The sequence below is a fragment of the Lysinibacillus sp. Bpr_S20 genome, from assembly GCF_023337835.1.
GTDB lineage: Bacteria > Bacillota > Bacilli > Bacillales_A > Planococcaceae > Lysinibacillus.
Genome location: NZ_JALNLQ010000002.1, coordinates 346,028 through 403,698 on the forward strand (window position 1 = coordinate 346,028; position 57,671 = coordinate 403,698).

Sequence of the window (57,671 nt, forward strand, 5' to 3'; positions counted from 1 at the left end):
TTCGCTAATCATATCAGAAAACATAGAATTACTGTTTGTAAGATTGTTTGACGATGAATTTTCTGAAGATCCTAGTGTTTGTAATGCTTGAATGTCAAGTAAAGTTCTGAGTGATTGGATATCCAAGGAGTTGTCACCCTTTCTTGTTATTCTAGTTAAGCTCCTGTTTTTGATTCATTTGTAATGCCTTCATAAAACGTGCAATTTTTTTATCGGTAGCTCGTTTTTCGATACCATATTGCTGTAGAAATTCGTCGAAGATTGAATTTCCTTTTATTGCATCTTTTGATTCATATTCTACCTCATAATCGTCGCACTGCAAATAGAAAGAATGATCAAATACTAGAAGACCATCCTTATAAGGAATTTCGACACGATCCGTTGTTAGTGAACCAAATACGGCTAATTCTTCTAAAGGAATGTTGAATAGAGCTAGTCTTTTTGCTACTTCTTGTGCATAGAAACCTTCTCCATCAAGCATTTTCTTAGCTTGCTCAGCAGTTATTTCATCAGTTGTCTCTATATGAGCATGCTCTGCATTTTTTTCTTTTAAAGTACATTCAAAATATTTGTCGATTTGTCTAATACGAAGCCCACTTTGTCGTTTCCGAATAGCTTGAGAGGGTGTGTCGAAATAGTGATTTGTTTGACGGTGAATATCCTTTTCGGGAATATTGAATTGTTGCAATAAGTGTTCGTATTGTTGTTTTGTTAAAAGATTTTTAAATTCTATTTCAAGATGTTGTGCCATTATTCTCACCTGCTTATTTTAATTTTTTGTTGCTTAAAAGAAAGGATTAAATTGGCTATTTACTTTTCGTAAAGGCAGAGACGGTGCTTACTCTATGGGTGAAGCACGTGGAAAAAACGGTAATGACAACGCAAATGATACTAACGTTGTGTTACATCTTATTGAAAAGTCCACCTAACTATTTTCCAAATCATCAACACACTTTTAAAACTAGCTCAAAATTAGTTGATTGTAGTGGAGACTGGGCGACTCCTTGGGGATTAGCGTCACAGATGAGACCCTGGAGCGAGCAACGCGAGTGAAGCGGCTCATCGGACGCCCCCAGGAAAGCGCCCAGTCGGAACGGAAATCAACTAACGCCGCTATGATAAAAAATTTCATTCGTTATTTAGTTGATTTAGCATTTACACACTGCAACTAATTACCCTCTATGCTAAAATAAGAAGAAGAGTAAGACGAAAAGGGGAACCGCATGTGCGTAAAATTTATACAATAGAAACATTGAATTTTGAAAACGAGCAACTTCATTTTAGTTTAAACGACATTGAAGTAAATTTACAGTTAAAACCGGCAGCACAATTAATAGCAGATTCTGATGACTTTGCGTTTATTTATTTGCTTGATGCTGGAGAAAATTATCATTATTTGCGTTTTCCACCAAGTAGTTGGGATCAACTTGTACATATTTTACAAAAAAAGCAAAATCCAAAGCTACAATTAGGTGAAGATGTTATCGAGCTTACGAATTTTTACGATGAACTAGAAATGCTCGTGTATAATATTGAAGGAAATTACAATTATGGTGCGGAATTTGTCCAAACAGTGGAACAACACTTCAAGGCAATTCTTGCTGAATAAAAAGACAAAACGAACAGACGGTGTTGGTTTTGTTCGATACCGAATGTCGGGAGGTTTTTGCGATGGGACAATGGGAAATATTTTTAAGTCCTTATAAACAAGCAGTAGATGAGTTAAAAGTAAAATTAAAGGGTATGCGTTCACAGTTTGGTATTGTTAATGCAAATTCACCAATTGAATTTGTGACGGGACGTGTAAAGCCCTTAGCAAGTATATACGATAAAACATTAGAAAAAGGACTTTCATTTGAGCCTTCTAAACAGTTAGGTGATGAGCTAGGGGACATCGCAGGCTTACGTATTATGTGTCAATTCGTCGATGATATTTCAACAGTTACGGAGCTCATACGTCAACGTAAAGATATGCGTGTAGTAGAAGAGCGTGACTATATTACCCATAATAAGCCAAGTGGATACCGCTCATATCATATGATTGTCGAATATCCAGTAGAAACGATACAAGGGAAAAAAGTGGTATTAGCTGAAATTCAAATAAGAACCCTATCTATGAATTTCTGGGCATCTATTGAGCATTCTTTAAATTATAAATATAAAGGCATGTTCCCCGAGGAGATTAAAAATCGCCTGCAAAGTGCAGCAGAGGCTGCTTTCCGATTGGATGAGGAAATGTCGTCTATTCGTAGTGAGATACAAGAAGCGCAGGCCTACTTTAGTGAATACAAAGAAGCATCGAATCCTAATTTACTTTCGGAGAAGGAGCGTGACACAAAATGAAATTTTCCATTCAATCACGTAGAGATGCACAGTCGAATGAATTAATGGAGCTAGCCAGAACGTATTTGCAGGATTTTGGGTTAACTTATGATGAAGAGGCTCCTGAAATCGTTATTTCTATTGGAGGAGATGGCACTTTACTACATGCCTTTCATCGATATTCTCATTTGCTAGATCAGGTGGCCTTCGTAGGTATCCATACGGGACATTTAGGATTTTATGCGGATTGGAAACCATCTGAATTAGAAAAGCTAGTATTGTCCATTGCCAAAAAGGACTTTAATGTTGTGGAATATCCACTACTTGAGGTAAAGGTGGAGCATCATAATGCAGAATCCAATACGTATTTAGCGTTAAATGAAGCAACTGTGAAATCGCCTGATGTCACGCTTGTTATGGACGTAGTGTTAAATGGTAATCAATTTGAACGTTTCCGTGGAGACGGTCTTTGTGTGTCAACTCCTTCTGGTAGTACAGCTTATAATAAAGCCCTCGGTGGAGCAATTATTCATCCAACTTTAGCGGCACTCCAAATTACTGAGATAGCATCTATCAATAACCGTGTATTCCGTACAGTTGGTTCACCACTCATTTTACCAGCACACCATCACTGTGTTTTACGTCCAGTAAATGAGCAAAACTTTAATATGACAGTGGATCATTTACAAGTTACTGAAGGCGATGTAAAGTCGATTTCATTTAATGTTGCAACGGAAAGAGTACGTTTTGCCCGTTTCCGCCCATTCCCATTCTGGGAACGAGTACATGAGTCATTCGTCGCAAATGAGTAAAATGGATACAAGATTTACATTACATTTTATTGCGGAGAAGGACGGTCAACTACTAAGGGAGGCCCTCACTGAATGGCGCATATCCAAGCGTGCTTTGACGGCCATTAAATTTGATGGAGGCTTACTAACTGTGAATGATGTTGAACGCAATGTTCGACATCCTCTTCGCGTTGGGGATCGAGTTGAAGTGAAATTCCCTCCTGAAGAAAAAAGTGAAGGGCTTGCTGTTGAACATGGTGAACTTTCTATTATTTATGAAGATGAAGCTATTTTAGTGCTTAATAAGCCAGCACATCAAAGTACGATTCCTTCGCGGGAGCATCCAACACATAGTATAGCTAATCTAGTGTGTGGTCATTTTCAGCAGCAAGGTCTAGCATCAACGGCTCATATTGTTACGAGACTTGATCGTGATACTTCTGGATTGTTATGCATTGCCAAACATGCTCATATTCATCATTTAACGGGACTTGCACAGCGTAGCGGAGAGATTTCCCGACAATATGAAGCCATTGTTCATGGTCATGTAGCACAGGATATCCATTCAATCATTGCTCCGATAGGACGCAAGGAGACGAGTATCATTGAGCGTGAAGTGCGCGAGGACGGTCAATTTGCGCATACAGATGTAACGATTTTAAGGCACTTTTATTTCCAGAATGAACCGATGACACATATTCAACTAAAGTTGCACACGGGGCGAACACATCAAATTCGTGTGCATATGGCCTATGTAGGACATCCACTTGTTGGGGATGAACTTTATGGCGGAAGTCGCGAGCATATTAATAGGCAAGCCTTACACTGTGTGTCCTTAAAAATGCACCATCCTTTAACAGGTGAGAGTTTACAATTCACAAATAGCTTAAATGAAGATATGCAACGATTATTAAATAGCTCCTTAGTATGAAGTTCGAGACTATCTAAACAGTCATTAGTTCACTAAGAGTGAAAACTATACTGAACCATGTTATAAATTTAAGGAGATGTTCGCACAAACGGGCATCTCTTTATCATTTTATTTTCTATAAAAGTAATAAGTTCTTCTTAACAGCAAGTTAACAGAAAAGAAAGTGATAGTAGGATATAGTAAAGAAGAGGGTTATTTTGCTCAATACCGCAAGTTAGGAATGAAATTTTTTTACTTCTTTCAGCAATTGTCTTATGTAGCGAAAGCGAAGCGTCAGCAACAAAAGTCTCTCACCTCTATAGGTGGTGAGCTAAATGCGATTTTAAGTCACTTTTCAGAAGGTGTGTAAATATCCGCTGAAAGAAGTAAAAGCCTCCGGCGGATGTCATGTATACAAGTTGATTGGAGTGGAGACTGGGCGACTCCTTGGGGATCAGCGATAGGGGAACAAAGGCTAAAACCATCACATCCTGTGATAACGCCTTCGTGACCAACCTCGGTGCTGCTGCCGCTACGTTAGCACTACGCTTTCGCGCAAAAAACATCTGTTGGCCCGAGACCCTGCAGCGAAGCGAAAAGGGGAACGAAGGCTAAGAGCATCACGTCCTGTGATAACGCCTTCGTGACCAACATCCTGTTGCCCCGACGCCCCCAGGAAAGCGCCCAGTCGGAACGGAAATCAACCACACGTTAGGGTAACGGGGGAAATTAAGTTTACCCGCAGATTTATCCAATTAGCTAGTGGTCATGATGTAGGTTGCTATGTAGTAAAAAAAGGGTTTGCAGAAAAGGTATAATACACTCTATTATATATAAGGTAGATTTACGGCTTTGCCCGTATCAAAGATTTAATGCTCGGAAGGAGGGGACAAGCATGATAGAGGAAAGAAATGAAAAGGATGATGTGCAATTTGACGATGCACGTTTGCGAGAAATGCTCGAAGCACATGATATTGACGCATTCCGTGATGAGTTTTTAGAGCTTCATCCATATGATCAGGCAACGTTTTATGAGAAGGTGGAGCCAGATATAAGGAAGATCATCTATTCGTTCTTGTCTCCGACGGAAATGGCTGATATTTTTGAGGCAATCGAAATAGATGATGATGAATACACAGCGTATCTAGCTGAGATGGATCCGTCATATGGTGCAGAAATGCTTTCTCATATGTATGCAGATGATGCAGCAGACGTTTTAAATGAGTTAGATATGAAACAACGCGAAAGCTATTTAGGCATGATGGATGAGGAAACAGCTGAAGAGATTAATGAATTATTAAGCTATGACGAAGGTACAGCTGGTTCTATCATGACAACTGAATATGTAGCGATACCAGAAAACTCCACTGTTCGTTCAGCAATGGCGATTTTACGGAAAGAAGCGCCAGATGCCGAAACCATTTATTATATATTTGTCATTGATGAAGCACATCGATTAACAGGTGTTATTACGCTCCGCGATTTAATTATTGCTGATGAAGATACCCTTATACGTTCGATTATGAATGAACGTGTTGTCATGGTGCACGCAGGAGATGACCAAGAAGAGGTTGCTCAAATTATGAAGGACTACAACTTCTTAGCGACACCAGTTATTGACGATAAGGGAGAGTTACTAGGGATTATTACAGTCGACGATATTATCGACGTTATTGATGAGGAAGCATCGGAGGATTACTCTAAATTAGCGGGTATTTCCGATATGGATAAATTTGATACAACCTCGTTCCAAGCGGCTAAAAAACGTTTACCATGGCTTGTCATATTATTATTTTTAGGGATGTTGACAGCCAATTTGATGGGACAGTTTGAGGCAACGTTAGAACAAGTGGCGTTACTCGCTGTGTTTATCCCTCTTATTTCAGGTACTTCTGGAAATAGTGGAACACAGGCATTAGCGGTAGCGATTCGAGGAATTACAACAGGAGATGTTGAAGAACACAGTAAGCTAAAATTACTACTACGTGAAGCAGGTACAGGCTTAATGTCTGGAATCGTTTGTGGACTGATTGTAATTGGTATTGTCTATATTTGGAAGCAAGAACTGATTCTTGGAATGCTAGTAGGCGCGGCCCTTTGTGGTTCTATTTTAGTAGCAACGGTGGCGGGTTCCTTTATTCCATTGTTAATGCATCGCATGAAAATTGATCCGGCTGTTGCATCAGGTCCATTTATTACAACATTAAATGATATTACAAGTATTTTAATTTATTTAGGATTAGCGACAGCATTCTTAAGCAATATAGGCTGAGAACCAAATTTCTTCCTTTTGCATATTGTATGAAAAAAAGGGAAGTGAGTAATGTGGGTCGAGAGCCACGCTTGTTTATAAAGTCACCATCATATTTTCTAAATATTTCTAAGGTGCTACATGAACTTGATTTGGATGAAAGTACGTCAGTGTATAGTAGGAACGGCTATTACAATGAACAAACGTTTGAAGAAAAAGAAGAAGTGGTTGAAAAAGTACAAATAGATCCGTATTTACTGAAGCAGCTTCAATTTTTAGAAAAGCCGTTTCGCCAAAAAGCCTATCAACCGTTAGTCATATGTTTAAAGGATGGTAGAAAATTAAGCGGTAGTGCATCTGATGTACAGACCGATTCATTGATGCTTACTTCTTTCGAATTAAAGACACAAGAGATCATATATTTTGATGACATAGAACAAGTATTATGGCGAGGTAAACAATTACCTACCTTATGAAAAAAGTGTACAGCAGAGGATGCTGTACACTTTTTTTATGTGTAGTGTGTCAAAGGAGAAAAGATTATTCACAAATCCCTAAGTCAACATCAGCAATACATTGTACAGCGCAGAAGCATGATAAATCTACAGTGATACAGCTCTCAGTTGAATTCCAATCATCTACTTTACATATTTTTTTCATGTTGACACAGCAGCCATCTCGACTTAATAGATCTACTGTACTTTCGCTGGAGTCAAATGAACATAAAGGCTCTAAAACACGCAAAGTAGCGCAGCACTCATCAAACATATCTTCTACACGGAAAAATACTGATGTACATATACATGGATCTGCTGTTGGAGAACTGAAAAATGCTTTAAAAGGAGTGCCATCTTTTGTAATTAACATGAATACACGTGTATCTGCATGAGAGCGTGCAGGACTTACTATGCCTCCGAGTGGTTCTAAGAAACAGTTAGCTGTACATGGTTGACATTCTTCTCTCACCGCTTGATTTTGAATGTCTAAGATAGCGCGTACTACGTCACAAACGCAGCCTGCTGAATGGATTGGTCCAATAGGATTTGTTGGCTTGCCACAACCCATATTGTCACCTCCTTTCCTTGTTACTACTTCTACAATATGTGCTTATGAAAAATGGACTCGGGCTTTCGTATATATAGTCAAATGAATAGTTTTTTTATGGTTGGAGAAACTTTAAAGAAAAGGAGGGTAAAACGTGAAGCTCTTAGGAATAATGTTACCTCTATTAGTCAGTTTAACGCTTTTAAGTGGTTGCGGTGAAAAAGAAAAATTTATTGTCTACGGTTCACCGGAAAATGAAAAGGAAGTTGAAACCATTTTAAAAGAAGAGGACTATGTAGACAAAACAACGGTTATCCAATACGACAATAGTATGCTTGTAGCAACGCAAATTAAACCATGGCATAAGTGGAAAAAGACTAAATTAGAGAAAAAGTTGCAAAAGAAATTTGATGAAAAATATCCAAACAAAGAAGTTTTTGTCTCAGCCGATTATAAAATTTTTTATGAAGCCAATAAAATAAAAAGGGAACAGGTTGAAGATAATAAACTGAAAGATAAAATTAAGAAATTGAAAAAACTTGCAAAGGAGGAAACGTAGTGGAAAAAGAACAATACCAACAATTAGAACAAAATGTCACGCCAAAACCGCCCTATTTTAAGAATGTTGCAAAGGCATTTCTAGTAGGTGGCCTTATTTGTACAATCGGACAGGCTGTCTCTCTTTTTTATATCATCTTCTTTGATTTTACCGAAGCGACAGCAGGAAATCCAACAGTTTCAACCATGATATTTTTCGCCATGATTTTAACCGGATTTGGCTTATATAAGAAAATTGGTCAATTTGCTGGAGCTGGATCAGCTGTACCTGTGACGGGATTTGGTAATGCTGTTATTTCTGCTGCCATTGAACATAGATCTGAAGGGTTAGTGCTTGGTGTTGGTGGGAATTTATTTAAATTAGCTGGATCAGTTGTATTATTTGGTGTTGTATCCGCCTTTTTTATTGCACTTATTAAATTCATTCTAGTGTCGATAGGAGTGGTTTCATGGTAATTGTCTTTCAATCGAAGCCATCCTTAATAGCAGCGGGCGTAGTAGCAGGTCCATTAGAGAAACGAAGTATATTTAGTCAACATTTTGATGCGACGTATGATGATGAACGTTGGCAAATGAATACAAATGAACAAGGCCATCGAAAAATGGTTGAAGAGGCTTGTGAATTTGCTATGAAAAAAGCGGGCGTGAAAAATACGGACATTGATTATTTTATGGGTGGTGATTTAGTAAATCAAATGACACCAACCAACTTTGCGGCCAGAGACTTAGACATTCCTTTTATCGGATTATTCTCTGCATGCGCCACTTCTATATCTTCAGTAATCGTTGCGAGCCTCTTAACAGAAGCAGGTGCCTCCAATTTATCGCTAGCTGGCGCATCTAGTCAACACAATGCGGTTGAGCGCCAATTCCGCTATCCAATCAATTATGGCTCACAAAAGCCCCAAACCGCTCAATGGACGGTAACGGCTGCCGGTTATGCTCTTATAGGTAAGCATCATGAGGAATACCCTTCAATTGAAGCAGCAACTGTTGGAAAATCAGTTGACTACGGTATGGATGATCCATTTCACATGGGTGCAGCGATGGCACCAGCTGCTTTTCAAACAATTCAATCGCATCTAGAACAACGAAATCAAAAATTTTACCACTATGATTTAATTTTAACAGGTGATTTAGGTCAGCTTGGCTTGAAACTTCTAAAAGGCATGTTTGTTGAAAGTGGCATAAAGAGTGAGGAATTACAACCTTTACGTGATGCAGGTGCCGAGTTTTATGGACAGGATGAAACGTTTCAATCCGGTGCAAGTGGTGCAGGTTGTTCGGCAGCTGTCTTCTTTAGTTACGTGATTCAACAGATGCGAGCTGGTACCTATAAACGAGTGCTTCTTGTAGCGACAGGAGCATTACTGTCTCCGCTTACATTTCAACAGGGCGAGACCATTCCATGTACGGCACATGCGATTGAAATTACAATGAAATGAGGCAAAAACTATGGTTATGACATTTGTGTTTGCATTTTTTGTAGGCGGCATTATTTGCGCCATAGGTCAATTAATGATGGATGTTGGTAAATTAACACCTGGACATACTTTGAGTACTCTAGTCGTAGCGGGTGCGATTCTTTCAGGAATGGGTTTGTACGAACCACTTATTAATTTTGCTGGTGCCGGTGCAACTGTCCCGATTACATCTTTCGGAAATTCCTTAACGCATGGTGCAATTGTGGAGGCTGAAAGACATGGGCTTGTCGGTGTGTTAACTGGGATGTTCGAAGTGACAAGCTCAGGAATCAGTGCGGCCATTGTTTTTGGCTTTATCGGAGCATTACTGTTTAAACCAAAAGGAAATGTTGACTAGACGAATACCCCACCCATTTTTACAACCAACACATATTATAGGTTGTAGAAGGGAGGGGTATTTTTATGGAATATCAAGGCTGGGGTGCGCATCCGTATGGAGGGCATGCTGATGGTTGTTACGGAGGAGATTATGGAGGTTATTACGGCAGTTATTGTGGGGGTTATTATGGCCACGGACATGGTCATAGTTCAACGTTCATTTTAATTGTTGTCTTATTCATTCTTCTGATCATTGTCGGCGCGGCTTGCATATAATTTGATTAATGTGACAGTAGATAGAGGCTTTAGCTTGTCTTCAGAGTTTCATTTTCTGAATTAAGTTTAAAGCCTTCACTAGTTGTCATATTTAGTACATGCAACTGAAATTGAGGGAATTTGAATTTTAACTGATAGGAGGGGGAACATGAATCGCGGATTTTTTAATTCAATTGAACAAAAAACTGGAGTATCGATGGATGAAATCTTCGCATTAGCAAATGCAATTCAACATGCTGATTTTACAAATGAAAAACAAGTAAGAAAAATCGTACGACGCGTAAGCAAGATGTCCAATAGACAAATTACGCAAGAGCTTGAAGATAAGTTAGTACAATCTATTATTCAAGATGGCAATTCACTAGATTTCGATAAAATTACTAAAATGATGAAATAACATGGTAGATCTACTAGCAAAGCAATATATCTAAAAGGTTGGTTTAAATGAATTTTTATTCATAAATCAGCCTTTAAAGCATTGTAGAGCAAAAAAAGGGTGTTACGATATGCAATCGCATTTTCGTAACACCTATTTGACCCGTCGGAAGCTTTAACTTCTTCCTCGACGTTGCTATATTTGCTGAAAGGAGTTAGATCATTTTTTCCATTGCACGATGTGGGATACCAGCATCCATAAATTCAGGAGATGTAACCGTATAGCCAAGCTTTTCATAAAACGGAATAGCATAGCTTTGTGCATGGAGTTTTAACTTTTTCATATTATTCGAAATGGCGTGCTTCTCCATTTCCTTCATCATTAAAGCACCTAGTTTTTTGCCGCGTTGATCTTGTAAAATACAAACACGTTCAATTTTTGCAGCATTGTCCTCAATGCTGCGTAAGCGCGCAGCACCTACAGGGTCAGTGTCTTCGTACATAATAAAATGCGTTGCCGATGCATCCTCAGCATCACATTCTAGATGAAGCGGTACACCTTGCTCTTCAACAAAAACCTGCTTGCGGACTGCAAAAGCATCATCATGTTCTTTTGCTGTTTCAACAATCTTAACGTTATACAGATCACTCAGCTCCAGTCAATCGGAAAGTTTCATATGTTGTCCATGAGCCGTCTTCCAATTGGTATAAAAGATGAATGCGATCAATTGAATCTTTTTCGTCAACACCTGTCATACGTAATTGTCCAAAGATATCATCGTGCTCGGAATCTGTCATTTTTTGAGCAATAGTAATATGTGGTACAAATACGTGTTTAGATTCACCAAAAGGTACTTCTTCAAGAGCTTGATATAATGCTGTTAATTGTTCAGTTGGTTCAATACGGAAATAAATCGCATTGGTTGTTGGGAAAAATGAACTTATGCGTGATGCATGAATGTTTAAAGGTGCAAATTTGGCAGCGAGACCATCTAATTGCTTTACGACTGATTGAATATCTTCTTCCGTTGCATCGAAGCTATCCTTCAATGTGATATGCGGAGTAATTTTCGCATAATGAGGATCGTAACGTTTGCGATAAGTATTCGCTAAATCTTGCAATTTTTTTGATGGAAATGCCACAATACCGTATTTCATAGGCCATTACCTCCCGAAAATAAACAATTTTTTATTTAAGTATAACAGAAATTTCCGATTTCGTAATTTGAATCGTCTATATTAATTAAAATTTTCAATTAATGCACGACGTAAATCAGGCTTCCAATATTTCCATGTATGATTGCCATTAAATTCTTCATAAAATGTAGAAAACCCTTTGTTTAACATAAGATCATGCAGCTGACGATTTGGCGTTAAAAAGTCTTTAATGGTTTTATCCATCGTGACAACTTTATCTTCCTCTTTACCGACTATATGGTAAATGGAAATTGCGCCTGGATCTTTAAATTTTTCTACAGCTTGCAGAACATCTTCGTCCACATACGGCGATTGTAAAATAACCTTGCCAAAAATACTTGGATATTTTAATGCAGCCATTAAGGAAGCGGTTGCAGCCATTGAGTCGCCGATGACTCCACGACTCATTCCCATTTGATAAGTTGCGTATTCAGCGTCTAAATATGGCACAAGCTCATGTGCTAAAAAACGAAGATATGCTTCATGTTGCTCTCCACTTGGAATATATTTATGACGGCGATCCTTAATGTCCTTATAAGGGACAAATGCAATGATCAAATTTTCGATTTCATAGTCATCGATAAGTTCATCAGCCAGTTTTGTAATACCTCCAAGTTGGAAATAATCTTTACCGTCTGATGCAATTAAAATATTATATTTATATAGTGGAGAATAATTTGCAGGAACATAAATATAGAGCTGTAATTCCTCCTGTAATGCTTCACTATAGAACTTTAAATCTTGTACAGTTCCCCGATCCAATGATGACACTCCTTCTCATGTTTGTAACAAAATTGTACCATATAGCTTAAGTAAAGGTATAATAGGTTGGGCTAGTACTATTTAGCAATCAAATCGAAGTGAGGGATAGTTATGCATGATAAAAGTACTCGCGTACACTCTGATGAAGTAGCGAAGGCAGCCCAAGCTGCACTTATTCGTCGCGGTGTATCGCTAGAGGATATTGCTAAAATCGTTTATGAAATGCAAAAATCCTATAATGAAGGTTTAACATTAGACCACTGTGTTCACTCTGTCGAGCGCGTGTTACGTAAGCGTGAAGTTCAACATGCTTTATTAGTAGGGATTGAATTAGATGAACTTGCAGAGAAAAAGTTATTATCAGCACCATTACAGCAAATAATAGAATCCGATGAGGGTCTATTTGGTGTGGATGAAACAATCGCACTTGGATCAGTTTTTACATATGGTAGTATAGCGGTAACAACTTTCGGACACTTAGATAAACAAAAAATCGGTATTATTAAGAAGTTGGATACAGAACCTGGCCATCACGTCAATACGTTTTTAGATGATTTAGTTGGCAGTATCGCAGCTTCTGCCGCGTCACGAATTGCACATCGTATGCGTGATTTGGAAGAAGAAGGCGGAACATTTGCCGATATTGAGCCAGAAGAGCTAGGACCAAAACAAAAATCACATAATGAAATTTAACACGTATTAATTAGAGCCTTCTCGATCATTTGAGAAGGCTTTGTTTATGTTGAAATAAAATATGGCTTTTCGCAATGCATGATGGAATCGCTAGTTCTTGAAATTTTATCAGCGATATTCATGAAGTTAAAAGCGATTCTTGGATTTTATCAGCAATCGGCATTTGGGAACGAGCTGCTTTTATTATGCTGCCACTACGTTGCTCTAAGCGACTCATCGGGCGCCCATAGCAACTACATAACTTGAATGTAGTAGCCCGATATTTTACAATAGACACATCGTGAAACTTTTAAGGACTTTTATTGAGTTGGAGGATTTTTTTAGAAGCTTCCTTAAAGTGTCATAAAGATGAATTGTTGTGAGGGACCTATTACATGAAAATGCAAGATGTAAAAACGTTAATTACGAGTGGTACAATCATTCTTGCTGTTGTATTGTATATGATTTTTGGCAGATCACCAGCCCAAGAAAAGGATGCAACATCGACTAACCAGCAAGGTACTATTTCTATTGAGCAAGTAGAGGGGAAAACAGGAAATAAACGCTTTAATGTGGATTTTATTAAAGCATATGATGGTGATACAATTCAGGTGGCGATAAATGGCAAGAAACAAAAAATTCGCCTATTGATGGTAGATACACCGGAGATGAATTATAACAAAGGTGAAGCTCAACCTTATGCTGAAGAAGCAAAGGACTATACCATTAAACTTTTAGAGAACGCCAAAAAGGTTGAAGCGGTTTACGATGTTGGACCAGAAACAGATAACTATGATCGCTTATTAGCCTATGTTTTTATTGATGATGTGATGTTGCAGGAATCATTACTAAAAGAAGGACTTGCAGCAGTGCGCTTTATCCATAAACCAAACAATACGTTTGAGGATGAATTTAGAGACATCCAGCAAGATGCAGAAAAAGCGAAATTAAATATTTGGTCACATCAAAATTACTTCCAAAAAGATGGTTTCCATCCGGAAGTATTAAAATAAAGTCAAAGGACTGTTCCGAAAGGCAATGAAAAATGCCTTTTGGAACAGTCCTTTTTTAGGAGTTGCACTTCTTCGGTTTAATGATGTTTTCTAGTCGTTCGGGTTTGCTTGAAAAGCTTGGGTGGTTGATCAATTAATAATTCGCATCACTTTGTTCGTGTTTTAAATACGACAGCATATAAGCCGGTTAAAATCAAATGCAGCAAAGCGAAAAATAAAACTATATTAAAAAATTGGGTTTCATAAAAATTAAACCAATTTGTAAAAAGTTCTGTCTGCAAAACTTTATTTCCAAGGTTACCAAATTCAAGATCTATAATAGGAGGTATACCGTCGACAATTAAAAATATTAAATTAAGAATTATAAAGTACCCAACATGAATAATCCATTTCTTCATTTTAATATCATCCCTCTATTATTTATTGTTTTGTTGGACTCAATTGGAGAACACATAGATGATTTATTACGGCATTATATCGTAGTTTATAAAAGTGCCTATACTTGCTCCCGCTACGCCCCAAACTATTATGCTAATAGTATGCCATAAGACTACTCTCTTTTTATCTGCACCAGCTACTAATGATGTGAAAGCTGCAATATGTCCAGAAGCCACCAATGGAGCGATAAGTGCAAGACCCGGTACACCATACTTTTCGTACAATTTCCTTGCTTTACTTGCCCGTCTCTGAATAAATCCTTGTCTTTCCGACTTTCTATTTCGCATATTTGTTAATAATGCGTTAAATGGCACTATGACTAACATGACTGAAATCCAATTTCCACCTATTGCGATTAATCCAGATAAAATAAACGAAAGACCAATCACAGAACCTGCTGCTGCCCCACCGGGAGATTCTACGAATGGAATGAAAGATAATAAAAATACACCTAAATACTGTAGTATTTGGTTTGATTCATTTAATTGTGATATTAAACTTTGTACAATTTCACGAAACATAAAAAATTATCTCCCTTTATTTTTTAAGTTAAATCCAATAATACAATATATTACCAATATATTGAATTGATGTATTGAGAATTCTGATGCATATGCAGCTCTTTTTTCTTATTGAATTCACTAGGTGCAAGCTTTTGCAATATGCTTAAACTAAGCACTAAAAAGTGTGTTATGTATTTAGTATTTCTTGTAACGAATATCGATTTCATTCTATATATAAGTGTCACATGTACTTAAATGTGCCATTTCAAAGCTGTCGTAGCGTATTCTTTTGCTGATACATGCATTGTCATACGGGCATCTTTATATTGTTGGCTCATCCCAGAAAGTTGGGATGGATGACCAGTTGTTTAATTACAAGTATCGTGAAGGGTATTATTTTTATAAAAATCGAAACGGTGCACTTTTTACATCCGTCTAATTTAATGAGGTGGTGAATGTTGGATGGATTTTGATGAGGTAGCAAGAGAATATATAAAGGATTTATTTAAAATTGCCTACTCATATGTGAAGAATGTCCAATTGGCTGAAGATATTGTACAGGATGTCTTAATAAAAGCTTTTGAGCGACAAGAACAGTTCCGTGGAGAATCGAATTACAGAACTTATTTAATTCGTATGACCATTAATCGCAGTTACGATATATTACGAAGTTGGTCCTATCGCAATTACCAATTAACAAATACTTTTACATCATTTTTTAATCATTCTAAGTCAACCGAAGATTTAGTTGAAGAAAGAAGTAGTAACAAAGAGCTTTACGAACATGTATTTAATTTATCAATAAAATATAGAGAAGTGATTTACCTATATTATTATCTTGATTATTCCGTAAAAGAAATAGGGGATTTACTAGACTTATCTGAAAATACGGTGAAAACTAGGCTTTCTCGGGGACGTGAAAAGTTAAAAAAGTTACTTAAAGAGGAGGAGGCAATATTCAATGAATAAAGAACAGATAAAAAATAGTTTGGATCATTTTTTTGAAAAGAATAATCTTCCCTCCGAAAAATCAATGGAAAGAATGTTAAATTACAAAAAACAGAAATCAAAAAAGACACTGGCCTTATATCCTAAGTATTTATTTGGATTGATTACGACAATTGTAACCGTTAGTTGCATTATTTTTATGTTAGGCGTCATCAAACCTACAGAAAGTACTGTAAATGTTACTAGCAAATATTCTGAAATTCTTGAAGAATTTAATCTTGAAAAAGTCCAAATTGAACCTTTGAACTATACTTTTTTTAATGTACTGGTATATGAAATGCAATATTTTCAATCTGCATTTTGGACGAAAGAAGAGGCTCAGTGGCATAGTTTTGATTCGCTTATTGAGCAAACAGCAATGATGACTTTTGCTCAAAGTAAGGGGATTAAAGTTAAAGATAAGGAAATTGAAGAACTCGCTAAACAAAAAAATGCAGAATTTCTCCAAGAAAAAGCAGTGACTAAGTATGATGATTTATTCAAGGCTTTAAGTATTTCAGAAAATGAATTTTATAAAGATGTTCTATATTTCAACGCGAAATATGAATTATTGGAAAATAGGCTTTTAAAAGAATTAAGGATAAAAAGGGAAAATAGTGAAGAATATAGCAAGCTTTACAGCAACGCTATTCATTTTTATAGGGAGGTTGCTGCGGATGATATAACTAGCTTCAAAGAAGATTTTCAAATAGATGAACAATTATCCGTAAAACAACTCACACCCTTAAAAGAACCAGTAGAAGTTTCCTTTGATTATAAAAATATATCAGCTCTAGCATTAGGCCGAAATGCGAACGGTGAGTTGGAATTTATACATTCTCGTGATACGTGGAAATATATTTTAGAAGTATATGCTGAAATGCTATATAAAATTGATGAAGGGAATAAAAATTATATCCCAATTGCACCAAACACATATAATAGATACAAAACATCTTTAAAAAAGCTTGCTGAAAATTCATCTAGCAAATACCAAACAGAGGCTATACAATTACTAGAAATATTAAATATATTTGAGCATTCTTATAATGAAGATTATCAATTTGAGTAATGATTGATGTGTCAATTGGAAACTTAAGAGGGTCATTTTCATAACATAAAAAGATACATTTACTGATTGCTCAGTGAATGTATCTTTTTATTAATTTCGTATAGATTGAGTGACTACACAATATGTAAACCCAGAATCATCAAAGCCATTGTAGGATTGAGCATTATTTTTTTACATCTTTTGTCCACTCTGAAACTTTATCTTCATTGTCTTTAATCCATTTTTTTGCCGCCTCTTTAGGATCAGCACCTTCCATAATATCAAACATCACACTTTCAATATCTTCTGAAGTCCAGTGGAAGTTTTTAAGAACGCTATACGCTCCCGGATTATCTTCTTTCAATCCTTTACGTGCAAATGTACCAATATATTCTTCAGCTCCGTATATACCTTTAGGATCGTCTAAATATTTTAAATCAAAAGCATTAAATTTCCAGTGTGGAGACCAACCAGTCACTATGATTTCTTCTTTTTTCTCAATGGCCTGTTTAAGAGCAGCTGTCATTGCTCCAGCAGATGAGGTAACTACATTCCAGCCTTCAAGGTTACTATATTTTTTATAAGCATTTTCTGTTGTGGCTGTCATATTTGCACCTGGATCAATGCCAGTGATCGTTTTACCAGCTTCATCTGTTAAATCTTCGATAGAGTTGACATCCATATAGCTAGGGACAACTAAGCCAATTTTTGCACCTGTAAGGTTTTCACCCAAATCGACTATTTTATCTTTATATTTCTTAACTTGTGGGGCGTGCGTTTCTGGCAGCCAAGCTGACACCATACCATCAACCTCTCCGCTTGCAAGGGCTTCCCACATAACGCCATTATCTAATGGTGTTAGCGTTACATCATATCCTAAATCCTTTAGAACTTGTCCTACTACGTTTGTAGAGGCAATTTCAGTATCCCATTCAACATAGGCTAAGTTCACTTCATTTTTTTCCTTATCTTTCGTGCCTTCGTCATCTGAGCCACAGGCAGTTAATACTAACAGTAATGCAAAGGCCAATCCTATCTTTACTAAATGACCAAATTTCATAAAATCTCCCTTTCTTTATTATAGGATGAGATGTACCTAAAAATTAACAAGTAACAACTTAAAGTTATCAAAAGGTTGTTACTTTTGTCAAATCGCCTTTAATAGATAATTGTTTAAACTTGGATAGCGAATCATGCAGAAATATATAAGTGCTGATATAAAAAGGGTTGAAAATGCAGCCTTCCTTCGACGCATAGATGAACAAAAATTTTTTCCCTTCATATCCTATGTGAGAATGGATTTTACGTTATTGAGGAGGAAAAGAATGCATTGGATAGCCATCATTCTTATTGGGATTGCTGCCAACTTAGATAATTTAGGGATTGGTCTCGCCTATGGTATTAAGCGAGTGAAAATACCCGTATTATCCAATGCGGTTATTGCCCTTATTTCAATGATTGTCACATACGCTGCAGTAACAGCTGGAAGCGTAGTTATTAATTTTGTCTCTACAGATTTTGCAAATTTAATCGGCAGCCTTTTGTTGTGTGCTATAGGGATATGGACTTTATTATCAAGTCGCTTTTCCAAACAAGGCATATTGGAAAATCCTGAAGTGTTTGATGAAGATAAAAATCATATCATTTCAATTCGAGAAGCTATGACGCTTGGTTTCGTCTTATCAGCCAACTGTTTAGCAGGAGGAATGGCACTTGGAGCAAATGGTATTTCTGCGATCTGGACAGTTATTTCTATCGGTGCCTTTTCGTTCATCACAGTAGGAGCTGGTGTTCATTTTGGCGTCTTGCTAACAAAGACTTTTATTGGAAGATACTCAACAGCTATTTCAGGCTGGTTACTTATTCTTATAGGGATCATTGAAATAATTTCTTAAAGAATTTCATAACTAGGAGCACTATTTATGGTATCTGGTAGCGCCGATTTAAAAAAATATTAAAAATGACTTGACGTAAGTAAATTATTTATATATAGTTGGTTACAGAAAGTAATTAATTACTTTTCGTAACTACTATTAACTAGGAAGTACCAAAGAAGTAACTACAAAATGTTTATCCTTAAAATTTTGGGGAACATAATTAATGTAGTTACTTCATATTTTAACATATATCTCGAATTCGAGATAAAAAAATAACCTAACTGGAGGAATTTATAATGACAAAATGGAACATTGATTTAGGACACTCAGCAATTAACTTTCAAGTAAAACACATGATGGTATCAAAAGTAAAAGGTGTATTCGATACTTATTCAGCAGATATTGAAGCAGCAAATCTTGCAGATTTAACAACAGCAAACATCAACTTTACAATTGATACAGCTAGCATTAATACACGTAGTGAAGATCGTGATAATCACTTAAAATCAGCAGATTTCTTCGATACTGAAAAATATCCGACAATCACATTCAAGTCAACAAACATTACAAAAAAATCAGATGATGAATATGCGATTACAGGTGATTTAACTATTAAAGATGTAACGAAATCAGTAACATTTGATACTGAATTTAACGGTAAAGGTACAAATCCATGGGGCCAAGAAGTTTATGGCTTTGAATCTGCAACAACAATCAATCGTGAAGAGTTTGGCTTAACTTGGAATGCTGCTTTAGAAACTGGCGGTGTCCTAGTTGGTAAAGACATCAAAATTACAGTTGAATTGGAAGTAAACCCAGCTTAATTTTGAAAAAGGTGCTCAGTACATATCGAGCACCTTTTTATATTGCCAAAAAATAACACGCCTAATAGGTTACTTGCATAATTTTAGTAATTACTGCATATAAAACATCATATTGTTTTTGGGGGCGATGGGATGAATGTATTAGTAACAGGTGGCTATGGTTTTATCGGTAGTGCAGTGGCGAGGCGTTTTTTTAAAGAGGGTGCAAATGTTTATATTATTGATAATTTAAGTACCGGTCATTTACGTAATGTAGACTTTGAGCATAAATCTTATCTTTTAAATGTGGAAGACGAAGTTTGTGAACATCTCTTTAAAGAAACAGCGTTTGATGTGGTCATCCATTGTGCAGCGCAAACAAGCATTCAAAAATCTGTGCAGGAGCCAGTGAAGGATGTTTTAACGAATATTGTCGGGCTTAGTCAGATGCTCTTCTTATCGTCAAAATATAAGGTAAAGCATTTCGTTTTTGCCTCGTCAGCAGCTGTTTATGGAGATAGTCACTATCCTCCATTAGAAGAAACAGATGTTTGTGAACCGATTTCGATGTATGGATTAAATAAAAGTATTGGCGAAACATACTGCGAAAAATGGCAAAAAGATTATCGCTTACCAACGTTAATTTACAGATTTGCTAATGTATTCGGTCCAAGGCAATGCATGCAGGGAGAAGCGGCAGTTATTCCTAGCATGCTAAGAAGCAGTATTGAAGGAAAGCCCTTTACGATTTATGGGGATGGTGAACAAACACGAGATTTCATATATGTAGAGGATATTGCAGAGGCTATTTATGCCGGTGTACAGGCTAGATTACAAGGTATTTATAATGTATCAACGAATGAGGCATGGTCTATTCATCAAGTCATTTTGCTATTACAGCATTTAAATCATCCTTTAGAAATCCAATATGCGCCTGGAAGAGAGGGAGATATTGAACATTCGTTTTTAAATAATGAAAAGTTGACGAAGGCAATAGGGTGGAAACCAAAATACTCCTTTGCAGAGGGCATAGAGCGTACATTGCAAGCATTACAAAATGAAAAGATAGTGGAAATTTAAAAAGTTATACACAACTTATTAGATAAAAAATAGTATGTTTAGTATTTGACGATTTACCTTAAGGGGAATCGTCTTTTTATATTTATAAACACTTGTTGAGAGAGGTGAAAAATTGTGAATCATCCTAAAGTGTGCATTTTATAATTGGGTAATTTTCAGGATTATCGCCCAACTTTTGAAATTTATCGACAAACTTTCACGTTTTATCACCTAACTTTTAATTTTTATCGACATCTACCACTTTGGGATGGGACAGAATATTTGTTTGCCCATAGCACAGCACTAGAATTGACAAAATATACACGTAATCATACAGCATTCTTGTTAGTATTAAATATCTTTAATGCCCTCGATGCAATGAAAATATTTGATTGGCTTTTAGATGAAGCAAAGCGGTTATCAAGTCATCCACTTATTCGTAAACTTGAAAAGGAGCTTTTTAAAAGAGGGTATGAAGTTATTAAAGATTGCAGACTTTTTTGTTCAAGATGTAACGGCGAGACTATGATTTTGACACGCCAGAGGTTAGATATCGATTTACACTATTTTTCGTTTGCTCAAAGGGGACAGTCCGTATGCTGCATTTAGCATGTGTAATGGTAGATGCATACAATAAAGGAGAGACGATCTTTATAGATGAATTTGATACAGCATTTCATGTGTCTATCTGCGAAGCTTTAAAAATGAATCCGAATTATACGCCTTATTTGATTTTGCGGATTTGCAGAAGAAACGTGAAGATATATCCTTCGCCAAGCGCTACTTAGAATTAGGCGCTACACCGATTATTAATGAATATTTATCAAATCAATATTTAACTTCTTTTTAGCGGGTATCCAAACACCACTGAATAGAAGAACTCAGGCTAAGAACGCCACGTCAACGATTGAGTGACCAATATCGTATTGTTGTTGTTGTCGCTGTCGCTTCGCTTTCGCACAGAAAAAATCGTGTCGCTGTCGCTTTGCATCCACACAAAAAACATCTCCAGGCCAAAGCACAAAGCTGATTACGGGCACAATGATGGCGAGGCATAAGGCATACTTGATAGGGAGTGGAGGTATCTGAGTAGTGAGAGTTCGTCAACAAGGGGATCGAACACTGCGTAAAACAGTTTTAATTTATTGTGAAGGTGAAACCGAACGTATTTATTTTGAGCAACTACGTATTTTAAAGCGCTCCAAAATGGTAAGTGTCAAAATAAAAAACGTCAAACGTTCGGCTATTAAGCTAGCCCAGCATGCCTACCGAGATTCAAGTTATCAATATTTTGATGAGGTTTGGATTGTTTTTGATAAGGATGATTTAACCGAAAAGCAATTAGAGGAAGTGAATAATTTTTGTGAGAACAATAATATTCATATTGCCTATTCAAATGAAGCATTCGAATTATGGCTACTGTTGCATTTTGAAGAAGTCGATATCTCTGAAAAGTATCCTCGTGCTGTATTAAATGACAAGATGGAGCAGCATCTCGGGGTAACACGTTATTTACGTCATAAAGCAGATGAGTCAGTTATAGCACCTATCGCATTTCGACATGAGGTTGCCATTAAAAATTGTACAGATATGATGGCACTCCGTAAGACAGAAAGCCGCGACAACCCTTATTGCAATATACATGAAATGATACAATACATATTTTAACTTCTTTCAGCATAGGTTCTGTCACCAAATGGAAACAATTATTACAACTAAGATTTCTTTATCCTCCACTAAAAAATGAAGATAAATAAATTTTTTGTCTTTGGGAATAATACTTGAAGCCATGACAATTGAACTGTACATATGACACCTCTTAAACCGAAACGTGTATATTGTTCTAAATTTTTTTAGACTATCTAACTTGCCTTTTCTTTCTATACACATTACAATGAAAGTAAGTTAATATACAAGGTTTGAGCGATTGAGAGACCATTAAAAACATATGTACATTTTGTACATGTGCTTTTAATGGTCTTTTTTTCGCTCTAAATAAGGAGGAATTTCATAATGAGCACAGCTTCAGCTATACAACGTCAACAAACGATTGAAGAATTACAAGGTAAAGAATACGATTTATTGGTAATCGGTGGTGGTATTACAGGTTGTGGGATTGCACTCGATGCAACTGCTCGTGGACTATCTGTTGCGTTAGTTGAAATGCAAGACTTCGCTGCTGGTACTTCTAGTCGTTCGACAAAATTAGTGCATGGTGGACTTCGATATTTAAAACAATTTGAAATAAAAGAGGTTGCAGATTTAGGAAAAGAGCGTGCAATCGTTTATGAAAATGGTCCACATGTTACAACGCCTGTTTGGATGTTATTGCCATTCCATAAAGGAGGCACATTCGGTAAATTCTCAACGAATATTGGCTTACGTGTTTATGATTTTTTAGCAGGGGTTAAACGTTCTGAGCGTCGATATATGTTAAATCCTGCAAAAACAATGGAAAAAGAACCTTTAGTTAAAGCTGAGGACTTACGCGGCGGTGGTGTATATGTAGAATATCGTACAGATGATGCACGTCTAACAGTTGAAGTTGCCAAAGCAGCCATTGAAAAAGGCGCTACACTCATTAATTATACAAAGGCAGAAAACTTTTTATACAATGACCAAAAGAAAATGAATGGTATTGTAGCACAAGATTTGATTGCCCAAAGTACGTTTAATATTCGTGCGAAAAAAGTTGTGAATGCTGCTGGTCCATGGGTAGATGAGGTTCGTAATATTGAAGGGGAACAAAATGGTAAGCATTTAATTTTATCAAAGGGTGTCCACATTGTATTTGATGAATCTAAATTCCCGCTACGTCAAGCTGTCTATTTTGATACACCTGATGGTCGTATGGTGTTTGCGATTCCTCGAAACGGGAAAACGTATGTTGGAACAACAGATACATTTTACAAAGGCGATCCTCGTGAAATGAATATCCAGCAAGAAGATCGTGATTATATTATGAAGGCCATTCATTATATGTTTCCGAAAGTTAAAGTCACTGATGCAGATATCGAATCAAGCTGGGCAGGTGTTCGTCCATTAATTCATGAGGAAGGTAAAAATCCATCTGAAATTTCTCGTAAGGACGAAGTATGGGAATCAGCTTCAGGCCTTGTGACAATCGCTGGAGGTAAATTAACAGGTTATCGCAAAATGGCTGAAACAGTTCTAAATAAGATTGCGCAAGATTTAGAACAACAATTTGGTATTACATCTAAACCATGTCATACAAAGCAAATTCATATTTCTGGTGGGGATGTTGGGGGCTCCCAAAACTTAGATGCCTTTGTGTCAAAACGAACAAAAATGGGTGTGGCTATCGGATTATCAGAAGAAGAAGCAAAACATTTAGCACATCATTACGGTTCAAATGTGGATACTGTTTTTGAATATGCGAAAGAAAAGCATCCTGTTTTACCACAAGGGCTATATGCTCAGCTACTGTATGGTATTCATCATGAAATGGTTGTTCATCCAAACGACTTTATGATTCGTCGTACAGCGTATATGTTCTTTAATATTGCTCTTGTGAAACAATATAAAGACGCGATATTAGATGAAATGGCAAAACAATTAAATTGGTCTACTGAACAACGTACGCAATATGAAAAAGATTTAAATATGGAAATTACAAGAGCTACAACTGCATTATAATAAAAAGGAAGGGTCGTCTTAATGGCGACCCCACTTTTTAAAAAGGGGAAATCAAATGAATTTCAATGATCAACAAATTATTCCCGCAGCACGAACAGTTAAGCAATTTGATGAAATATTAAATAGTCGATTTGAATACATTGTTCTATTAGAAGTGCATATTAGTTTGCTCATGTCGATCAAGCGAGAAGCGGATCGGAACGGTAAGAAATTAATTATTCATGCAGATTTAATTCATGGCTTAAAAACGGATAATTTTGCAGCTGATTTTTTATGCAATGATATCCGTCCGGCAGGAATAATTTCCACTCGATCTAATATGTTAATAAAAGCAAAGTCTCGTGGGATTATTGCCATTCAGCGTGTCTTTTTAATTGATACGATCGCACTTGAAAAAAGCTTTTCATTGATTGAATCAGCAAAGCCAGATTATATTGAATTATTACCAGGCATTATTCCTTCAATGATTTCAGAAGTACACCAGCGAACAAAAATACCTGTTATTACAGGCGGACTAGTCCGTACTGTTGAAAGTATAGAGGAAGCGTTATCAGCGGGTGCAGTTGCGATTACTACATCAAATAAAAAATTGTGGGAAAATTTCCAAGATTATTGTTGACTATGTATATTATTTTCTCTACAATGTACATAAGTTAAAAGCGCGTGGTTAGGAAAAGGAACCCACATTTATTCATCTGCATTACAACATGCAGTTTGTTTAAGTGTGGGTTTATTTTTTTAATAAGTGCACTATAACAAAGGGGGCTTCTTGTATGTCAACATTTACAGCTGAACTGGTCGGCACGATGATTCTTATTTTATTCGGTGGTGGCGTTGTTGCAGGTGTATCACTGCACAAATCGAAAGGTTTTGGCGGTGGATGGGTAGTGATTACATTCGCTTGGGGTCTAGCTGTAGCTATGGCAGCATATGCTGTTGGTGGTATTAGTGGGGCTCATTTAAACCCTGCTTTAACAATCGCACTTGCTACAATCGGTAATTTCCCATGGGAGGACGTACCTACTTACATTGCTGCACAATTGATTGGTGCATTTTTAGGTGGGGTACTCGTTTATTTTATGTATTTACCACATTGGAAGGGTACGAAAGATCCGGAAGCAAAACTGGCTGTATTTTCTACAATGCCAGCTATTAAACATCCATTATCTAATTTAATTTCAGAAATGATTGGTACATTTATACTTGTTTTAGGTATTCTAGCATTAGGAACTAATACAATTACGGATGGCTTAAATCCATTTCTAGTTGGTATGCTAATTGTAGTTATCGGGATGGCATTAGGGGGTCCTACTGGTTATGCAATTAACCCTGCACGTGACCTTGGTCCACGTATTGCTCACTTTTTCTTACCAATCCCGGGTAAACGTGATTCAGGGTGGTCATACGCATGGATTCCAGTTGTAGGTCCAATCATCGGTGGTACATTTGGTGCCCTATTTTTCCAACAAATTTTTGAGGGGAAAAATAGTATTGCATTTTGGGTGCTAGCTATTATCGTAGTTATTATTTTTATCGCTGCTCAAATGACAGTCAAAAATGTTAAAAGTGAAGAGTAAATCAATTATGCCTCGACATGGTGCTTAGGCCAAGCAACATCACAATTTATGAGGGCCAATACGATGTCGATCATTTCGGTAATGCCACAGGACGAGGTGAGCAGGTGTTTTGGACACCCGCTGAAAAGAGCTTAAATTCGCAGTTATCTCACCATCTATAGAGGTTGGAAACTTTTGTACCTGTCGCTACGATTTTGGTACAAAAAATTTACTGAAAGAAATTAAAAACTATTTGGAGGTATGTCCGATGTCAGAAAAAAAATATATTTTAGCTTTAGACCAAGGTACAACAAGCTCACGTGCTATTTTGTTTGATGAAAAAGGGAGCATTCTCCACGTTGCACAACAAGAATTCCCACAATATTTCCCACAATCCGGATGGGTTGAACATCATGCAGAAGAAATTTGGTCTTCAATTCTTTCATGTATCGCTACAGTACTTTCTGCAAAAAATATTGATTCAAATCAAATTGCTGGGATCGGTATTACAAACCAACGTGAAACAACTGTTGTCTGGGATAAACATACAGGGAAACCAATTTATAATGCAATTGTATGGCAATCGCGCCAAACGAACGCTATTTGTGAGGAACTGAAAGAAAACGGTTACAATGATTTATTCCGTGATAAAACAGGTTTATTAATCGATGCGTACTTCTCAGGTACAAAAGTAAAATGGATTTTAGATAATGTTGAAGGTGCTCGTGAAAAAGCAGAAGCAGGCGATTTATTATTCGGTACTATTGATACTTGGTTAATATGGAAATTAACAGGTGGTAACGTCCATGTTACAGATTATTCAAATGCATCTCGTACGTTAATGTACAACATTTATGATTTAAAATGGGATGAAGAGATTTTAGAAATTCTAGGAGTTCCAGCTTCTATGCTTCCTGAGGTTCGTCCTTCTTCAGAGGTGTATGGCTATACGGAGGAAGCTCTGTTCTTCGGTTCTGCTGTTCCAATTGCAGGGGCTGCGGGTGATCAACAAGCGGCTCTATTCGGTCAGGCTTGTTTCGAAGAAGGTATGGTTAAAAACACTTACGGTACTGGCTGCTTTATGTTGATGAACACTGGTGAAAAGGCTGTAAAATCTGAGAATGGCTTATTAACTACGCTTGCATGGGGCTTAGATGGCAAGGTGACTTACGCTTTAGAGGGAAGTATTTTCGTAGCTGGTTCCGCTATTCAATGGTTACGCGACGGCTTACGAATGTTCCGTTCTGCTTCTGAATCTGAGCAATATGCTGCTCGTGTCGAGTCGACTGAAGGTGTTTATGTAGTTCCTGCATTCGTTGGTCTAGGAACACCTTATTGGGATTCTGATGTACGAGGTGCAGTCTTTGGTTTAACTCGCGGTACATCTAAAGAACACTTTGTACGTGCAACATTAGAAGCATTGGCGTATCAAACAAAAGACGTACTTGGGGCAATGGAAGCGGATGCCAATATTCCGTTGGCAAAATTACGTGTAGACGGAGGGGCAGTTGCAAATAATTTCTTAATGCAATTCCAATCAGATTTATTAAACGTTCCTGTCGATCGTCCAGTCGTTAATGAAACAACAGCTTTAGGTGCTGCGTATTTAGCAGGTTTAGCAGTTGGCTTCTGGCAATCTACAGATGAAATTAGTGAGTATTGGAATTTAGATCGTCAATTCACACCTAATATGGATGATTCACATCGTGAAGAAATCTATGCAGGCTGGAAAAAAGCTGTGGCAGCTGCGCAAGCTTTTAAATAATAGATGAAAAAACCTTGATAGGCAAATTTGAAGCGGATCCCAGTGGTTTGGGTCACTTCACTTGCCAATCAAGGTTTTGTTTTACTTATATCACTATAGTAGACTGAGTTATTTGAATGTACATTATGTTTCAGAATTGTTAAATCGGAAAATAAGTTGAGCTCCATTAAAAGTTTCACCGTATTCCTCACTGTAAACGCCATTAGTATAATTAGAAATGGTCTTCCTCCAAAATTTTTGTCCAGCAATGTTTTTTTCTAATGGATTAGTAAACAACTCCCAATTCCCTTTAAATTGTTCAAATACCATATTTGCAGCACGTTCAGCAATACCTCTACCTCGTAATGATTGAATTAAAAAGAATTCATTTAAAAAATAATCAATTCCTTTATTACAATGTGGAGGGGTTGCTATTAGGATAAACCCCGCAGGTATCCCATCGACTAAAATGCAGTAGGGGAATAAAATATCTGGCTTTTCCCACCAAATATTCTGAACTTCATACTGATCTATTAATGTTCGACAATCGTCACTATCCTCGTAAATTCCGTGCACATTCGGTAGATTACCATAATGTCCTGATAGGTCATATAAATACAAAGGGTAGAAGTTTTTAATAATATATCCATTATTTTTATCCGTTAATTGTATATCTATTTTCATTGTTTTCTCCTTCGATTTAATCAATTTTTACAGGATCGATCATTTCGAACAAATGTAGAGTATTCATTATAATTTTTGGCCCCCTTCTTTGTAATAAATCCAAGCTACTTACATTATTTCTATTAGGACTACTAGATATCCTTCAACATTTTCAACTAAGCAACATCAGTTCAAGGGTTAAAAGGTGGAATGTTTGGCCTTTCTGTATCAAAACCTTAAGGCATGTTTATTCAAGACAAACATATAGTTATATTGAGAATTATGAGTTTGGAATGAAAGGGGATTGCGTGGATAAATCTAAGTCGAATCAGCGCAAAGATTTGGATAAGAATGCGAAGGATCAACAGCTAGAGCCGTTTCGTGTCGATAATGAAGGAACTAAGATGACGACGAATCAGGGACTAAAAGTTTCGAATGATGAGAATTCGTTAAAGGCTGGAGTTCGTGGGCCAACCATTATGGAGGATTTTCACTTTCGAGAGAAAATAACGCATTTTGATCATGAACGTATTCCAGAACGTGTTGTACATGCAAGGGGCTTTGCAGCACATGGAGAATTTGAACTCTATGAATCGATGGGGGAATATACCAGAGCAAGCTTTTTACAGGACCCTACTAAGAAAACGCCTGTATTTGTCAGATTTTCAACTGTAGTTGGAAGCTTAGGATCAATGGATACTGCACGTGATGTTCGTGGCTTTGCGACGAAATTTTACACAGACGAAGGTAATTATGATTTAGTCGGTAATAATATACCTGTCTTTTTTATTCAAGATGCCATTAAGTTTCCTGATTTAATTCATGCGGTAAAGCCAGAGCCTCACAATGAAATGCCACAAGCAGCCTCAGCTCACGATACGTTTTGGGATTTTGTGGCGAATAATCAGGAAATTGCGCATATGATTATGTGGCATATGTCTGATCGAACAATACCCAGAAGTTTTCGAATGATGGAAGGCTTCGGTGTTCATACTTTTCGTTTCGTCAATGATAAGGGAAAGTCGAGATTTGTAAAATTTCATTGGAAGCCTGTGTTAGGCGTTCATTCACTCATTTGGGATGAGGCGCAAATTATTGCAGGAAAGGATCCGGATTTTCAACGACGTGATTTATGGGAATCGATTGAGATAGGTGATTATCCAGAATACGAGCTTGGTGTACAAATGCTTGAGCCTGAGGACGAATTTAAATTTGATTTTGATATTTTGGATGCAACAAAGCTTTGGCCTGAGGAGATAGTGCCAGTTAAAAAGATTGGGAAAATGACGTTGAATCGTAATGTGGATAATGTTTTTGCTGAAACAGAGCAAGTCGCCTTTCATCCTGGAAATGTTGTGCCGGGCATAGATTTTACAAATGATCCACTTTTACAGGGGCGGCTGTTTTCTTATTTAGATACACAGCTAATTCGTCTTGGGGGACCAAACTTTTCTGAAATTCCGATTAACCGACCCGTTTGCCCAATTCATAACAACCAGCGCAATGGCTTTAGTCGACAAACTATTCATAAAGGAAAAGTGAGCTATCATAAAAATTCCTTGGCCAATAATACACCATCCACATCAACGGCGAGAGAAGGAGGCTTTGCTCATTATGAAGAAAAGGTTGAAGGACGGATCACCCGGGCACGTAGTAAATCGTTTGATGATCATTTCTCACAGGCAAGGCTGTTTTGGAATAGCATGTCACCTCCAGAAAAACAACATATCATTGATGCCTTTAGTTTTGAGGTAGGAAAGGTAAAAAGTAAATCCGTTCGCCAGCAGGTTGTTGATATGTTTGTCCGCGTTGATAAAGAAATGGCAACGACTGTAGCTGATAATATTGGTGTTAATCGTCCAAAAGGAGAACAAATAAATGTCACGTTATCATCTCCTGCACTTAGCCAGGCAAATACAATAAAATTGCCACAAACACTTAAAGTAGGCGTGCTAATAGGCGATGGATTTGACGCAAATGAAGTTGGAGAAATACTAAAACATTTAACAAGACAGGGTGTTCGATACAGTATTATTTCCGACAAATTAGGGGTCGTTACTAGTAGTGATGGCGTACAGTTAACAGCAAGTAACACATTTATTACTACTGATGCGGTACTATTTGATTCGTTATATGTTGTAGGCGTAAGAGCAAAAAATCAGGCGAAATTTAATTCACATATTGTCAATTATATCAATGAAGCGTATAGACATTACAAACCGATTGGTATAGCTACATCTGGTACACCATTTTTTAATATGTCTAATGCCAATGTAGGGCCAGGCATTGTGTTAGCCACTGGCGACAAAGATTTCGCTAAAAAATTTATCAACGCCATAGCCCAGCAACGCTTTTGGGAACGGAATATTTATTAACTAACATCATTTTTCCCGCGGGAACAGGGAATACCCACTGGCAGAGCGAATACCCGCGGAAGGGGAGTGAATACCCGCGGAAGTAGGGCAAATACCCGCGGAAGCAGGGAGAATACCCGCGGAAGAGGAGTGAATACCCGCGAAGCCGAGCGATACTCGCGGAAGAGGAGTGAATACTCGCGGAAGAGGAGTGAATACCCGCGGAAGAGGAGCAAATACCCGCGGAAGCAGGGGGAATACCCGCGGAAGTAGGGCAAATACCCGCGGAAGCAGAGCGAATACCCGCGGAAGCGGAGCAAATACCCGCGGAAGCAGAGCGAATACCCGCGGAAGCAGAGTGAATACCCGCGGAAGCAGGGAGAATACCCGCGGAAGAGGAGTGAATACCCGCGAAGCCGAGCGATACCCGCGGAAGCAGGGGGAATACCCGCGGAAGCGGAGCAAATACCCGCGGAAGCAGAGCGAATACCCGCGGAAGCGGAGCGATACCCGCGGAAGAGGAGTGAATACCCGCGGAAGAGGAGTGAATACCCGCGAAGCCGAGCGATACCCGCGGAAGCAGGGGGAATACCCGCGGAAGCGGAGCAAATACCCGCGGAAGCAGAGCGAATACCCGCGGAAGCGGAGCGATACCCGCGGAAGAGGAGTGAATACCCGCGGAAGAGGAGTGAATACCCGCGAAGCCGAGCGATACCCGCGGAAGCAGGGGGAATACCCGCGGAAGCGGAGCAAATACCCGCGGAAGCAGGGGGAATACCCGCGGAAGTAGGGCAAATACCCGCGGAAGGGGAATGAATACCCGCGAAAGCCGAGCGATACCCTTTCCATTTTCTTTGAAATCCCACATCCATATGGTAAAAATGCTTATCTCAATATCTAATAAAGTCCCTCATTGTTCAGAAAGAATAGCGAGGGACTTTTTCACTTAATTCAATTGCTACTGATGGTTTGTATTCTGCTTTTTGTTCATCAGGACCTTCTATGTGAAAATGTTCCTAAATTTCCTGTAACATATATTACATTGCATTCAAATTTTGTAAATGCTATGGTGGTTCATGAGGTGAATTTTGTGGAAAAATTTGATATTGCAATTATTGGCGCAGGTCCTGGGGGCTATGTAGCAGCCATTCATGCAGCCAAAAGTGGCAAGAAGGTCGCTTTAGTCGAGCGAGATAAAGTAGGAGGGGCCTGCTATAATGTCGGCTGTATTCCTTCGAAAATTTTATTGGAGCATAGTAAGCTCATTCAAGAAATACAACGTGGTCATGATTGGGGCATTGAAAGTCCTACAGTAAATGTGAATTTTCCACGATTGATGAAACGTAAGGATGCTATTATTGATGAGCTTTTAACGAATATTGAGGGCTATATTTTGAGCAATCAAATTACTTTTTATCGAGGAGAAGCGGCAGTATCTAATGATTTACTTGTAACGGTCGGTAGTGAGACCTTTACAGCAACGGATATCATTCTAGCAACCGGAAGTAAACCGTTTGTACCACCTTTTAAAGGGTTAGAGACATCTTCCTATTATACAACGGATACATTTTTTGATATTGAAGAGTTGCCAAAGCAGTTAACAATTATAGGCGGAGGCGTTATTGCAGTAGAGATGGCATTTAGTTTAGCGCCACTCGGAACAAAGGTGACGATGCTAAATCATAGTGAAGATATTTTACAGACAGAAGAGCCAGATGCACGACCGCTTATTCGGGAGAAGATGAAAAAGCTTGGAATTGAGCTTGTGACAGATTTCCAATTTGAGCATTTTAACGGCAATGAAATTCATACATCTAAAGGGATTTATACATATGAAAATCTTTTGTTTGCAACAGGTCGACGTCCAAATACAGAAATAGCTCAGCAGCTGGGTCTAGCCTTCGATGGTCGATTAATTGCTGTCAATGAGCACCTTGAAACAAGTCAGCCACATATTTATGCTATAGGTGATTTAGTAGGTGGATACCAGCTAGCTCATTCAGCGAGTGCAGAGGGAATTCATGTTGTGGATCATATTATAGGGAATAAACCGGCGCTAATTGATCAAACTTCGATTCCTCGCTGTGTTTATACACATCCTGAAATTGCAACTTTTGGTTTACTGGAAGAGCAGGTGAACGAACCTTATAAGGTGACTCACATGCCGTTACAAACAAATCCTAAGGCATTAATGGAAGGAAATACAGTGGGCTTTATAAAGCTCATTGCGACGGAGGAAGAAGGGCGTATTTTAGGAGCTTGTGTGGTTGCTGATGGGGCAACAGAAATGTTAAATGCTATTTTAGCTACTAAAAAAGCAGGTGGCACGGCTCACACTCTTGCAAATATGATTTTCCCACATCCTACAGTATCAGAGCATATTGGGGATGCTGCAAAAGCTATTTTTGATAAAGCTATTCACCAATAATGCTCAAAAACTACATTCTTTAGCGGAGGTTATCCTTCTCGTTGTTGGTATTCTTAAAGTGCCCATAACAATACTGAATACTGTTAAGAAAACAATAACGAGTGGCTTGATTTCCGATCCGATTAGGAGTTTTCCTGTAACAAATGACTTTTGATGATGATACATGAACTATAAAAAATAGCGCATTATAGGAAATAACCTCCTATAACGCGCTATTTTTAATTAACTTCAGGTTCTTCTTTTTTCTCACCCGGTGTTGTAGAGAGATATAAGAAAGCCTCATCTTGCAAAAGCAATAATTTTTCCTCACAAATACCGTGTGCTAATGGTCCAGAAAAAATAGACTCCCACCAAGTTCCTGTTGTTGTTGTCATTCATCTACGCCCCCGTTTCAATTTTTCAATATGTAGTTGTAGTTGTAAATTTCTCAAATCACGAAACTGTCTACAGTTCTAACTTCTTTACCCATTCCACCCAAATCAGAAAGAGGAATTTTGGTTGTCAATGTTGTATCGTATAGACAATGATAGTTTGTTTCGAAATGAAAAAACTATGTATGGCATTTTAAAAAAAGGGGTGCTTTTATTATGAATTTTACGCCACAAGATGTAGAAAATATGATTACAGAACAACGGCAATTTTATTTTTCTCGAGCGACAAAGAGTACAAAATATCGAAAAGAACAATTAATAAAACTGAAGAAAACGATTTTAAAATATGAAAAAGAAATTTTGAATGCCCTATATGTAGATTTAAGAAAAAGTGAGTTTGAGGCATATGCAACAGAAATTGGCATTGTTTTAGATAGCATTTCTTATATGGTAAAGCATGTTGAAGAATGGATGAAACCTGAAGCTGTAAAAACACCGATTCAATACCAGATGGGAAAAAGCTTTATTGTAAGAGAGCCATATGGCGTAACATTAATCATTGGTCCTTTCAATTATCCATTCCAACTTGTCATGGAGCCATTAATCGGTGCTATTGTTGGTGGTAATACGGCTATTGTAAAACCTTCAGAAACATCTGTGCATACAGCAGCAATTGTAAAAAAAATAATAGAAGAAACGTTTAATCCTTCCTATATACGTGTTGTGGAAGGAGAAAAAGAAGAAGTGACGGCACTTATTCATGCATCTTTTGACTATATATTTTTTACAGGGAGTGTGGCAGTCGGAAAAGTGATTGCAAAGGCCGCTGCAGAACGATTAACACCAATTGCCCTAGAACTTGGTGGGAAAAGCCCCGCGATTGTCGACCAAACAGCCAATTTAGAAGTAGCGGCGAAAAGAATAGCATGGGGAAAATTCACAAATACTGGACAAACTTGTGTAGCACCAGATTATGTCCTTGTCCATAAAGATGTTTATGATCGTTTTATGAAAAAATTCAAAGAAACGATTCGTTCCTTCTATGGTAAAAATCCATTAAAAAGCCCTGACTATGGCCGTATTGTGAATCTAAGACAATTTGATCGCTTACAGCAAATTCTCGTGGAAGAACGTGATGCAATTACATTTGGTGGGAGAACAGATCGTGATGATTTGTACATTGAGCCTACCATTATTGAATATGTGAAATGGACAAGTCCTTCGATGCAAGATGAACTATTTGGTCCAATTTTACCTGTTATGATGTATGATGATTTACCGCTGGCTATACACCAGATTCGTCAATTACCAAAACCATTAGCTGCGTATTTTTTCTCAGAGCATGAAAAAGCTACTCAGTACTTTTTAGAGGAATTACCATTTGGCGGAGGATGTATAAATGATACGATTACACATGTAGGAAATTTACATTTGCCATTTGGAGGTGTCGGACCATCAGGGGCCAAAGCCTATCATGGGAAGGCTAGCTTTGATAACTTTACCCATCCAAAGTCGATATTAAAAAAATCATCGAAGGTAGAGACGAATATTCTCTTTCCCCCATATAAACAAAAAGTTAAGCTTGTGCGAACTATAATGAAATAATAAAAGGAGGTGTCGGATCACGAAAGGTCTGATACCTTCTTTTTTTTACCAAGCTCCCAGATTTGTCGATACATGTTGATTTTTGATCTGTTAAAATGAGCGTTAACATGTATTAAAACGCATGCCAATGAAATAAGTTGGAACGGAAATCAACTCAACGTGATGGTAATGCGCTAAATTTCGATGAAATATTAAAGATATATTAAAATGATAGCGTTTTCATCGGAAAAACGTCGTAACTGGCATTTTATTTATGGGCGAATAAGTAGTAAAATAAATTCAATAGAATGTGGGGGTATTCATTTTGTCATTTCTTGTCGAATAAACAACAAATGTTAAAATGGATGTAGAGATTGATTGGAGGACTATGAAATGTATGCAGAGGAATTGTTGAATGCATTACCTTTGAAAAAAATAATTGGAGTGCTACCTGACCAAGTAAGTGATATTGTCATTGACTCGCGAAGTGTGCAACCAAATAGTATGTTTGTTTGTATAAAAGGCTATACGGTAGATGGTCATGACTATGCACAGAAGGCTGTTGAAGGTGGCGCAACAATTGTTGTAACAGAGCGAAAATTACCTTTAGGAGAAAATATTGCACAGGTCATTGTGAAAGATACAGATCGCGCAGTTGGCTTGTTAGCCGCAAAGTTTTTTGACTATCCGTCTAAAGATATGGCAATGATTGGTGTAACAGGAACAAATGGAAAAACATCCGTAACGGGTATTATTCAAAATATAATGCATGGTATGGGCGAGAAATCTGCACTGTCAGGAACGATTGGCTTTAATTTAAATGGTATTTTATATGAATCTGCAAATACAACGAGCGATGCATTATCGACTCAACAAATGATATTCCGTGCAAAAATGGAAGGCTGCCGTTTAATGACGATGGAAGTATCTTCACACGGTTTAGCACTTGGACGTTTAGCTGGTGTAGAATATGATGTAGCTATTTTTACAAATCTTACACATGATCATCTTGATTTCCATGGAACGATGGAGGAATATGGCCATGCGAAAGGCTTATTATTCTCACAACTTGGACAAGATTTAGAAAAGAATAAATTTGTCGTGTTAAATGCTGATGATGCTTGGTCAGAGCGCTATGCAGCGATGACACCATTTCCAGTATGGACATATGGCTTAGAAAATGAAACAGCTGATTTCCGAGCTATTAACTGTGAGTATCATGATTTCATGACATCTTTTGACGTTGAAATGCCAGAGGGAATATACCATGTAAACATGCATTTACTTGGAGAATTTAATATATACAATGTGCTTGCTGCGATGGTTGCTTTTTATGGCCGTGGTTATTCAATGGAAACAATCATTGAACAAATTGAGCAATTACCACCAGTAAAGGGACGTATGGAGAAAGTTTGCTCAGATTTACCTGTGCAGATTTTTATTGATTACGCACATACACCAGACGCAATTGAAAAGGCAATTTCATCTGCTCAACCATATAAAAAAGGCAAGCTTATTTTCCTAGTTGGTACAGGTGGCAATCGTGATAAATCGAAACGTCCAGCAATGGCAGAAAAGGCATCAGCCGCTGATTATGTTATTTTAACGACGGATGACCCACGCTATGAAGACTACGATAGTATTACAGGCGATCTTGCTAAAGGGATGCTACATGAAAATTATGCATGTATAGGAGATCGTGCTGAGGCAGTGCGTCATGCGATTGAGGTTGCTGAACCAGGGGATATCATTATTTTTGCTGGTAAAGGCCATGAAGATTATCAAATTATCGAGAATACTAAATATCCGCATAGCGATGCAGATATTGCAATAGAAGCTGGCCACTTAAAATTTGTATAGTAAATTGCAATCCTAGAGAACCCTTTTAGTTAGTACTAAGGGGTTTTCTTTTTGGGTTATTTTAACAGTGAGGTGTTGGACTACAAAGTGGTAGTCATCGAAATATTTGAAGAAGCCATACATTATGCCTTTCTGAGATTGAGACCTCTTTTTTGGGGAATTCATGTAAAAAGGTTGTAAGAAGGGCAAGTCTTCTTTTATTATTAGTAAGTATGAAAAAAGGAGAATGACGAGATGAATTCAAATTTAGAAAAAGATATATTATCGCGTCGAACTTTTGCCATTATCAGTCACCCTGATGCTGGGAAAACGACGATTACAGAAAAACTTTTACTATTTGGTGGTGCGATTCGTGATGCCGGTACGGTAAAAGGGAAGAAAACAGGTAAGTTTGCAACATCTGACTGGATGGAAATTGAAAAGCAACGTGGGATTTCTGTAACTTCATCAGTTATGCAATTCGATTATAATGGCTCACGTGTCAATATTTTGGATACACCAGGTCACCAAGATTTCTCAGAGGATACGTATCGTACTTTAATGGCTGTAGATAGTGCTGTCATGGTTGTAGATGCTGCCAAAGGTATTGAGGCACAAACTTTAAAGCTTTTCAAAGTTTGTAAAATGCGTGGTATTCCAATTTTCACCTTTATTAATAAGCTAGACCGTCAAGGGAAGGAGCCACTTGAGCTGATTGAAGAGCTTGAGGAGGTACTTGGCATTAACGCTTACCCAATGAATTGGCCAATCGGTATGGGTAAAGAGTTTTTAGGTATTTACGATCGTTACAATAAACGTATCGAGCAATTCCGTACTGAAGAAGAAGAACGCTTCTTGCCAATTGATGATAATGGGGAACTTGCAATCGATCATCCAATGAAGGTTACTTCTTATTATACACAAGCAATGGACGACATAATGTTGCTTGATGAAGCGGGTAATGAGTACTCTGAAGAAAAAATCCGCCGTGGTGAATTAACACCTGTTTTCTTCGGTTCAGCTTTAACAAATTTCGGTGTGCAAACATTCCTTGAAACATATTTACAATTCGCACCGACACCTCAGCCTCGTATTACGGAGGATGAACAATTTATAGATCCGGTTGAGCATGAGGAGTTTTCAGGTTTCATTTTCAAAATCCAAGCGAATATGAACCCTGCACACCGTGACCGTATTGCTTTTGTGCGTATCGTATCGGGTAAATTTGAACGTGGCATGAACATGACTTTATCTCGTACAGGTAAATCGTTTAAAGTGACACAATCTACACAATTCCTTGCTGACGACCGTGAAACAGTAGATGAAGCAGTTGCTGGTGATATTATCGGTTTATACGACACAGGCACTTATCAAATTGGTGACACAGTTGTAGGTAGTAAAAAGACATTCCAATTTGAAAAATTGCCACAGTTCACGCCGGAGCTGTTTGTACGTGTAACTGCGAAAAATGTTATGAAATCTAAGCAATTCCATAAAGGTATTTTACAATTAGTGCAAGAAGGCGCAATTCAATATTATAAAACGTTGCATACAGAAGAAGTTATTCTGGGAGCAGTTGGTCAATTACAATTTGAAGTTTTTGAGCATCGTATGAGAAACGAATATAATGTTGAAGTGAAGATGGAGCCAATTGGTTCGAAAATTGCAAGATGGATTGAAAACGAAGAAGATGTTAAAGAATCGATGTCTTCAGGTCGTTCAATGCTTGTAAAAGACCGCTTTGATAATTTTGTTTTCCTATTTGAAAATGAATTTGCAATGCGTTGGTTTGCAGATAAAAACGAAAACATTAAACTGTATAGCCTTTTATAATAAAAGCAAAATTGTCAGGATGATTTCCGTTCCAGGCTACTCGCTTTGTCGCTGACGCTTCGCTTTCGCACAGAGCAAGGCTTCCTGTGGGCGAGCGTCGAGCCGCTTCCTACGCTTGCGCTCCGTGCAGGGTCTCGCCTGTCTCGCTTTCCCACGGGAGTCGAGTAGCCTTCCACTCCAATCTTATAAAATTTATGCATAGCAAAAGTGAACGTAGTGGTTACTAATCTGAATGGACTTATAACAGTTAAGCCAATTATATATCTGTTATTGCTGCTTCGTTTTTGCTAAAGAGCCATACTTTGTTATATGAAACCTTAATTTCATGAAAAAACACGAATCGACATGTTGCGATTCGTGTTTTTTTACAAGGAAAATTGGAGCTATATGTAGAATATATACAGTATTAGGAAATTTAAATCTGATGAACAACCTCCAAGGGATAATGTACAAATTTATAGGCTCATCTCTAAGAGTTTGTTAAAAAGTATACTTTGTGAATAAGTTGATTGGAGTGGAGACTGGGCGACTCCTTGGGGATTAGCGGAAGGGGAACGAAGGCTAAGAGCATCCCGTCCTGTGATAACGCCTTCGTGACCAACATCCTGCTGCCCCGAGACCCTGGAGCGAGCATCGCGAGCGAAGCGGAAGGGGAACGAAGGCTAAAGGCATCACGTCCTGTGATAACGCCTTCGTGACCAACATCGTGTTGCCCCGACGCCCCCAGGAAGTTTTGCTCTGTGCGAAAGCGAAGTGATAACGTAGCGACAGCAACAAATGTTTTCTGTAGCGAAAGCGAAGCGTCAGCTACAAATGTTTTATCTGTGCGAAAGCGAAGCGACAGCAACAATGTTTTATCTGTAGCGAAAGCGAAGCGCCAGCTACAAATGTTTTATCTGTGCGAAAGCGAAGCGCCAGCTACAAAGCGCCCAGTCGGAACGGAAATCAACCCCACGCTATGATGGTGTCCGAATTTATAAAATATTCTCCTTTTCGGGTATTATAGAAGGGAAGAGATGGAAAAGGAGCTTGTAAAAGTGAACATTAGTAATTTTTCTATTAAAAGACCTGTTTTTACATTAGTTACGATGATATTAGTCATTATATTAGGTGGCGTTTCATTATTAAAAATACCTATTACGCTTATTCCGGAATTACGTCCACCAATAGGCATCGTTGTTACAAATTATCCTGGCGCGAGCCCAACAGAGGTTAATGAGAAAATAACGAAGCCATTAGAAACAACACTTGCCACCTTACCCGGGATCAAAAAACTACAGTCTACCTCTCAAGAAGGATCCAATTTAATTATTCTCGAGTTTGATTGGTCAACCAATATTGAAGATGCCCAGCTCGATATTTTACAACGAATCGATATGACCCCTCTACCGAATGATGCTGAGAAACCTAGCTTTTTAAAATTTGATCCATCACAGTTTCCGATCATACAACTTTCACTACGGGCGGAAAATGACAATGTTGATGTGCGATTACTGGCAGAAGACTTGGAAAAGGAACTTCGCCGAACAGCAGGTGTCGCGAGTGTCAATATTTCCGGTAAGCTTGTAGAAGAAGTTCAAATATCTTTAGATGAATCAAAGCTAGTTGAAAATGGATTAACTCAAGCAGATATTGTTCAGATTATTCAATCTAACAATGTTTCTCTTCCTGGTGAACCAGTGTTAACAGCAGATGGGAAGATGTTAACTACACGTATTTTAAGTACTTTAACTTCGCCAGAAAGCATTGCTGAGTTAATTATTTCTGTAAATCCACTAGATGGAAAAGCATTAACTGTTGGAGAAGTCGCGACTGTTGAGCGCGTGGAGCAAAAATCCGTCACTACAACTCGAGCAAATGAGCATCCGGCGGTATTAATGTCCGTATTACAGGAATCAGGTGCTAATACGGCAGAAGTATCGAAAGCTTTTAAAGCAGCTTTAAATGAATTATTAACGAAGAAGCAATATCAAGGAATTGCTGCAGATGTACTAGTGGATCAGGGTAACTATGTAGATTTAGCAATAAGCAATATTGGATCTTCTCTACTTGTAGGTGGATTATTCGCAATGTTCATATTGTTTATCTTTCTACGCAGTGTGAAAAGCCCTATGATCATTGGCATTGCGATTCCCTATTCCGTGATTGTTACATTTGTCTTAATGTTTTTTGCCAATTTCTCGCTCAATATTATGACATTAGGGGCGTTAGCACTTGGGATCGGTATGTTGGTGGATAATGCTATCGTTGTTATTGAAAACATTGAACGACACTTAGGACTTGGCAAGGACCCGATAACAGCAGCTAAAGAAGGGACAAAAGAAGTGGCGCTTGCGATTACTGCTTCCACTCTTACAACGATTGCCGTATTCATACCTGTAATGTTTATTGAAGGATTAATAGGGCAAATTTTCACAGAATTTGCGTTAACGATTTCCTTTAGTTTAATCGCTTCTTTAGTTGTTGCGTTAACAGTTGTTCCAATGCTGGCAAGTCGTCTTTTAAAAATGAAATCGACGAATATTTATGAAAAACGTAATGAGTCATCCTTTTATAGGAGTTACAAAATATCAATTATTTGGGTATTACGTCACCGTATGCTTGTACTAATCTCAGCAGTTGTCTGTTTTGGACTGGCGTTGTTTGGGCTTATGAAAATGGGCACAGAGTTTTTACCGCCAACCGATGAGGGATTTGCATCCATTAGTGTAAATCTTGAAAAAGGGGTAGCCGTATCAGAAACAGAAAAAGTTGTTGCGAAAATTGAAGAACGCTTAAAACAAGAGAAAGATGTTGACTTATATGTTAGCTTAATCGGTGGTACACAACAGACCCAAGCTCGGGGACAAACAAGTGCCAATCAAGCAGAGCTATATGTAAAGCTTGTCCCATTAGCAGATAGGGACCGTTCGATTTTTGAATTTGTGGAAGAGGTTGAGCAAGATTTACATGCTGAGCTAGGGGAGCAAGTTGAAATCAACTTTAATGTCTCGACGACAACAGGTTCATCACCAAATACATTAACGTTTAGGTTAACAGACTCTGATGAGCAAAGACTTCAGAACTCGGTTGATCAAGTGCAACAGGAGCTATTAAAGGTAAAGGCCATCACAAAGGTATCAACGGATTTAGATATCACTGCAAAGGAAATACAAATCGAAGTAGACCGAGAAAAGGCGAAGGACTACGGATTTGCACCTGCGCAAATTGCTCAAACGGTCAATCAAATGACGAAGGGGCAGCTAACCACGCAAATAATCGCAGAAGATGGTGCTGTATTGCCCGTCTATACAGGCTTTGGACAAGTGTTTAATGATAGTATCGAATCATTAAAAACAATGCAGCTTCGTTCACCTGCTGGTTTATTTGTAAAGCTAGAGGACATTGCGACTGTTTCTATACAGGAAGGGCCGGTATCGGTAAGACGTTCTGATCAGGCGGCGGCTGTTGCATTTTTTGTTGAGTATGAAACGAAGGAATCGCTAGGAGGCATCTCAGCAAAAGTGGACAAAGCATTGGACAAAGCAAATTTACCAACTGAAACGCAAGTTGTCTTCAGTGGTGATCGTGAACTTTACGATAGTGCGATTAATGATATGCTGTTAGCCGTTGCGTTAGCGATTGTGCTTGTCTATATCGTGATGGCTGCACAATTTGAATCATTCAAATATCCATTTGTGATTATGTTTACAGTACCATTAATGATTATTGGCGTGGCAGTTGCGATGTTTGCCACGAACACGCTAGTGGGTGTGACGTCTGTTATAGGAATTTTAGTGTTAGTTGGAATTGTCGTGAATAACGGGATTGTACTTGTCGATTACATTAATCAACAAAAGGCTAGAGGAGTGGCGTCGTATGATGCGATATTACTGGCTACACAAGATCGACTTCGCCCAATTTTAATGACCGCTTTCACAACCATCTTAGGATTGCTACCGCTTGCTCTTGGCATTGGCGAAGGAACTGAGATGAATCAACCGATGGGGATTGTCGTAATCGGAGGACTGGTGACATCAACTTTATTGACATTATATATTGTACCAGTTGTTTATACTTTCATGGATAAAGAGACTAGGAAGATGCGGTAAGTTCAGGAGGGATGAAAGATGGGGGTTCACTTTTTTACAGGTTTTCCGGGTTTTATTTCAAGTCAATTAATACGAGAGCTATTTCGAAAAAAACAAACAGAGGAAGTTATCGCGATTGTTTTAGCTGGTGAATTAGTCAAAGCAAATTTAGAAAGAGAGCATATTTTAGAGATGTTTCCTAACTGTTCTATTCATATAGTAGAGGGAGATATTACATTACCGAATCTTGGTCTAGAAAACAATATTGTGCAGGAAATTGTACCTCGAATAAAGGTGCTTTGGCATTTGGCTGCCATTTATGATTTAGCAGTACCACGTGATCTAGCATGGAAGGTAAATGTGCATGGTACGACTATGGTTAATGATTTTGTGCGAACTTTGCCGAACTTAAGACGCTATATGTATTTTAGTACAGCGTATGTAGCTGGAACGCGTGAGGGAATTTTGTGTGAAAACGAACTAATTCGTCCGCCTGCTTTTAAAAATTATTATGAGGAAACAAAGTATGAAGCTGAGCATCGAGTAGAGGATTTGAAATCAGAAATACCACTGACAATTATTCGACCTGGCATAGTACGTGGCCATTCTAAAACAGGGGAAACGATTAAATTTGATGGGCCTTATTTCTTTTTAAATATGGTGGATAAATTAAAATGCCTTCCTTTTATCCCGTATATTGGCCAATCAACATCAACAATAAATGTGGTGCCAGTGGATTATATTATAAACGCCGCGACTTATCTCGTTAATGAAAAATGCGCTGAAGGGAAAACTTTGCATCTAACGGACCCGAACCCTCACCCTGTGCAAGAGGTGTATCGGACGATGGTAAAATCTATAACTAACCATTATCCTAAAGGGCGAGTACCGTTAATATTAGCGAGAATATCTTTACAAGTGCCATTTATTCGAAAAAAACTAGGGGTCGAGCAAGAAACTTTAGACTACTTAACTTGGAATGCGAAGTTTGATACATCAGAAGCAGTTACTATTTTAAAAAAGGGTGAAATTACATGCCCTGATTTTATACAGACTATGCCTAGCATGATTGATTTCTATTTAGCACATAAAGAAGATAAAAGCTATCAAATTCAGATAAGGTAAATGTAGTCTACTGATAGAGAGTTGATGCAATCGGTTTATGATCCTTCCAGCAAACATCACTACAAGAATGTCGATTGGGGAAATTAGGTTTATTATTGACGAATAAAATCAGAGCCTATTAGGGTAGATAATTTTGCCACTATTATATGATAGTGCTATAATAAGCTTTCAGAAGAAAAAAACCTTCGACGTTTTGTCAAAGGGGAGTAGCTAACAGATACGAGCGATGTATCTGGATCACATTCGTCATTACATGGTTTTTACCATCGGGTGTGATAAGCGAATAACTCTAGCCTAGTGGTATTAGCTACTAGTAAGAGTGGTACTGAGTCAGTATTTATTTGCTTAGCGAGACCTTTGCCTTTTTATAAGGGCAGGGGTCTTTTCTTTTGTGCTCGTATTGAAATGACTATTTTGGGTAAAAGAGCTTTAGAGGAGGCACATGATGGAATCAATTTTATTACAATACGGCTGGGTACTAATTGTACTTATAGTATTAGAAGGGTTATTAGCAGCAGATAATGCAGTTGTCATGGCTGTAATGGTAAAGCATCTCCCCCACGAACAACAAAAAAAAGCATTATTTTATGGATTATTCGGCGCGTTAATTTTCCGATTCTCAGCACTTTTTGTTATTACAGTATTAGTGAACTATTGGCAAATTCAAGCGTTGGGAGCAGCTTATTTATTATTCATGTCTGCCAAAAATATATATGATTTGCGTAATAAAGAGGATTCACAAGAAGAATCTAACGATGAACAGGGGAAAAAGGGTGCTGGTTTTTGGATGACAGTGCTTAAAGTAGAGGCCGCGGATATTGCATTTGCTATTGATTCTATGCTTGCTGCAGTTGCTATTGCAGTATCTTTACCGCAGTTAGGGAACTTTGATATAGGTGGCATCAATGGTGGGCAATTTATGGTCATGTTACTTGGAGGGTTTATCGGAGTAATCATGATGCGATTTGCGGCACAATGGTTTGTGAAAATACTCAATGACTATCCTTCACTTGAAACTGCTGCATTTTTAATTGTAGGATGGGTAGGGGTGAAGCTTGTCGTATTGACTTTATCCCATGAGAAGGTGGGCATTTTACCTGCAGAGTTTCCACATTCAACTGTGTGGGAGTTAACGTTCTGGTTTGTATTAGTGTCTATCGCATTTATAGGTTACTTGGTGGGAGTTCGTCATAAAAATAAAACCCATTAACTAATTTCGGCAAATAATATTCGCTGAATGAGAGGGACTCAAGCTAAAAACTTCGAGGGCATAATTGATGAGGAATAGTCGTATCTATTCCTCTTTCTTTTTTTAAAAATTTTTTCTATACTATAATCTATCGAGTTTGGCATCATATAAGGAAGGGGTTGTCAAAGTGCCCTGGAAAAGATCAAAAAATAGACTTGTTACACCTTTTCAGGTGCTTGTCTCTTATTATTTTATAGCTATAGCGATTTCCTTCCTGTTACTACGGCTACCAGGCGTTCACCAAGAAGGTGTTAAAGTTTCATTATTAGATAGCTTGTTTACGGCAGTCAGTGCAGTTAGTGTAACAGGTTTAACAACATTCAATATATCTGAAAGCTATACAACATTTGGACTCGTGATGGTACTTGTCATTTTACAGCTTGGGGCAATTGGCATTATGTCACTCGGTACCTTTGTGTGGTTACTTGTTGGGAAAAAAATCGGTATGCGTGAGCGTCAATTGATTATGATCGACCATAATCAATACAATTTATCAGGGGTTGTTCAATTAATACGAGAAATATTGAAAATCTTAATGGGTATTGAAGTGATGGGTGCGTTCATTTTAACTTTGCACTTCACGAAATATTTTGATACTTTCAATGAAGCCTTGATTCACGGTGTCTTTGCTTCCATTTCAGCTACTACAAACGGTGGCTTTGATATTACGGGCATGAGTTTACTGCCGTTTCATAACGATTATTTTGTTCAATTGATAACGATGGTGCTAATTGTCCTTGGTGCAATAGGATTCCCAGTATTAATTGAAGTGAAAACCTTTTTACTTAATCGCCATGCAAATTTTCGCTTTAGTTTATTTACAAAAATAACTACCTCCACATATGCCCTTTTATTTGTGGTAGGGGCTCTTGTTATTTTATTGCTTGAATCATTCCATTCCTTTAAGGGAATGTCTTGGCATGAGGCCCTGTTTTCTGCAATGTTCCATTCTGTTTCAACACGATCAGCTGGACTTACGACGTACGATGTAACAACCTTCAGTGAAGCGACAGATATTTTTATGAGCTTTTTAATGTTTATTGGTTCTTCGCCAAGTTCAGTTGGTGGCGGGATACGTACAACAACGTTTGCCATGGCCATTCTATTCTTAATTACCTTTTCACGGGGAAGAGAGGATATTCAAGTATTCGGACGTGAAATACATTTAATTGATGTATTCCGCTCGTTTGTTGTTATCTTATTGGCGTTCTTTATGGTATTAGTTGCGACGATTATTTTACTCATTACTGAACCGCATGCATCACTGATTCAAATAATTTTTGAAATTACATCAGCGTTCGGAACGTGTGGAATGTCTCTAGGCATCACATCCGACTTATCAGTAGTTGGCAAAATTATCATTATGATTTTAATGTTTATTGGTCGTGTCGGTTTAATTTCCTTCCTTTACACTCTAGGTGGTGGAGGTAGAGGCAAAAAATCAAGTTATCACTATCCTAAGGAAAGGGTGATTATTGGCTAAAGTTTAGGGTAATTTCGTCCATAATTCATTTTGAAATTAACGATGTAGGTTTAACATTGTGCCGAGGAATAGTGGATTTGCCTAAAAAATTATTGTTGCCACATAATTGTCGAAAAATTTTAAATTGTTTTTTCCTGGTTCTTACGGATGGTTTTTAGGTAATATTTACAGGAGTTTGGTGTGGATGAGTTGAGAATTTCGTACTAAACTTTTTTAGGATATTTGTAATGCCTTTACTAGCTACTGTTAGCCGTAATAAAGTTACATTTTATTTACAATAAGTTCAATAAAAAAGCAATTGTTTCGTTTAGGTAACAATTAAGTATTCTTTATGAGTGAAAAAACGCTAGTCCTAAAATTTATTAAAGGACTAGCGTTTTTTATTATATAGAGTGGATTGTTGCAAAGTATGGTGCTTGACCGTGACGGAAGTAAGTTAATAGATAGCCATTTTTTTGTACAATTTTGCCTTTTGAGAAATCCTGATAATCTATATGGTGCGGAATAATAAGCGTATGTTTAAACAACTCTTTTTCAGATAGATTGAAGCTGGCGAATGCCTCACCTGCAATTGCAGGGTTTTCACGTAAAGCATTATAGAGTGCTTTTTGTTGCTCCTCTGTAGGGCGCTCTTTCCACCATAATTTACGTGGCTGGAACTGCTGTGCCATTAAATAATCTAGTTGCATTAGGCTTTGAATGATAGTTAAATTAGCACCTTCTACAGTTTCTAAAAACATCAATAAACGGCGGAATAAATCCTCGAGCTGATGACCGATACGAGACCAGCCTTTCGTTTCCCAAAAAGTACCGAAATTTTGGAAGAAATCAAATGGTGTTTCAAACACTTCAGTTACTAAGTATTCAATCGTATGGTCCATACGGTGATCGTTCCAATATTTCTCAAGTACATCCTCTGCATGTTTAATACGTACAATATCATCAAATGTTAAGACATTGTTTGAGAAAATCTCGTAAGGAGATAGGTCCACATACGTATAGCCGAATTTTTCAGCCTCTAGACGAAGGCCTGTACCGCGCAGAAGTTTAAGGAATCCAAGCTGTAATTCTTCTGGTCGCATTGCGAAAACATCATTAAAGGTTTGACGGAAGCTTGCGTAATCTTCCTCTGGTAAGCCAGCAATTAAATCTAAATGCTGATCAATTTTTCCACCTTCTTTAACCATCGTCACTGTACGCGTTAGTTTTTCAAAGTTTTGACGGCGCTTCACAAGAGTATTTGTTAAATCATTCGTTGACTGAACACCAATTTCAAAACGGAAAAGGCCTTTAGGTGCGTTATCATTTAAAAATTGGATAACCTCAGGACGCATAATATCTGCGGTAATTTCAAATTGGAATACGACCCCTGGCTTATGTTCATCGATTAAAAACTGGAACATTTCCATTGCATAGCTGCGGCTTATATTAAAGGTACGGTCAACAAATTTAATAGTACGAGCTCCATTATCCATCAAGAATCGAATATCTTCTTTTATTTTTTCACGGTTGAAATAACGAACACCTACTTCAATAGAAGATAAACAAAATTGACAGCTAAATGGGCAGCCACGACTTGTTTCAATATATTGAATTCGTTTGCCTAGATGGGGGAGGTCTTCCTCAAAACGAAACGGACTTGGCAATTCACGTAAATCAACTTTTGGTGCTTGTGCGTGAATGCGTACTTTGCCATCCTCTAAGTAGGCAATTCCCGGAACATCCTCCAATGAAATTTCATCATGTAAATAGCGTAATAATTGTTTAAATGAAGTTTCTCCTTCACCCATAACAATAAAATCAACCTCTTCAATTCTACGCAACCAATGGTGAGCGTCGTAAGAAACTTCAGGTCCACCGAGCAAAATTTTAACATTTGGACAGACAGTTTTTAACATCTTGATGACGTGAATAGTTTCTTCAATATTCCAAATATAACAACTGAATCCAACGATATCAGGTTTTTTTTGGAATAAATCTGATACAATATTAAAAGCAGGATCTTTAATTGTATACTCTGCAATAATTGGATTAAATTCTGGTAAAGCTGCACCTTTTAAATAACGCAAAGCTAAATTTGTGTGAATGTACTTTGCGTTTAATGTAGTTAAAATAGTATTCATGCAATAATCTTCCTTTCAATTTATAATTGTAACAGTCAAGTTGCTGACATACAATATAATCCTTTTTACCTATTTATTTTGTGAACAGTTCGTGAAATAATTTTAAATACTTGAATTTACTAAATTTTGTAATAATAGAATCGTGCAATCATAAAGTATAGTAAGGGCTCAAAATTCAATTAAGGGGTTTTTTACTCTTTTGAAAGGTTCGGTGAGAAAGTTGAAGCAATATGATATTAATCAATGTTTTGGAAATCTTATGACAAGTACTTCGTCACCAACACTTATTCTTAATAAAGCAGGGAAAATTTTGAACGTGAATGAGGCAGCTATTAAACTTTTTAACCTTAATTCAACGTATATTGGCTATTTAACTATGGACGAGCCGTCTAATTTAAATTGGGCGAAGTTCGTCAAACAATTAGAAAGTGATTTAAGATCTGAAGAGATCTTCAATATTCAAACAGCTAGTAATGAGTTTGAAATGATGTCCTTCAAATGTTTTTATGATCCGAGCACAGAAGAAATAGTTGCACAAATTACAACATTAAATAATGATATAGCTCATGAATTATATGTTAGTCAAAAGCAAGAGAGATCTCAATTTTTCAATGCTTATGATCACTTACCGTACGCTGTTATTATAAGTGACGCTAGCGGGATCATTCTTGGGCTAAATAAGTATGCCGAAATGTATTTGAAAATAGAAAAAGCGCAGCTTCTTCATAAGGCACATCAGCACATCTTTGATACATTTACATTGAAGAAGGGTCAAATTACAGCATACCTTTCTAAACTGATGGGTGAAAAGCATGCAAAGGTTCATGTAATTGATGAGACTCAAGTTATTACCCCTTGCTATTATGAAATCTCAAGTATCTTTGATGAATACAACAATATTATTGTCACAGTCATTAATGATGAAACAGAAAAGAAACAACTTCAACATAAAGTTGAACATCAGCAAGCTTTAAATGTTGTCGGTCAAATGGCCGCAAGTATTGCCCATGAGATTCGCAATCCATTAACTTCTTTAAAGGGCTTTACCGAATTATTAAAGCTAAATGCTGATGAAGAATCGCACATGTATTTATCTGTTATCGATAGTGAACTTCAACGGATGGAACAAATTTTATCCGAGCTTTTAGTATTGTCCAAGCCAACAAGTACGAAAGTGGAATTAATAGAGCTAAACAATATTGTGAAGCAAGTGATTGAGTTTATGCTTCCAGATGCGCTTATGAAAAATATTATGATTCAATACATTTCTCCTTCTACCCAAATATACATTGGTGGTAATGAGAATCGCTTAAAGCAAGTATTCATGAATCTTATTAAAAATGCGATGGAATCCATGAATAATGGTGGAACGATTACAGTAGAAATGAATGCTATTGATTGCTCGATTGTAGAATTACTGATTAAAGACGAAGGTGCTGGTATGGACAGCGCTACCCTTCAAAACTTATTCCAACCTTTTTACACGACGAAATCAACAGGGACAGGACTAGGCCTTGCTTTCGTGAAAAAGGTGATTGAGGAGCATGAAGGTGTAATAGGTGTGAATAGTGAATTACAGAAGGGGACATGCTTCCACTTACAATTCCCAATCTACACATTTAATCAGATGGATAATACAATAGATGTTTCTACGAAAGATTCTGCTTATTTAGTAACATAAGAAGAGTCCGAATGGTAAAATCACCGTGAAAGGCTAAAAATCAAATATTGCTTTTGACAATGCTTTTCTAATATCGCTATAATGGCATGTATAAAACGCGAATTGAGAGGAAAAGGATATGACGTCAGAAGATATAAAGCAATCGTTAAAATTATATATAGTATTATCACGTGCACATAAAGCGATAAATGAGATGACCCATCAATTTTTTCAAGAGAATGGATTAAACCCTACTGAATTTGCTGTATTAGAGCTTCTTTATCATAAAGGAAGACAGCCATTACAGCAAATTGGCAATAAAATTTTGCTAGCTAGTGGGTCTATTACGTATGTTATTGACAAACTTGAAAAAAGAGGGTATCTATTGCGTGTCTCTTGTCCATCAGATCGCCGTGTTACCTATGCAGAAATTACGGACAAAGGTGAAGCATTTATGGGAGAACTATTTCCAAAGCATGAACAGCATTTACATGAATTAATGAGTGCACTATCTGTTGAGGAAAAAGACCAAGCGATCACGTTATTAAAAAAATTAGGACTATCTATTAAAGATTTGTCTTATTAAAAAAAGTTGTCTCAATGAGTTTTGAGGCAACTTTTTTTATGGGAAGGAAAAGGTGAATCTTGGAGGAAAATTACCTTTATCTTTATGGTCCTCCAACATAATCTAGAATGCCCCCTTGAGACATTAGCAGCATAGAGAAGGGCAGGAGCGAGCGTAAAGTATCCTGTCTAGGTAACGCTCTCATGACTGTCCCTAGCAGCTCACATTAAGCTATAAACTCTATTTACAATAAAAAAGACTGTAGAGCAAACGAGTTTGTCTACAGTCTTTTTTGGATTATTATTTTTTAGAAATAGTCGCTGCCATTTTAATCATAGCATCTGATAAATCTAATTCGTCGTTATCGTGGATTGTAAATTTTGTAATTAAACCATCTTTTTCAATCACAATACCGATTACTTTTTCTTTGTCTTCTTCAAAATTCACAACATAACCCTCAATGTTTTTAACATCCTTAAATGCTGCTAAATCCTCAGTAGATAAAGGTGATGGTTCACCAACAGCGTTCATATAATCTGACATAGAAGTTTTAACATCTTCGTAGCTTGCTTGTGATGCGTCAATAGATTCGATACGCATAAATACGTCAGGATTGTCATTAGAAATTAACATATCCTTACCTGGTTCTTCTTGAGAAAGTTTAAATCCAGATAGTTGGTGCATTTTAAAGTCTTGATCAACACTTTTAGATTCTGTTGCTTTTTCAGTTTTTTCTTGACCTTTTTGTTTATAGATAACTTCTTGTTCTTTTTTAGGTGCATTGTCTTTATTATCGTTTTTATTTGTTTCAGATTTTTCAGTAGTTTCATTTGATGTAGGCGTTTCTTGTGATTCATCTACAGTTTTGTCTGTAGAAGCTGGTTGCTGTTGTTCAGTTGGTGTATTTGATGGCTCCTTTTTTTGAGCATCAGAATCCTTTGTTTCGGAAGTATTACATCCTACGACTAAAACAGCTGTTAATAATAATGCAGGTACAGTAAATAATTTTTTTTGCATGAAAAGCCCTCCCTTTCTTAATTAAACGTTAGTAAAGATAAAATGTTTCCTAGTTTTAATGTTATTATGTTAAAGGTAACACTAAAAATAATAGGAGCACAAAAACTACATGGGCTACAATAACAAGTGGCATACTTTTACGCCATTCATATAACAAGCCCCAAATAAGACTGGTTACTAATGCAGCGATCATACCAAGCATAAAGCCGCTTATTGCAATAGCGATTGCGCATAAAATAGCAGTTACAATAACAGCAAAAATCGGACGCATAAAGCGTTTCAGCTGTTGTTGAACATAGCCACGCCAAAAAATCTCTTCACCAATTGCAACAATGAATACGAGTAAAATATAGTGCCAAATATTTTGTGGTCCATAATTTGCTAAAAACTTTTGTACTGATTGTACTGATGAATCATTAATGTATGGTGCAAGCCAATAGCCAAAGCGAATAATACCGTATGTTATTGTACCGTAACCAATACCAAAAAGTAAAAACTTCCAGGTTGGTAACTGATCTTCAATTTTACCAGTCAAAATTGCAATGGCAATACATACAAGTAAAGTAAATGCATATAGGTACCAAAATACAGCTTGATTAGCAAAGGTAAAAGCAAGCATGCCATAAACGAATAATAAAGAAAGGAGCAATATTATTGTTTGTTTCGAATTTGTAAGCATTATTCGACCTCCATGCTTATAATTTTATCAAAAAAAGAGCCCCTTATCATCTATAAAGACAAATAGGGACTATTCAGACTATTGAGCTTCATTCGTATATAAAATTTTGTAACGTTTATGGTTGACGACCGTTTTTTCTTCAATTTCAAGAGAATCGAAATTCTCCATATATGTTAAATCAACGATCACCGAATTTTCATTTACCTTTTCGACTATACCTTGTAAACCATCTTTAAACTCGATAATATTTCCAACTTCAGCTATTTTCACAGACAGTCAGCTCCTTCATCGACTAATAATATACAGTTTGCATGAAAAAATGGAAAACGTAAAGTCCTTTTTGAATAATTCATAATTTAATACACAAAATACTAAAAAGTGAGGAATGGAAAGATGGAAAAATATGAAAATATGCTTAAACAATTACAAAACGGGGAATTGAAAAGTATAGAGATTGAGAAGGAACAATTTTATGAGTTCCGAGAAGTACTTGTAAAACATCCTTTATTTAAACATTTTAGAGGTGAGGCCAAACAAAATGGACGCGTTATCTATACTTACCAAGAAGTTGCAAGAAGCTAATTTGTCGAACATTGTCGTAAGTTAATGCTGTAAGAAATGAAATATAAATGTATAATAATGGTATGATTATTTGTGTGTGGAGGGTTTATGAATGGTCAATCTACTCTTGAAACAAATGGAACAAACTCGTGAGATGATGATTCGCTCAGGTGTAGAGAACGGATTACAAAATGCGAAAACCATTCAACTGAGTCGCAGATTAGATCAGTTAATGAATACTTATTATAGACAGACAGCATTTGAAGAAGAAGAAGATCAAGAAGATTGAAAGAATGTTCCAGTATTCAGAGTGTAAACTTTTTAAATATAAATGTTTAAAAAGTATTTTATGGGGAATAATTATGATGAACACAGCAACATTCTCATTTCCCCCTTTAGAGCAGTGATACCCCATCACTAGCTCTCTTTTTTTTTTATCTGAATTTTTCTAAATGAAGATAAAGCATCGGTATGAATTGTTTACGAAGCGACAGCAACAGCAAACAACAACAACGATTACACCGAGGCGAATTTGATTTTACTCGTATATATGCAGTACATAAGGATTTTAGAACGAATAAAAAAGAGTAGTTTGAATTATCTCACTTATTCAATTAAACTGAAAGATGGAAATAAGTGCGAATGATTGATCGAAAGCCTTACTAACAAAGGAGTATGTACATATGAGAAAAGAGGGTATTGCATTTATTGGCACAGGCGTTATGGGTGCTAGTATTATCAAGCATTTATTAAAGAATGGTCATGAGGTTACTGTTTATACACGCACAAAGGAGAAAGCGGAGCCACTTATCGCGTTAGGTGCAAATTGGGCAAGTACACCAGCAGAAGCATTTAAAAATAAGGAAATTGCCTTTACAATGGTTGGATATCCTGCAGATGTAGAGGAAGTTTATTTTGGAGATAATGGCTTATTTCAAACAGCTGAATCAGGCAATATCGTTATTGATATGACCACTTCCGAGCCAACATTGGCAAAGAAAATTTTTGAGCATGCCCAAACGTTTGGAGTAGAGGCGCTAGATGCTCCTGTTTCTGGAGGAGATATCGGTGCTCAAAATGGGACATTGTCAATTATGGTTGGGGGTAGCCAAGCTACATTCCATAAAGTTTCATCAATCATGAAACATTTTGGTGAAAATATTGTTTATCAAGGTGAAGCTGGTGCAGGACAGCATGCTAAAATGTGTAATCAGATAGTTATTGCTTCTGGAATGATTGGTGTGTGTGAGTCACTTGCTTACGGTTTAAAGGCTGGACTTGATTTACCAACAGTATTGCAATCCATTTCGTCTGGTGCAGCAGGCTCTTGGTCGTTAAGTAATTTAGCACCCCGTATGATTAATGAAGATTATGCACCAGGTTTTTATATAAAGCATTTTGTTAAGGATATGAAAATTGCATTAGACGAATCAAAAAAAATGGGGATTACATTACCAGGTCTAGCACTTGCTTATGATATGTATGAAAAATTAATCGAAGAGGGATATGGTGAAAACGGTACACAGGCACTTTTAAAGGCTTATTAAAATAATTTTTTAGAAAACTGAAGAATACTAAATTTTAGGAAGCCCGAAGTATCAATCTTAGATGGATACTTTGGGCTTTCTAAATTTCTTTATTTAGAAGACTCCCGCCTTGTTGTGAGATGAATGCGGAAGGCTCAATTCAAATCCGTAACACACAGAAAATAACGAAGGGAGCATTACTCTTTATTAAAAAGTTTTGCGTCTAAAGAAAAACTAGATGCCCCTGCAAGTGCAAAGTATAAAGCAATCGCAGCTAAAGCTAAATCAAATTCATATCCAGCTAAGCCGTTTTCACCGATAAAGCCAATGCTAAGTTTCGCTGTAAAAATGGCAACAATCATTGTCACTGTTAATAAAGCGCCAAAAAGTCTTGTGCCTAACCCTAGAATAATTGCTACACCACCGACTAGTTCTATAATGGCAACAATATAAGCCATAAAGCCTGGAATACCAATGGCATCAAAATAATCAGCCGTGAAGCCTATACCACCTTGAAATTTTTGAAATCCGTGGGCTGCAAAAATAAAGCCGAGCACCACACGTAAAATAGTTGAACCGATATTTTGCATAGTTAAATTAACTCCTTTTGTTTTTGGACTTACATTTCGTAACTTAGTTTATTTTTAAAAATAACTTTTGTCAAGTAACTAAATTTTATTTTTGAAACTGATTCTCGAAAAAGTGGTATACTCTTATATAAGAACGAAGTACTTAGGAGGGTAGGAAATTGGATCAAAAAAAAATTTGTCCACGATTTGAAAAAGCACTAAAAATCTTAAATCATAGCTGGAACACCTTGCTGATTTATCAGTTATTAGAAGGTCCCCAACGATACTCAACAATTAAAAATCAGGTGGGTATTAGTAGTCGTGTGTTAACGGAAAGATTAAAAGAATTAGAGATTGAGAACATTGTGAAACGCACAGTTATTCCATCAACACCAGTCGTGATTGAATACGAGCTAACAGAAAAAGGGCATGCACTTGCTCCAATTCTAAAAGCAATTGAACAATGGTCTTCTATGTGGGTGAATGTAGAAGAATAAACAAAGGATATCCAAGCGAGGGGGCTTGGATATTTTTTGTAGAGAGTTGAAAAAATGGTCAAGCAAATTGAGTGTGAATTTCGTTAAGAAAATCACACTTCTGCACAACGAGGGGTTGATTTCCGTTCCGGCTGGGCGCTTTGTTGCTGTCGCTTCGCTTTCGCACAGATAAAACATTTGCCGCTGACGCTTCGCTTTCGCGCAGAGCAGAGCTTCCTGGGGGCGTCCGATGAGCCGCTTCACTCGCGATGCTCGCTCCAGGGTCTCATCTGTGACGCTGATCCCCAAGGAGTCGCCCAGCCTCCACTCCAATCAACTACTTCACATAGGTTGTATCATTTAGTATGAACTCTAATTAATAATGTTAAGAAAACTTCAGCAATGTTTTTATGTGTGAAAGCGGAGCGGCAGCAACAAGATATCGAAAATGCAGTGCTACCTTAGCGATATCAGCTACAAAGAAGTATTTGGCTCGATTCTTCCTACAGAAAAGGGATATTTTGGACAATAGTTTTTCAATAACATAAGAATATCCAAGCGAGGGGGCTTGGATATTTTTTTATTATGGTAAATGAAACTGAATGTATGTTGTAAATAGTGTTAATTTTCTTCAAATAAAAGGTATTTTTTATTACATGGGGGAATTTATTTAATAGTATAGAGAATGGGAGGTGGGTTTTATGAAGCGGAATTCAACAGTAGATGTGCAGCATCGGAGTCAGTTAGCTCTTTATTTATCGTTGCCAATTTTGTCGTGGGCATTTTATGATTTTGCGAATACAATATTTTCTTCAAATATTAATACGATATTTTTCCCGTTTTATATGGATGAGGTTTTAGGGACGAATGAGGTGATGCAGCAGGTAGCAAGCACGTTTATTTCTTATGCGAATGCCATCGCTAGCTTTTTCCTTGTCATTTTTTCACCACTTTTTGGTGTATGGCTTGATAATACGGGCTATAAAAAGAGGTTTATAGTGTGGTTTGCAACAATCTCCATCTTCTTCACCTTTATGATGGGTGTTTTTGCGAATCTACAGACGTCAACAAATTATTCGGGTGTGCCGCTTAGCTTATTTTTAGTTGTAGCTAGTTTTATCATTGCGAAATTTTTCTTTAACTCAAGTCTAGTATTCTACGATTCAATGATGAGTGATTTAGGGACAAAAGAGGAAATGCCTCTTATTTCTGGCTATGGGGTGGCGATTGGTTATCTGGGAACAATTTTTGGACTACTTGTTTATTTGTATGTAGGAAACAGTGATTTCCATCGAGCATTTATTCCAACGGCAATTTTATATTTATTATTTTCTTTGCCATTATTTTTTATTAATAAAGATACACCGATTCCAACGTCCCAGCGAAAGCCTATTAAATTTCTAGATGGCTACAAAGAAATTGTTCAAACCTTTAAGGACATGAAGCAATACAAGGCTATTTTTACGTTTATGATTGCTTATTTCTTTTTAAATGATGCAATTGCAACAACCATTGCCATGATGGCTGTATATGCAACAACGATTGTTGGCTTTACATCGGGTCAATTTATCGTGCTTTATTTAGTGTCCACTGTTTCAACGATTATCGGTTCTTTTACATTTGGTTATATTACAAAAGCGATTGGAGCCAAGCGTGCGATTACATTGGTGGCGTTATTAATGGTTATTGCTTTAGCATTTGCTGTCTTCTCTACAGAGCAATGGATGTTTTGGATTGCAGGTAGTATGTTTGGCGTATCACTGGGATCCATGTGGGTAACATCTAGAACGTACATCATTGAATTGTCTCCAGAAGAAAAACGAGGTCAATTTTTTGGCTTATTTGCAT

General features: G+C 37.4%; 57 protein-coding genes (2 of these 57 running past the window's edge). 41 read left to right on the forward strand and 16 right to left on the reverse strand.

Features of this window, described 5'->3' with window-relative positions; all coding sequences use genetic code 11:
- On the reverse strand, positions 1-126 hold the 5' end (the start) of the coding sequence (locus MWJ95_RS06125; protein ID WP_249073395.1) for a lytic transglycosylase domain-containing protein. It extends 651 nt beyond the left edge of the window; the window shows 126 of its 777 coding nt (coding positions 1-126); the start codon lies at positions 124-126; its stop codon lies off the left edge, out of view.
- Between the two features lie 25 nt (positions 127-151).
- Complete coding sequence (locus MWJ95_RS06130; RefSeq protein ID WP_249104779.1) at positions 152-751, reverse strand: CYTH domain-containing protein; 600 nt, start codon at positions 749-751, stop codon at positions 152-154.
- Between the two features lie 474 nt (positions 752-1,225).
- Between MWJ95_RS06130 and MWJ95_RS06135 the strand changes: the two genes are divergently transcribed.
- From MWJ95_RS06135 to MWJ95_RS06160, 6 genes are all read left to right on the forward strand, one after another.
- Positions 1,226-1,609 carry a UPF0738 family protein gene (locus MWJ95_RS06135; RefSeq protein WP_249073393.1) on the forward strand — a complete coding sequence of 128 codons (384 nt, stop codon included), beginning with the start codon at positions 1,226-1,228 and terminating at the stop codon, positions 1,607-1,609.
- A gap of 62 nt (positions 1,610-1,671) precedes the next feature.
- Complete coding sequence (yjbM, locus tag MWJ95_RS06140; protein ID WP_249073392.1) at positions 1,672-2,343, forward strand: GTP diphosphokinase; 672 nt, start codon at positions 1,672-1,674, stop codon at positions 2,341-2,343.
- Positions 2,340-3,134: an NAD kinase gene (locus MWJ95_RS06145; protein ID WP_249073391.1), complete on the forward strand. Its 795-nt coding sequence runs from the start codon at positions 2,340-2,342 to the stop codon at positions 3,132-3,134. Before yjbM ends, MWJ95_RS06145 begins: the two co-directional genes overlap by 4 nt.
- 1 nt (position 3,135) lies before the next feature.
- Complete coding sequence (locus tag MWJ95_RS06150; protein WP_249104929.1) at positions 3,136-4,044, forward strand: RluA family pseudouridine synthase; 909 nt, start codon at positions 3,136-3,138, stop codon at positions 4,042-4,044.
- A gap of 874 nt (positions 4,045-4,918) precedes the next feature.
- A complete protein-coding gene (gene mgtE, locus MWJ95_RS06155; RefSeq protein WP_249073389.1) occupies positions 4,919-6,295 on the forward strand; it encodes a magnesium transporter in 1,377 nt (458 codons plus the stop codon).
- Positions 6,296-6,348: 53 nt separating this feature from the next.
- Positions 6,349-6,750 (forward strand): hypothetical protein, encoded by a 402-nt coding sequence (locus tag MWJ95_RS06160; protein WP_249073388.1) that lies wholly within the window; start codon positions 6,349-6,351, stop codon positions 6,748-6,750.
- Between the two features lie 64 nt (positions 6,751-6,814).
- On the opposite strand, the gene MWJ95_RS06165 is transcribed toward MWJ95_RS06160, so the two are convergent.
- Positions 6,815-7,339: a CotY/CotZ family spore coat protein gene (locus MWJ95_RS06165; protein WP_079559573.1), complete on the reverse strand. Its 525-nt coding sequence runs from the start codon at positions 7,337-7,339 to the stop codon at positions 6,815-6,817.
- A 133-nt stretch (positions 7,340-7,472) separates the two neighbouring features.
- Between MWJ95_RS06165 and MWJ95_RS06170 the strand changes: the two genes are divergently transcribed.
- The 6 genes from MWJ95_RS06170 to MWJ95_RS06195 all read left to right on the forward strand — a co-directional run bounded on the left by MWJ95_RS06170 (position 7,473) and on the right by MWJ95_RS06195 (position 10,351).
- Positions 7,473-7,877, forward strand: coding sequence for a YhcN/YlaJ family sporulation lipoprotein (locus tag MWJ95_RS06170; RefSeq protein WP_249073387.1), 405 nt, complete (start codon positions 7,473-7,475; stop codon positions 7,875-7,877).
- Positions 7,877-8,332, forward strand: coding sequence for a stage V sporulation protein AC (gene spoVAC / locus MWJ95_RS06175; RefSeq protein WP_249104781.1), 456 nt, complete (start codon positions 7,877-7,879; stop codon positions 8,330-8,332). Before MWJ95_RS06170 ends, spoVAC begins: the two co-directional genes overlap by 1 nt.
- The gene (locus MWJ95_RS06180) at positions 8,326-9,321 is read left to right on the forward strand and encodes a stage V sporulation protein AD (RefSeq protein ID WP_249104783.1); all 996 of its coding nucleotides are present in this window, start codon (positions 8,326-8,328) and stop codon (positions 9,319-9,321) included. Before spoVAC ends, MWJ95_RS06180 begins: the two co-directional genes overlap by 7 nt.
- Positions 9,322-9,337: 16 nt before the next feature.
- Entirely contained in the window at positions 9,338-9,697 is a 360-nt protein-coding gene (gene spoVAE / locus MWJ95_RS06185; RefSeq protein WP_374110124.1) for a stage V sporulation protein AE, read from the forward strand.
- 65 nt (positions 9,698-9,762) lie between these two features.
- Complete coding sequence (locus MWJ95_RS06190) at positions 9,763-9,954, forward strand: YjcZ family sporulation protein (protein ID WP_249104785.1); 192 nt, start codon at positions 9,763-9,765, stop codon at positions 9,952-9,954.
- Between the two features lie 148 nt (positions 9,955-10,102).
- Positions 10,103-10,351, forward strand: coding sequence for a stage VI sporulation protein F (locus MWJ95_RS06195; protein WP_249073382.1), 249 nt, complete (start codon positions 10,103-10,105; stop codon positions 10,349-10,351).
- Between the two features lie 193 nt (positions 10,352-10,544).
- Here MWJ95_RS06195 and MWJ95_RS06200 read toward each other — a convergent pair whose 3' ends face one another.
- From MWJ95_RS06200 to MWJ95_RS06210, 3 genes are all read right to left on the reverse strand, one after another.
- Positions 10,545-10,973, reverse strand: coding sequence for a GNAT family N-acetyltransferase (locus tag MWJ95_RS06200; protein ID WP_249104930.1), 429 nt, complete (start codon positions 10,971-10,973; stop codon positions 10,545-10,547).
- Position 10,974: 1 nt separating this feature from the next.
- The gene (locus MWJ95_RS06205) at positions 10,975-11,487 is read right to left on the reverse strand and encodes a YjcG family protein (protein ID WP_249073381.1); all 513 of its coding nucleotides are present in this window, start codon (positions 11,485-11,487) and stop codon (positions 10,975-10,977) included.
- Positions 11,488-11,568: 81 nt separating this feature from the next.
- Positions 11,569-12,288, reverse strand: coding sequence for an alpha/beta hydrolase (locus MWJ95_RS06210; RefSeq protein ID WP_249073380.1), 720 nt, complete (start codon positions 12,286-12,288; stop codon positions 11,569-11,571).
- Between the two features lie 111 nt (positions 12,289-12,399).
- Between MWJ95_RS06210 and MWJ95_RS06215 the strand changes: the two genes are divergently transcribed.
- Both MWJ95_RS06215 and MWJ95_RS06220 read left to right on the forward strand, forming a co-directional pair.
- Complete coding sequence (locus tag MWJ95_RS06215) at positions 12,400-12,981, forward strand: phosphatidylglycerophosphatase A family protein (RefSeq protein WP_249073379.1); 582 nt, start codon at positions 12,400-12,402, stop codon at positions 12,979-12,981.
- 374 nt (positions 12,982-13,355) lie between these two features.
- Complete coding sequence (locus tag MWJ95_RS06220; RefSeq protein WP_249104787.1) at positions 13,356-13,973, forward strand: thermonuclease family protein; 618 nt, start codon at positions 13,356-13,358, stop codon at positions 13,971-13,973.
- Positions 13,974-14,119: 146 nt separating this feature from the next.
- Here MWJ95_RS06220 and MWJ95_RS06225 read toward each other — a convergent pair whose 3' ends face one another.
- Together MWJ95_RS06225 and MWJ95_RS06230 are read right to left on the reverse strand one after the other, a co-directional pair.
- Entirely contained in the window at positions 14,120-14,371 is a 252-nt protein-coding gene (locus tag MWJ95_RS06225; RefSeq protein WP_249104789.1) for a YfzA family protein, read from the reverse strand.
- Between the two features lie 66 nt (positions 14,372-14,437).
- Positions 14,438-14,932, reverse strand: coding sequence for a small multi-drug export protein (locus MWJ95_RS06230; protein WP_249104791.1), 495 nt, complete (start codon positions 14,930-14,932; stop codon positions 14,438-14,440).
- A gap of 444 nt (positions 14,933-15,376) precedes the next feature.
- Between MWJ95_RS06230 and MWJ95_RS06235 the strand changes: the two genes are divergently transcribed.
- Both MWJ95_RS06235 and MWJ95_RS06240 read left to right on the forward strand, forming a co-directional pair.
- Positions 15,377-15,883: a sigma-70 family RNA polymerase sigma factor gene (locus MWJ95_RS06235; protein ID WP_249073375.1), complete on the forward strand. Its 507-nt coding sequence runs from the start codon at positions 15,377-15,379 to the stop codon at positions 15,881-15,883.
- Entirely contained in the window at positions 15,876-16,973 is a 1,098-nt protein-coding gene (locus tag MWJ95_RS06240; protein ID WP_249104793.1) for a SurA N-terminal domain-containing protein, read from the forward strand. The genes MWJ95_RS06235 and MWJ95_RS06240 overlap by 8 nt, the downstream gene beginning before the upstream one ends.
- Positions 16,974-17,136: 163 nt before the next feature.
- Here the strand turns inward: MWJ95_RS06240 and MWJ95_RS06245 are convergent, their stop codons facing one another.
- Entirely contained in the window at positions 17,137-18,012 is an 876-nt protein-coding gene (locus MWJ95_RS06245) for a glycine betaine ABC transporter substrate-binding protein (RefSeq protein ID WP_249104795.1), read from the reverse strand.
- Positions 18,013-18,277: 265 nt separating this feature from the next.
- On the opposite strand from MWJ95_RS06245, the gene MWJ95_RS06250 reads away from it, so the two are divergent.
- From MWJ95_RS06250 to glpK, 8 genes are all read left to right on the forward strand, one after another.
- Positions 18,278-18,847 (forward strand): manganese efflux pump, encoded by a 570-nt coding sequence (locus MWJ95_RS06250; protein WP_249073372.1) that lies wholly within the window; start codon positions 18,278-18,280, stop codon positions 18,845-18,847.
- A gap of 278 nt (positions 18,848-19,125) precedes the next feature.
- Positions 19,126-19,653 (forward strand): YceI family protein, encoded by a 528-nt coding sequence (locus MWJ95_RS06255; RefSeq protein WP_249104797.1) that lies wholly within the window; start codon positions 19,126-19,128, stop codon positions 19,651-19,653.
- 132 nt (positions 19,654-19,785) lie between these two features.
- Positions 19,786-20,712: an NAD-dependent epimerase/dehydratase family protein gene (locus MWJ95_RS06260; protein WP_249104799.1), complete on the forward strand. Its 927-nt coding sequence runs from the start codon at positions 19,786-19,788 to the stop codon at positions 20,710-20,712.
- A 1,071-nt stretch (positions 20,713-21,783) separates the two neighbouring features.
- Positions 21,784-22,359, forward strand: coding sequence for an RloB domain-containing protein (locus MWJ95_RS06265; RefSeq protein WP_249073368.1), 576 nt, complete (start codon positions 21,784-21,786; stop codon positions 22,357-22,359).
- 345 nt (positions 22,360-22,704) lie between these two features.
- Positions 22,705-24,348: a glycerol-3-phosphate dehydrogenase/oxidase gene (locus MWJ95_RS06270; protein WP_249073367.1), complete on the forward strand. Its 1,644-nt coding sequence runs from the start codon at positions 22,705-22,707 to the stop codon at positions 24,346-24,348.
- Positions 24,349-24,403: 55 nt separating this feature from the next.
- Positions 24,404-24,967, forward strand: a complete 564-nt coding sequence (locus MWJ95_RS06275) for a glycerol-3-phosphate responsive antiterminator (RefSeq protein WP_249073366.1) — start codon at positions 24,404-24,406, stop codon at positions 24,965-24,967.
- A gap of 154 nt (positions 24,968-25,121) precedes the next feature.
- Positions 25,122-25,925 (forward strand): MIP/aquaporin family protein, encoded by an 804-nt coding sequence (locus tag MWJ95_RS06280; RefSeq protein ID WP_249073365.1) that lies wholly within the window; start codon positions 25,122-25,124, stop codon positions 25,923-25,925.
- Positions 25,926-26,172: 247 nt separating this feature from the next.
- Positions 26,173-27,669 carry a glycerol kinase GlpK gene (gene glpK / locus MWJ95_RS06285; protein WP_249073364.1) on the forward strand — a complete coding sequence of 499 codons (1,497 nt, stop codon included), beginning with the start codon at positions 26,173-26,175 and terminating at the stop codon, positions 27,667-27,669.
- 123 nt (positions 27,670-27,792) lie between these two features.
- On the opposite strand, the gene MWJ95_RS06290 is transcribed toward glpK, so the two are convergent.
- On the reverse strand, positions 27,793-28,332 hold the full coding sequence (locus MWJ95_RS06290; RefSeq protein WP_249104801.1) for a GNAT family N-acetyltransferase: 540 nt from the start codon (positions 28,330-28,332) through the stop codon (positions 27,793-27,795).
- Between the two features lie 272 nt (positions 28,333-28,604).
- On the opposite strand from MWJ95_RS06290, the gene MWJ95_RS06295 reads away from it, so the two are divergent.
- Positions 28,605-30,686, forward strand: coding sequence for a catalase (locus tag MWJ95_RS06295; RefSeq protein WP_249104803.1), 2,082 nt, complete (start codon positions 28,605-28,607; stop codon positions 30,684-30,686).
- 1,069 nt (positions 30,687-31,755) lie between these two features.
- Positions 31,756-33,093 (forward strand): dihydrolipoyl dehydrogenase, encoded by a 1,338-nt coding sequence (gene lpdA, locus MWJ95_RS06300; RefSeq protein WP_249073361.1) that lies wholly within the window; start codon positions 31,756-31,758, stop codon positions 33,091-33,093.
- Between the two features lie 218 nt (positions 33,094-33,311).
- Here the strand turns inward: lpdA and MWJ95_RS06305 are convergent, their stop codons facing one another.
- Complete coding sequence (locus MWJ95_RS06305) at positions 33,312-33,467, reverse strand: hypothetical protein (RefSeq protein ID WP_249073360.1); 156 nt, start codon at positions 33,465-33,467, stop codon at positions 33,312-33,314.
- A 213-nt stretch (positions 33,468-33,680) separates the two neighbouring features.
- Between MWJ95_RS06305 and MWJ95_RS06310 the strand changes: the two genes are divergently transcribed.
- From MWJ95_RS06310 to MWJ95_RS06345, 8 genes are all read left to right on the forward strand, one after another.
- On the forward strand, positions 33,681-35,069 hold the full coding sequence (locus tag MWJ95_RS06310; protein ID WP_249073359.1) for an aldehyde dehydrogenase: 1,389 nt from the start codon (positions 33,681-33,683) through the stop codon (positions 35,067-35,069).
- A 372-nt stretch (positions 35,070-35,441) separates the two neighbouring features.
- On the forward strand, positions 35,442-36,908 hold the full coding sequence (locus MWJ95_RS06315; protein ID WP_249073358.1) for a UDP-N-acetylmuramoyl-L-alanyl-D-glutamate--2,6-diaminopimelate ligase: 1,467 nt from the start codon (positions 35,442-35,444) through the stop codon (positions 36,906-36,908).
- A 234-nt stretch (positions 36,909-37,142) separates the two neighbouring features.
- The gene (locus MWJ95_RS06320) at positions 37,143-38,720 is read left to right on the forward strand and encodes a peptide chain release factor 3 (RefSeq protein ID WP_249073357.1); all 1,578 of its coding nucleotides are present in this window, start codon (positions 37,143-37,145) and stop codon (positions 38,718-38,720) included.
- Positions 38,721-39,460: 740 nt separating this feature from the next.
- Complete coding sequence (locus tag MWJ95_RS06325) at positions 39,461-39,682, forward strand: hypothetical protein (RefSeq protein ID WP_249104805.1); 222 nt, start codon at positions 39,461-39,463, stop codon at positions 39,680-39,682.
- 75 nt (positions 39,683-39,757) lie between these two features.
- The gene (locus MWJ95_RS06330) at positions 39,758-42,811 is read left to right on the forward strand and encodes an efflux RND transporter permease subunit (protein ID WP_249073503.1); all 3,054 of its coding nucleotides are present in this window, start codon (positions 39,758-39,760) and stop codon (positions 42,809-42,811) included.
- An 18-nt stretch (positions 42,812-42,829) separates the two neighbouring features.
- Complete coding sequence (locus MWJ95_RS06335; protein ID WP_249073355.1) at positions 42,830-43,915, forward strand: SDR family oxidoreductase; 1,086 nt, start codon at positions 42,830-42,832, stop codon at positions 43,913-43,915.
- A gap of 445 nt (positions 43,916-44,360) precedes the next feature.
- The gene (locus tag MWJ95_RS06340) at positions 44,361-45,125 is read left to right on the forward strand and encodes a TerC family protein (protein ID WP_249104931.1); all 765 of its coding nucleotides are present in this window, start codon (positions 44,361-44,363) and stop codon (positions 45,123-45,125) included.
- Between the two features lie 166 nt (positions 45,126-45,291).
- A complete protein-coding gene (locus MWJ95_RS06345; RefSeq protein ID WP_249073353.1) occupies positions 45,292-46,647 on the forward strand; it encodes a TrkH family potassium uptake protein in 1,356 nt (451 codons plus the stop codon).
- 383 nt (positions 46,648-47,030) lie between these two features.
- On the opposite strand, the gene MWJ95_RS06350 is transcribed toward MWJ95_RS06345, so the two are convergent.
- Positions 47,031-48,770 carry a B12-binding domain-containing radical SAM protein gene (locus MWJ95_RS06350; protein WP_249073352.1) on the reverse strand — a complete coding sequence of 580 codons (1,740 nt, stop codon included), beginning with the start codon at positions 48,768-48,770 and terminating at the stop codon, positions 47,031-47,033.
- Positions 48,771-48,969: 199 nt separating this feature from the next.
- Between MWJ95_RS06350 and MWJ95_RS06355 the strand changes: the two genes are divergently transcribed.
- Positions 48,970-50,451, forward strand: coding sequence for a PAS domain-containing sensor histidine kinase (locus MWJ95_RS06355; RefSeq protein WP_249104807.1), 1,482 nt, complete (start codon positions 48,970-48,972; stop codon positions 50,449-50,451).
- 118 nt (positions 50,452-50,569) lie between these two features.
- Positions 50,570-51,016, forward strand: coding sequence for a MarR family winged helix-turn-helix transcriptional regulator (locus MWJ95_RS06360; RefSeq protein WP_249073350.1), 447 nt, complete (start codon positions 50,570-50,572; stop codon positions 51,014-51,016).
- A 279-nt stretch (positions 51,017-51,295) separates the two neighbouring features.
- Here the strand turns inward: MWJ95_RS06360 and MWJ95_RS06365 are convergent, their stop codons facing one another.
- The 3 genes from MWJ95_RS06365 to MWJ95_RS06375 form a co-directional block, all read right to left on the reverse strand.
- Positions 51,296-52,012 (reverse strand): hypothetical protein, encoded by a 717-nt coding sequence (locus tag MWJ95_RS06365; RefSeq protein ID WP_249073349.1) that lies wholly within the window; start codon positions 52,010-52,012, stop codon positions 51,296-51,298.
- Positions 52,013-52,076: 64 nt separating this feature from the next.
- Positions 52,077-52,691, reverse strand: a complete 615-nt coding sequence (locus tag MWJ95_RS06370) for a CPBP family intramembrane glutamic endopeptidase (RefSeq protein ID WP_249073348.1) — start codon at positions 52,689-52,691, stop codon at positions 52,077-52,079.
- Between the two features lie 78 nt (positions 52,692-52,769).
- Positions 52,770-52,961, reverse strand: coding sequence for a YkvS family protein (locus MWJ95_RS06375; RefSeq protein WP_053594765.1), 192 nt, complete (start codon positions 52,959-52,961; stop codon positions 52,770-52,772).
- A gap of 123 nt (positions 52,962-53,084) precedes the next feature.
- Here MWJ95_RS06375 and MWJ95_RS06380 point away from each other — a divergent pair, with 123 nt between their 5' ends.
- From MWJ95_RS06380 to MWJ95_RS06390, 3 genes are all read left to right on the forward strand, one after another.
- Positions 53,085-53,273, forward strand: a complete 189-nt coding sequence (locus MWJ95_RS06380; RefSeq protein WP_100544207.1) for a hypothetical protein — start codon at positions 53,085-53,087, stop codon at positions 53,271-53,273.
- 91 nt (positions 53,274-53,364) lie between these two features.
- Positions 53,365-53,541, forward strand: coding sequence for an aspartyl-phosphate phosphatase Spo0E family protein (locus MWJ95_RS06385; protein WP_132357797.1), 177 nt, complete (start codon positions 53,365-53,367; stop codon positions 53,539-53,541).
- Positions 53,542-53,935: 394 nt separating this feature from the next.
- Positions 53,936-54,799: an NAD(P)-dependent oxidoreductase gene (locus MWJ95_RS06390; protein ID WP_249073347.1), complete on the forward strand. Its 864-nt coding sequence runs from the start codon at positions 53,936-53,938 to the stop codon at positions 54,797-54,799.
- 176 nt (positions 54,800-54,975) lie between these two features.
- Here the strand turns inward: MWJ95_RS06390 and MWJ95_RS06395 are convergent, their stop codons facing one another.
- Positions 54,976-55,368 carry a DoxX family protein gene (locus MWJ95_RS06395; protein WP_249073346.1) on the reverse strand — a complete coding sequence of 131 codons (393 nt, stop codon included), beginning with the start codon at positions 55,366-55,368 and terminating at the stop codon, positions 54,976-54,978.
- Positions 55,369-55,526: 158 nt separating this feature from the next.
- Here MWJ95_RS06395 and MWJ95_RS06400 point away from each other — a divergent pair, with 158 nt between their 5' ends.
- Together MWJ95_RS06400 and MWJ95_RS06405 are read left to right on the forward strand one after the other, a co-directional pair.
- On the forward strand, positions 55,527-55,844 hold the full coding sequence (locus MWJ95_RS06400) for a winged helix-turn-helix transcriptional regulator (RefSeq protein WP_249073345.1): 318 nt from the start codon (positions 55,527-55,529) through the stop codon (positions 55,842-55,844).
- A gap of 680 nt (positions 55,845-56,524) precedes the next feature.
- Positions 56,525-57,671, forward strand: the 5' portion of a protein-coding gene (locus MWJ95_RS06405; protein WP_249073344.1) for an MFS transporter. 182 nt of this gene lie beyond the right edge of the window; 1,147 of the gene's 1,329 nt are visible here — the first part of the coding sequence; the start codon lies at positions 56,525-56,527; the stop codon falls past the right edge of the window.

Bases quoted from the DNA above. Each gene is read 5' to 3' on its own strand.
- MWJ95_RS06335 (WP_249073355.1), top strand. From the start codon at position 42,830: ATGGGGGTTCACTTTTTTACAGGTTTTCCGGGTTTTATTTCAAGTCAA.
- MWJ95_RS06340 (WP_249104931.1), top strand. From the start codon at position 44,361: ATGGAATCAATTTTATTACAATACGGCTGGGTACTAATTGTACTTATA.
- MWJ95_RS06205 (WP_249073381.1), bottom strand. From the start codon at position 11,487: ATGAAATACGGTATTGTGGCATTTCCATCAAAAAAATTGCAAGATTTA.
- yjbM (WP_249073392.1), top strand. From the start codon at position 1,672: ATGGGACAATGGGAAATATTTTTAAGTCCTTATAAACAAGCAGTAGAT.
- MWJ95_RS06290 (WP_249104801.1), bottom strand. From the start codon at position 28,332: ATGAAAATAGATATACAATTAACGGATAAAAATAATGGATATATTATT.
- glpK (WP_249073364.1), top strand. From the start codon at position 26,173: ATGTCAGAAAAAAAATATATTTTAGCTTTAGACCAAGGTACAACAAGC.
- MWJ95_RS06280 (WP_249073365.1), top strand. From the start codon at position 25,122: ATGTCAACATTTACAGCTGAACTGGTCGGCACGATGATTCTTATTTTA.
- MWJ95_RS06230 (WP_249104791.1), bottom strand. From the start codon at position 14,932: ATGTTTCGTGAAATTGTACAAAGTTTAATATCACAATTAAATGAATCA.
- MWJ95_RS06145 (WP_249073391.1), top strand. From the start codon at position 2,340: ATGAAATTTTCCATTCAATCACGTAGAGATGCACAGTCGAATGAATTA.
- MWJ95_RS06255 (WP_249104797.1), top strand. From the start codon at position 19,126: ATGACAAAATGGAACATTGATTTAGGACACTCAGCAATTAACTTTCAA.
- MWJ95_RS06315 (WP_249073358.1), top strand. From the start codon at position 35,442: ATGTATGCAGAGGAATTGTTGAATGCATTACCTTTGAAAAAAATAATT.
- spoVAE (WP_374110124.1), top strand. From the start codon at position 9,338: ATGACATTTGTGTTTGCATTTTTTGTAGGCGGCATTATTTGCGCCATA.
- MWJ95_RS06195 (WP_249073382.1), top strand. From the start codon at position 10,103: ATGAATCGCGGATTTTTTAATTCAATTGAACAAAAAACTGGAGTATCG.
- MWJ95_RS06390 (WP_249073347.1), top strand. From the start codon at position 53,936: ATGAGAAAAGAGGGTATTGCATTTATTGGCACAGGCGTTATGGGTGCT.
- MWJ95_RS06235 (WP_249073375.1), top strand. From the start codon at position 15,377: ATGGATTTTGATGAGGTAGCAAGAGAATATATAAAGGATTTATTTAAA.
- MWJ95_RS06275 (WP_249073366.1), top strand. From the start codon at position 24,404: ATGAATTTCAATGATCAACAAATTATTCCCGCAGCACGAACAGTTAAG.
- MWJ95_RS06180 (WP_249104783.1), top strand. From the start codon at position 8,326: ATGGTAATTGTCTTTCAATCGAAGCCATCCTTAATAGCAGCGGGCGTA.
- MWJ95_RS06240 (WP_249104793.1), top strand. From the start codon at position 15,876: ATGAATAAAGAACAGATAAAAAATAGTTTGGATCATTTTTTTGAAAAG.
- MWJ95_RS06225 (WP_249104789.1), bottom strand. From the start codon at position 14,371: ATGAAGAAATGGATTATTCATGTTGGGTACTTTATAATTCTTAATTTA.
- MWJ95_RS06385 (WP_132357797.1), top strand. From the start codon at position 53,365: ATGGTCAATCTACTCTTGAAACAAATGGAACAAACTCGTGAGATGATG.
- MWJ95_RS06190 (WP_249104785.1), top strand. From the start codon at position 9,763: ATGGAATATCAAGGCTGGGGTGCGCATCCGTATGGAGGGCATGCTGAT.
- MWJ95_RS06270 (WP_249073367.1), top strand. From the start codon at position 22,705: ATGAGCACAGCTTCAGCTATACAACGTCAACAAACGATTGAAGAATTA.
- MWJ95_RS06220 (WP_249104787.1), top strand. From the start codon at position 13,356: ATGAAAATGCAAGATGTAAAAACGTTAATTACGAGTGGTACAATCATT.
- MWJ95_RS06215 (WP_249073379.1), top strand. From the start codon at position 12,400: ATGCATGATAAAAGTACTCGCGTACACTCTGATGAAGTAGCGAAGGCA.
- MWJ95_RS06250 (WP_249073372.1), top strand. From the start codon at position 18,278: ATGCATTGGATAGCCATCATTCTTATTGGGATTGCTGCCAACTTAGAT.
- MWJ95_RS06245 (WP_249104795.1), bottom strand. From the start codon at position 18,012: ATGAAATTTGGTCATTTAGTAAAGATAGGATTGGCCTTTGCATTACTG.
- MWJ95_RS06260 (WP_249104799.1), top strand. From the start codon at position 19,786: ATGAATGTATTAGTAACAGGTGGCTATGGTTTTATCGGTAGTGCAGTG.
- MWJ95_RS06130 (WP_249104779.1), bottom strand. From the start codon at position 751: ATGGCACAACATCTTGAAATAGAATTTAAAAATCTTTTAACAAAACAA.
- MWJ95_RS06165 (WP_079559573.1), bottom strand. From the start codon at position 7,339: ATGGGTTGTGGCAAGCCAACAAATCCTATTGGACCAATCCATTCAGCA.
- MWJ95_RS06395 (WP_249073346.1), bottom strand. From the start codon at position 55,368: ATGCAAAATATCGGTTCAACTATTTTACGTGTGGTGCTCGGCTTTATT.
- MWJ95_RS06380 (WP_100544207.1), top strand. From the start codon at position 53,085: ATGGAAAAATATGAAAATATGCTTAAACAATTACAAAACGGGGAATTG.
- MWJ95_RS06150 (WP_249104929.1), top strand. From the start codon at position 3,136: ATGGATACAAGATTTACATTACATTTTATTGCGGAGAAGGACGGTCAA.
- MWJ95_RS06365 (WP_249073349.1), bottom strand. From the start codon at position 52,012: ATGCAAAAAAAATTATTTACTGTACCTGCATTATTATTAACAGCTGTT.
- MWJ95_RS06320 (WP_249073357.1), top strand. From the start codon at position 37,143: ATGAATTCAAATTTAGAAAAAGATATATTATCGCGTCGAACTTTTGCC.
- mgtE (WP_249073389.1), top strand. From the start codon at position 4,919: ATGATAGAGGAAAGAAATGAAAAGGATGATGTGCAATTTGACGATGCA.
- MWJ95_RS06370 (WP_249073348.1), bottom strand. From the start codon at position 52,691: ATGCTTACAAATTCGAAACAAACAATAATATTGCTCCTTTCTTTATTA.
- MWJ95_RS06350 (WP_249073352.1), bottom strand. From the start codon at position 48,770: ATGAATACTATTTTAACTACATTAAACGCAAAGTACATTCACACAAAT.
- MWJ95_RS06305 (WP_249073360.1), bottom strand. From the start codon at position 33,467: ATGACAACAACAACAGGAACTTGGTGGGAGTCTATTTTTTCTGGACCA.
- MWJ95_RS06310 (WP_249073359.1), top strand. From the start codon at position 33,681: ATGAATTTTACGCCACAAGATGTAGAAAATATGATTACAGAACAACGG.
- MWJ95_RS06295 (WP_249104803.1), top strand. From the start codon at position 28,605: ATGAAAGGGGATTGCGTGGATAAATCTAAGTCGAATCAGCGCAAAGAT.
- MWJ95_RS06360 (WP_249073350.1), top strand. From the start codon at position 50,570: ATGACGTCAGAAGATATAAAGCAATCGTTAAAATTATATATAGTATTA.